At 51.7% G+C, this 57,422-nt stretch carries 55 protein-coding genes and 1 pseudogene (1 of these 56 running past the window's edge); 24 read left to right on the top strand and 32 right to left on the bottom strand.

The genetic code is table 11. The annotated features are described in order from the left end of the window. A partial coding sequence (locus ACHHZ7_RS14350) for an IS1 family transposase (protein WP_001568368.1) occupies positions 1 to 72 on the bottom strand: 72 nt, incomplete at its 3' end. A 55-nt stretch (positions 73 to 127) separates the two neighbouring features. Here ACHHZ7_RS14350 and ACHHZ7_RS14355 point away from each other — a divergent pair. From ACHHZ7_RS14355 to ACHHZ7_RS14370, 4 genes and pseudogenes are all read left to right on the top strand, one after another. Beyond that, positions 128 to 1,288, top strand: a pseudogene (locus ACHHZ7_RS14355) (TnsD family Tn7-like transposition protein); the annotation flags it as partial. An 11-nt stretch (positions 1,289 to 1,299) separates the two neighbouring features. Beyond that, the gene (locus ACHHZ7_RS14360) at positions 1,300 to 2,226 is read left to right on the top strand and encodes a hypothetical protein (protein ID WP_000262423.1); all 927 of its coding nucleotides are present in this window, start codon (positions 1,300 to 1,302) and stop codon (positions 2,224 to 2,226) included. 352 nt (positions 2,227 to 2,578) lie between these two features. Then, positions 2,579 to 2,878 (top strand): helix-turn-helix transcriptional regulator, encoded by a 300-nt coding sequence (locus tag ACHHZ7_RS14365; protein ID WP_001097216.1) that lies wholly within the window; start codon positions 2,579 to 2,581, stop codon positions 2,876 to 2,878. Positions 2,879 to 3,441: 563 nt separating this feature from the next. Beyond that, positions 3,442 to 5,268 carry an AAA family ATPase gene (locus ACHHZ7_RS14370; RefSeq protein WP_045625981.1) on the top strand — a complete coding sequence of 609 codons (1,827 nt, stop codon included), beginning with the start codon at positions 3,442 to 3,444 and terminating at the stop codon, positions 5,266 to 5,268. 168 nt (positions 5,269 to 5,436) lie between these two features. Here ACHHZ7_RS14370 and ACHHZ7_RS14375 read toward each other — a convergent pair whose 3' ends face one another. The 4 genes from ACHHZ7_RS14375 to silR form a co-directional block, all read right to left on the bottom strand. Further along, positions 5,437 to 5,787, bottom strand: a complete 351-nt coding sequence (locus ACHHZ7_RS14375; RefSeq protein ID WP_000647571.1) for a DUF305 domain-containing protein — start codon at positions 5,785 to 5,787, stop codon at positions 5,437 to 5,439. A gap of 147 nt (positions 5,788 to 5,934) precedes the next feature. Beyond that, complete coding sequence (gene silE / locus ACHHZ7_RS14380) at positions 5,935 to 6,366, bottom strand: silver-binding protein SilE (protein ID WP_000790485.1); 432 nt, start codon at positions 6,364 to 6,366, stop codon at positions 5,935 to 5,937. 244 nt (positions 6,367 to 6,610) lie between these two features. Then, positions 6,611 to 8,092 (bottom strand): copper/silver sensor histidine kinase SilS, encoded by a 1,482-nt coding sequence (silS, locus tag ACHHZ7_RS14385; RefSeq protein WP_000555736.1) that lies wholly within the window; start codon positions 8,090 to 8,092, stop codon positions 6,611 to 6,613. After that, positions 8,085 to 8,765, bottom strand: coding sequence for a copper/silver response regulator transcription factor SilR (gene silR, locus ACHHZ7_RS14390; RefSeq protein WP_000697968.1), 681 nt, complete (start codon positions 8,763 to 8,765; stop codon positions 8,085 to 8,087). The genes silS and silR overlap by 8 nt, the downstream gene beginning before the upstream one ends. A gap of 189 nt (positions 8,766 to 8,954) precedes the next feature. Between silR and silC the strand changes: the two genes are divergently transcribed. The 7 genes from silC to ACHHZ7_RS14425 all read left to right on the top strand — a co-directional run bounded on the left by silC (position 8,955) and on the right by ACHHZ7_RS14425 (position 18,623). Beyond that, complete coding sequence (gene silC, locus ACHHZ7_RS14395) at positions 8,955 to 10,340, top strand: Cu(+)/Ag(+) efflux RND transporter outer membrane channel SilC (protein ID WP_000475506.1); 1,386 nt, start codon at positions 8,955 to 8,957, stop codon at positions 10,338 to 10,340. A 27-nt stretch (positions 10,341 to 10,367) separates the two neighbouring features. After that, a complete protein-coding gene (cusF, locus tag ACHHZ7_RS14400; RefSeq protein ID WP_001246155.1) occupies positions 10,368 to 10,721 on the top strand; it encodes a cation efflux system protein CusF in 354 nt (117 codons plus the stop codon). Positions 10,722 to 10,834: 113 nt separating this feature from the next. Further along, complete coding sequence (gene silB, locus ACHHZ7_RS14405; RefSeq protein WP_000157620.1) at positions 10,835 to 12,127, top strand: Cu(+)/Ag(+) efflux RND transporter periplasmic adaptor subunit SilB; 1,293 nt, start codon at positions 10,835 to 10,837, stop codon at positions 12,125 to 12,127. A 10-nt stretch (positions 12,128 to 12,137) separates the two neighbouring features. Beyond that, positions 12,138 to 15,284 (top strand): Cu(+)/Ag(+) efflux RND transporter permease subunit SilA, encoded by a 3,147-nt coding sequence (gene silA / locus ACHHZ7_RS14410; RefSeq protein WP_000574029.1) that lies wholly within the window; start codon positions 12,138 to 12,140, stop codon positions 15,282 to 15,284. Between the two features lie 86 nt (positions 15,285 to 15,370). Then, entirely contained in the window at positions 15,371 to 15,811 is a 441-nt protein-coding gene (locus ACHHZ7_RS14415; protein ID WP_001472465.1) for a DUF411 domain-containing protein, read from the top strand. 126 nt (positions 15,812 to 15,937) lie between these two features. Beyond that, positions 15,938 to 18,385: an Ag(+)-translocating P-type ATPase SilP gene (gene silP / locus ACHHZ7_RS14420; RefSeq protein ID WP_001353604.1), complete on the top strand. Its 2,448-nt coding sequence runs from the start codon at positions 15,938 to 15,940 to the stop codon at positions 18,383 to 18,385. Between the two features lie 40 nt (positions 18,386 to 18,425). Then, the gene (locus ACHHZ7_RS14425; RefSeq protein ID WP_000843494.1) at positions 18,426 to 18,623 is read left to right on the top strand and encodes a DUF2933 domain-containing protein; all 198 of its coding nucleotides are present in this window, start codon (positions 18,426 to 18,428) and stop codon (positions 18,621 to 18,623) included. Positions 18,624 to 18,656: 33 nt separating this feature from the next. Here the strand turns inward: ACHHZ7_RS14425 and ACHHZ7_RS14430 are convergent, their stop codons facing one another. Both ACHHZ7_RS14430 and ACHHZ7_RS14435 read right to left on the bottom strand, forming a co-directional pair. Next, positions 18,657 to 19,394, bottom strand: coding sequence for a peptidoglycan DD-metalloendopeptidase family protein (locus tag ACHHZ7_RS14430; RefSeq protein ID WP_000287501.1), 738 nt, complete (start codon positions 19,392 to 19,394; stop codon positions 18,657 to 18,659). A gap of 288 nt (positions 19,395 to 19,682) precedes the next feature. Further along, complete coding sequence (locus ACHHZ7_RS14435; RefSeq protein WP_001023257.1) at positions 19,683 to 20,132, bottom strand: copper resistance protein; 450 nt, start codon at positions 20,130 to 20,132, stop codon at positions 19,683 to 19,685. Between the two features lie 234 nt (positions 20,133 to 20,366). Between ACHHZ7_RS14435 and pcoA the strand changes: the two genes are divergently transcribed. From pcoA to ACHHZ7_RS14485, 10 genes are all read left to right on the top strand, one after another. Beyond that, positions 20,367 to 22,184, top strand: coding sequence for a multicopper oxidase PcoA (pcoA, locus tag ACHHZ7_RS14440; protein WP_000925240.1), 1,818 nt, complete (start codon positions 20,367 to 20,369; stop codon positions 22,182 to 22,184). 5 nt (positions 22,185 to 22,189) lie between these two features. Next, positions 22,190 to 23,080: a copper resistance outer membrane transporter PcoB gene (gene pcoB / locus ACHHZ7_RS14445; RefSeq protein ID WP_001378118.1), complete on the top strand. Its 891-nt coding sequence runs from the start codon at positions 22,190 to 22,192 to the stop codon at positions 23,078 to 23,080. A gap of 39 nt (positions 23,081 to 23,119) precedes the next feature. Next, complete coding sequence (pcoC, locus tag ACHHZ7_RS14450) at positions 23,120 to 23,500, top strand: copper resistance system metallochaperone PcoC (protein WP_000025662.1); 381 nt, start codon at positions 23,120 to 23,122, stop codon at positions 23,498 to 23,500. 55 nt (positions 23,501 to 23,555) lie between these two features. Further along, on the top strand, positions 23,556 to 24,434 hold the full coding sequence (pcoD, locus tag ACHHZ7_RS14455; protein ID WP_229692861.1) for a copper resistance inner membrane protein PcoD: 879 nt from the start codon (positions 23,556 to 23,558) through the stop codon (positions 24,432 to 24,434). Positions 24,435 to 24,488: 54 nt separating this feature from the next. Further along, the gene (gene pcoR, locus ACHHZ7_RS14460) at positions 24,489 to 25,169 is read left to right on the top strand and encodes a copper response regulator transcription factor PcoR (protein ID WP_044704621.1); all 681 of its coding nucleotides are present in this window, start codon (positions 24,489 to 24,491) and stop codon (positions 25,167 to 25,169) included. After that, positions 25,166 to 26,566 (top strand): copper resistance membrane spanning protein PcoS, encoded by a 1,401-nt coding sequence (gene pcoS / locus ACHHZ7_RS14465; RefSeq protein WP_001211180.1) that lies wholly within the window; start codon positions 25,166 to 25,168, stop codon positions 26,564 to 26,566. Before pcoR ends, pcoS begins: the two co-directional genes overlap by 4 nt. Positions 26,567 to 26,783: 217 nt before the next feature. Continuing rightward, positions 26,784 to 27,218, top strand: a complete 435-nt coding sequence (pcoE, locus tag ACHHZ7_RS14470; RefSeq protein ID WP_000723069.1) for a copper resistance system metallochaperone PcoE — start codon at positions 26,784 to 26,786, stop codon at positions 27,216 to 27,218. 738 nt (positions 27,219 to 27,956) lie between these two features. Beyond that, on the top strand, positions 27,957 to 29,024 hold the full coding sequence (locus ACHHZ7_RS14475) for an HlyD family secretion protein (protein ID WP_060682909.1): 1,068 nt from the start codon (positions 27,957 to 27,959) through the stop codon (positions 29,022 to 29,024). After that, positions 29,021 to 31,768: a ribosome-associated ATPase/putative transporter RbbA gene (gene rbbA / locus ACHHZ7_RS14480; protein WP_395149125.1), complete on the top strand. Its 2,748-nt coding sequence runs from the start codon at positions 29,021 to 29,023 to the stop codon at positions 31,766 to 31,768. The genes ACHHZ7_RS14475 and rbbA overlap by 4 nt, the downstream gene beginning before the upstream one ends. Next, on the top strand, positions 31,768 to 32,892 hold the full coding sequence (locus ACHHZ7_RS14485; RefSeq protein WP_060682907.1) for an ABC transporter permease: 1,125 nt from the start codon (positions 31,768 to 31,770) through the stop codon (positions 32,890 to 32,892). Before rbbA ends, ACHHZ7_RS14485 begins: the two co-directional genes overlap by 1 nt. Before the next feature lie 104 nt (positions 32,893 to 32,996). Here ACHHZ7_RS14485 and nikR read toward each other — a convergent pair whose 3' ends face one another. Continuing rightward, positions 32,997 to 33,398, bottom strand: coding sequence for a nickel-responsive transcriptional regulator NikR (gene nikR, locus ACHHZ7_RS14490; protein ID WP_003827507.1), 402 nt, complete (start codon positions 33,396 to 33,398; stop codon positions 32,997 to 32,999). A gap of 91 nt (positions 33,399 to 33,489) precedes the next feature. After that, on the bottom strand, positions 33,490 to 34,350 hold the full coding sequence (locus ACHHZ7_RS14495; protein ID WP_003827509.1) for a LysR family transcriptional regulator: 861 nt from the start codon (positions 34,348 to 34,350) through the stop codon (positions 33,490 to 33,492). Positions 34,351 to 34,449: 99 nt separating this feature from the next. Here ACHHZ7_RS14495 and ACHHZ7_RS14500 point away from each other — a divergent pair, with 99 nt between their 5' ends. Then, positions 34,450 to 34,956, top strand: coding sequence for a phenolic acid decarboxylase (locus ACHHZ7_RS14500; protein ID WP_060682905.1), 507 nt, complete (start codon positions 34,450 to 34,452; stop codon positions 34,954 to 34,956). On the opposite strand, the gene acpT is transcribed toward ACHHZ7_RS14500, so the two are convergent. The 20 genes from acpT to ACHHZ7_RS14600 form a co-directional block, all read right to left on the bottom strand. Beyond that, positions 34,948 to 35,538 (bottom strand): 4'-phosphopantetheinyl transferase AcpT, encoded by a 591-nt coding sequence (gene acpT, locus ACHHZ7_RS14505; RefSeq protein ID WP_060682904.1) that lies wholly within the window; start codon positions 35,536 to 35,538, stop codon positions 34,948 to 34,950. The genes ACHHZ7_RS14500 and acpT overlap by 9 nt on opposite strands. A 1-nt stretch (position 35,539) precedes the next feature. Then, positions 35,540 to 36,769, bottom strand: coding sequence for a beta-ketoacyl-ACP synthase (locus ACHHZ7_RS14510; RefSeq protein ID WP_003827516.1), 1,230 nt, complete (start codon positions 36,767 to 36,769; stop codon positions 35,540 to 35,542). Then, positions 36,766 to 37,497 (bottom strand): 3-ketoacyl-ACP reductase FabG2, encoded by a 732-nt coding sequence (locus ACHHZ7_RS14515; protein WP_008786386.1) that lies wholly within the window; start codon positions 37,495 to 37,497, stop codon positions 36,766 to 36,768. Before ACHHZ7_RS14515 ends, ACHHZ7_RS14510 begins: the two co-directional genes overlap by 4 nt. Then, positions 37,494 to 37,970 (bottom strand): 3-hydroxy-fatty acyl-ACP dehydratase, encoded by a 477-nt coding sequence (locus ACHHZ7_RS14520; RefSeq protein WP_057067185.1) that lies wholly within the window; start codon positions 37,968 to 37,970, stop codon positions 37,494 to 37,496. Before ACHHZ7_RS14520 ends, ACHHZ7_RS14515 begins: the two co-directional genes overlap by 4 nt. Further along, positions 37,967 to 39,136: a beta-ketoacyl-[acyl-carrier-protein] synthase family protein gene (locus ACHHZ7_RS14525; RefSeq protein WP_060682903.1), complete on the bottom strand. Its 1,170-nt coding sequence runs from the start codon at positions 39,134 to 39,136 to the stop codon at positions 37,967 to 37,969. Before ACHHZ7_RS14525 ends, ACHHZ7_RS14520 begins: the two co-directional genes overlap by 4 nt. A 1-nt stretch (position 39,137) precedes the next feature. After that, entirely contained in the window at positions 39,138 to 39,722 is a 585-nt protein-coding gene (locus ACHHZ7_RS14530) for a DUF3261 domain-containing protein (protein WP_060682902.1), read from the bottom strand. Beyond that, entirely contained in the window at positions 39,719 to 42,037 is a 2,319-nt protein-coding gene (locus tag ACHHZ7_RS14535; RefSeq protein WP_060682901.1) for an MMPL family transporter, read from the bottom strand. Before ACHHZ7_RS14535 ends, ACHHZ7_RS14530 begins: the two co-directional genes overlap by 4 nt. Then, positions 42,006 to 42,611 (bottom strand): outer membrane lipoprotein carrier protein LolA, encoded by a 606-nt coding sequence (locus ACHHZ7_RS14540; RefSeq protein WP_003827526.1) that lies wholly within the window; start codon positions 42,609 to 42,611, stop codon positions 42,006 to 42,008. Before ACHHZ7_RS14540 ends, ACHHZ7_RS14535 begins: the two co-directional genes overlap by 32 nt. Continuing rightward, positions 42,608 to 43,030, bottom strand: a complete 423-nt coding sequence (locus tag ACHHZ7_RS14545; RefSeq protein WP_008786381.1) for a thioesterase family protein — start codon at positions 43,028 to 43,030, stop codon at positions 42,608 to 42,610. Before ACHHZ7_RS14545 ends, ACHHZ7_RS14540 begins: the two co-directional genes overlap by 4 nt. 3 nt (positions 43,031 to 43,033) lie before the next feature. Beyond that, the gene (locus ACHHZ7_RS14550) at positions 43,034 to 44,725 is read right to left on the bottom strand and encodes a glycosyltransferase (RefSeq protein WP_060682900.1); all 1,692 of its coding nucleotides are present in this window, start codon (positions 44,723 to 44,725) and stop codon (positions 43,034 to 43,036) included. After that, positions 44,716 to 45,069 carry a hydroxymyristoyl-ACP dehydratase gene (locus ACHHZ7_RS14555; RefSeq protein WP_060682899.1) on the bottom strand — a complete coding sequence of 118 codons (354 nt, stop codon included), beginning with the start codon at positions 45,067 to 45,069 and terminating at the stop codon, positions 44,716 to 44,718. Before ACHHZ7_RS14555 ends, ACHHZ7_RS14550 begins: the two co-directional genes overlap by 10 nt. Then, the gene (locus ACHHZ7_RS14560) at positions 45,056 to 46,417 is read right to left on the bottom strand and encodes an AMP-binding protein (protein WP_008786378.1); all 1,362 of its coding nucleotides are present in this window, start codon (positions 46,415 to 46,417) and stop codon (positions 45,056 to 45,058) included. The genes ACHHZ7_RS14555 and ACHHZ7_RS14560 overlap by 14 nt, the downstream gene beginning before the upstream one ends. Continuing rightward, a complete protein-coding gene (locus ACHHZ7_RS14565) occupies positions 46,414 to 46,995 on the bottom strand; it encodes a hypothetical protein (RefSeq protein WP_003827535.1) in 582 nt (193 codons plus the stop codon). Before ACHHZ7_RS14565 ends, ACHHZ7_RS14560 begins: the two co-directional genes overlap by 4 nt. A 6-nt stretch (positions 46,996 to 47,001) precedes the next feature. Then, positions 47,002 to 47,253: an acyl carrier protein gene (locus tag ACHHZ7_RS14570; RefSeq protein ID WP_003827536.1), complete on the bottom strand. Its 252-nt coding sequence runs from the start codon at positions 47,251 to 47,253 to the stop codon at positions 47,002 to 47,004. A gap of 12 nt (positions 47,254 to 47,265) precedes the next feature. After that, complete coding sequence (locus ACHHZ7_RS14575) at positions 47,266 to 47,523, bottom strand: phosphopantetheine-binding protein (RefSeq protein ID WP_003827537.1); 258 nt, start codon at positions 47,521 to 47,523, stop codon at positions 47,266 to 47,268. Then, the gene (locus ACHHZ7_RS14580) at positions 47,504 to 48,319 is read right to left on the bottom strand and encodes a 1-acyl-sn-glycerol-3-phosphate acyltransferase (RefSeq protein ID WP_020996071.1); all 816 of its coding nucleotides are present in this window, start codon (positions 48,317 to 48,319) and stop codon (positions 47,504 to 47,506) included. Before ACHHZ7_RS14580 ends, ACHHZ7_RS14575 begins: the two co-directional genes overlap by 20 nt. Further along, a complete protein-coding gene (locus ACHHZ7_RS14585; RefSeq protein ID WP_020996072.1) occupies positions 48,319 to 49,038 on the bottom strand; it encodes a beta-ketoacyl synthase chain length factor in 720 nt (239 codons plus the stop codon). Before ACHHZ7_RS14585 ends, ACHHZ7_RS14580 begins: the two co-directional genes overlap by 1 nt. A gap of 40 nt (positions 49,039 to 49,078) precedes the next feature. Then, on the bottom strand, positions 49,079 to 50,140 hold the full coding sequence (locus ACHHZ7_RS14590) for a class I SAM-dependent methyltransferase (protein WP_003827540.1): 1,062 nt from the start codon (positions 50,138 to 50,140) through the stop codon (positions 49,079 to 49,081). Positions 50,141 to 50,208: 68 nt separating this feature from the next. Then, positions 50,209 to 50,586 (bottom strand): hypothetical protein, encoded by a 378-nt coding sequence (locus ACHHZ7_RS14595; RefSeq protein ID WP_122973818.1) that lies wholly within the window; start codon positions 50,584 to 50,586, stop codon positions 50,209 to 50,211. 471 nt (positions 50,587 to 51,057) lie between these two features. After that, positions 51,058 to 52,104, bottom strand: a complete 1,047-nt coding sequence (locus ACHHZ7_RS14600) for an AI-2E family transporter (RefSeq protein WP_008786374.1) — start codon at positions 52,102 to 52,104, stop codon at positions 51,058 to 51,060. 133 nt (positions 52,105 to 52,237) lie between these two features. Here ACHHZ7_RS14600 and ACHHZ7_RS14605 point away from each other — a divergent pair, with 133 nt between their 5' ends. Beyond that, positions 52,238 to 53,455 (top strand): MFS transporter, encoded by a 1,218-nt coding sequence (locus ACHHZ7_RS14605; protein WP_003827545.1) that lies wholly within the window; start codon positions 52,238 to 52,240, stop codon positions 53,453 to 53,455. A gap of 3 nt (positions 53,456 to 53,458) precedes the next feature. Here the strand turns inward: ACHHZ7_RS14605 and ACHHZ7_RS14610 are convergent, their stop codons facing one another. After that, positions 53,459 to 54,016 carry a DcrB family lipoprotein gene (locus ACHHZ7_RS14610; protein WP_003827547.1) on the bottom strand — a complete coding sequence of 186 codons (558 nt, stop codon included), beginning with the start codon at positions 54,014 to 54,016 and terminating at the stop codon, positions 53,459 to 53,461. Positions 54,017 to 54,088: 72 nt separating this feature from the next. After that, positions 54,089 to 54,754, bottom strand: coding sequence for a 7-cyano-7-deazaguanine/7-aminomethyl-7-deazaguanine transporter (locus ACHHZ7_RS14615; protein ID WP_395149126.1), 666 nt, complete (start codon positions 54,752 to 54,754; stop codon positions 54,089 to 54,091). Positions 54,755 to 54,922: 168 nt separating this feature from the next. Here ACHHZ7_RS14615 and tusA point away from each other — a divergent pair, with 168 nt between their 5' ends. Continuing rightward, positions 54,923 to 55,168 carry a sulfurtransferase TusA gene (gene tusA / locus ACHHZ7_RS14620; protein WP_003827551.1) on the top strand — a complete coding sequence of 82 codons (246 nt, stop codon included), beginning with the start codon at positions 54,923 to 54,925 and terminating at the stop codon, positions 55,166 to 55,168. A gap of 98 nt (positions 55,169 to 55,266) precedes the next feature. Here tusA and zntA read toward each other — a convergent pair whose 3' ends face one another. Continuing rightward, positions 55,267 to 57,422: the 3' portion of a Zn(II)/Cd(II)/Pb(II) translocating P-type ATPase ZntA gene (gene zntA, locus ACHHZ7_RS14625; protein ID WP_060682898.1), read on the bottom strand. 43 nt of this gene lie beyond the right edge of the window; 2,156 of the gene's 2,199 nt are visible here — the last part of the coding sequence; the start codon falls outside the window, past its right edge — the gene reads right to left on this strand; the stop codon is at positions 55,267 to 55,269.

Consider the following 57,422-nt stretch of genomic DNA (forward strand, 5'->3'; position numbering starts at 1 on the left):
AGTGCTTTTGCCGTTACGCACCACCCCGTCAGTAGCTGAACAGGAGGGACAGCTGATAGAAACAGAAGCCACTGGAGCACCTCAAAAACACCATCATACACTAAATCAGTAAGTTGGCAGCATCACCCTGGCGCATCAGCTTCATGGGGTTACAACCTGCCATCGGCATCCGGTAGCGCTTGAAAGCATCCATGTCCCTTCTTCACCGCACATACGTATTGGACTGATGCCTCCTGTTTCGTATACAGAACAACTTAGCAATGAGATAGACTTCGATTTTGCTAAGTTTTGTTATGAGTCCCTAAATATAATCAGAAGAAAAGATATTACACACCCCAATTACATGGATGTACTTAAAAAGTTGAATTTATTATCATTGGATGGAAATTTAAAGAAAAATGTATTCTACGCACATGTTTATGCTAAGTGCCAGTTATTTGGGGAGGGTTCATCGGGACTTATACCAACATCCCTAACTGATTATCATTACTGGGAGCCTATACTCAAAGACAAATGTTGTCAGCATCCCACAAAGCATCTTTTGCTTTGTTATTGTTTGTTAAATACTTGCTGGCCAACGTATGCAGGAAGTCGTACTAATAAAAAGAAAGAAATCTTTAAAAGTCATAAGAAATACAGTTTTCATATAGTTGAAAATAATACTAGTGTTAGCAACCTTGGGAAGGAATTTAGTCGCAGCAGATGTTACATTAAAACACTTATTTATAAAAAATACCTGAGGGCGTTTAAGCGAAACACAAAAATTAATATATTCACTGAATTGCTTATCAAGTCTATGGCTGTAAGGGGGTTTAGTCTGGCATCCATAGCTGAGAAAAACTCATTATCGGAAGGAGCTGTATCCTCTGTAATTTCATCTTGTTACGGTTTATGCTCATGGCGTAAAAAATGTAAAAAAGATTCTTTAAGACGGCGTCATAAGCAGAAAATATTAAGATTTATACATAATCAATCCGTTTCTATAACACGAAAGTTAGTCAAAGAAAGTTGTTATGCAAGTTTCTATTGGCTAAATAAACATGAATGTGACTGGCTTAATTCCTGTCTTCCTAAAACAATACGATGCTATAAAAATAAAAGAGTAGACTGGAGCGAGAGAGATATTATCTCATCATCATTAATAAATGATGTTTTATCTCAGGGGCAGTACTCGATGTCACTTACAAGTCTAGATGCTTTACTGGGAGGGCATGGCTGGCTTTTGAAATACAGAGATAAACTACCAATGACAATGATACTTCTCAGAAAAATGGAACTAATTAAATAAGAGGGAGTTATATGGTTTACGAAAATGAATTGTGGCACAGTTTTCTTCTGCGTTCACAGATAATGTATAACTTATCCAATTGCAGGAACATAATATCAAAGCATGGCGCACTAAGGTACGATGCCTTTCCTCGTTTCGAACTGATTGATATGTACAAATTGCATAGCTTGCAGGATATATATGACATTCTTGCCACTAGAAATGGTTATATACTAACTTCCAATATAGTGTCGTTATCTTCTGGTGTTTACGGGTATTTTAACGCTGTTGAAGATGCCTGTCGGAAAAATTTTCACATAACTAATTCATATCCATTGGTAAACATCTCAAACATTCGTTACTGTCACAAATGTATTGTTGAAGATATACACTCTAAAGGCATTGGTTATCTGCGTCATAGATGGTTGTTTGAATCTAAATGTGCAGTTCATAGTACCAGTTTATATGAGGTTTGTTTTGATAACTATTTGAATGCAGTGAAAGGACTTAGTGACTTAATTATAAGTGGAATAAATCCTCATGGTTATTGTTCCCTTGTGGTTGACGTTTCAAACCCTTTCAAAAATCCAGTGTATATATTACCATGTGCACGTAATAAAATTTTAAAATGGATTTCGGACAATAAAAATATGCTGATTTACTTTCTCTTTGATCTCTTCAAATGTAAGTCGCATTCAAGTTTATCTAAGGTTATCGAAGTCAAGATAATGCATGATAGATATATTTCTGCGGTGTTCAAGATGTTAAGTGAAGTTAATTTTTGTAATTTCAACTCATTTATTTCTGATATTTTTGAGGACGTAAGTTATGCCTCTATCGGACTTGATGATTATTCTGTTAATGTGCATTTTCTCAGGCTAAGGGCTGCAGATTGTAAATTTTGCCAGTTGAATGGTAAATATTTTTGCTCACTTTACAATGTAAAACTTCTTCGCTAATTTCACTTCATTTATAAAATACTAAGAAAGCTAGTTAGATAAGGTTTTATATTTTGACTGGGGCAGGAATAAATTATCACTCATAGAGTTTCCCTGGGGGTTACCACCTGTGTATGATGCCGGTTAGCAACAACGTCTAAAAGACCTGCGATCACGTGGGTCCCTCTCCAGCAAAGGGGCAAGGGGTGCTATATAACGGTGTACTGCTTACCCAATACGGCCTTGTATTTGAAAGATGCCGCATCTTGGCAGGATTCGTATTACAGCCTATAGTCTGTTAATGAGCATTACAGCCTATATGCTGTAAATCCCTGCGTTATGCTTGTTAACTCGTCGATACGGAAGGTCACTTATGAACACTCAATACGCTTTGAAGACTTTGAATCAGTTACGTCCTGTTTTAATCGGCTTTCGCAAAGCCAATGGACTGACGCAAAAAGATGTTTCTGAACGTTTGGGTATAACACAGCAAACTTATGCCCGACTAGAGGCCAACCCTGCAAGTGCGGGTTTTGAGCGTTTGTTTAGGGTGTTCAGCGTCCTTGGAGTGGAGATCGTACTTTCATCCAGGGAACCATTGTCAGATGCAAAGCCCGAATACGGAGCTATGCACAATTATTCTTCACTTCCAGCCAGGCGGGAGAAATGGTGACGCCTGGCGCTTCCCGGTCTAATTTTTCTTCAACAAGATTAACCCCTTAGCGGCCTGAAGTATCAGGTTGCGATAGAGCCTTTCATTTCTTCTGTTATGTTAAATACACCATTTTGAGCTATTTCGCTCGGCCTTAAATTATCTCTTCATTCTTCAGTGAAAATTTTATGTCGATCACATTATCGATGAATTTAGGAAATAATCCGTAAATGAAAATCTATCTTCTTTTAAATTCATCAGTGTCAGTAGCAAATATTACGCATAAAAGAATAGTTATTATTATCATTTAAATTATAAAGCTCATGAGTCAATTCCAAAAAATATAATAAGCATTGAAATCATTACCCGTGATTCTGGAGTTTTAACTTTGCCATGTAACCAACCACAAGTTAGTTTCCGGTGTTTTGAGGGGCAGTAAAGTTCTGAAAGCGCGACCAGATCATAATCCCGAAATGTCGTTAAGATATTCTGAATAACGGTTATCCCTGCTTGTTGGCAGGCATTTGAAAATATATTTTGTATTCAGGTTGCAGCAAAACGCTTTCTTACACACAGGACTTCATATGCGGCTCAGAAAATTAAAACTGAAAAACTTCAGAGGCTACAGAAACTCTACTGAAATCATTATTGATGAAAGCATGACGGGTATTGTCGGTCGTAATGACTTTGGGAAATCAACGCTTCTGGAAGCGCTGGCTATTTTTTTTGAAACAGAAGGAATGAAGGCTGACAAGAATGACATGAACTGTTTCAGCCTAAGAGAAGGGGACGGCCGTTTTGAAATAGCCTGTGAATTTGATGACCTGCCCGATTTTATCATGATCGACGACAGGGTGCAGACCACGCTCGCCTCAGAACATCTGCTGAATGAGGACGGCAATTTTGAAATCGTCAAAACGTTTAAAGCAACGACCTCAGGAAAACCGGAGCAGACCTGCATCCGCTGCATCCACCCGGATGAGGAGCCCCTGAGAAATTTACTGGGCATGAAAATTTCTGAGCTCAAGGCGGTGGGAAAAGAAGTTGAAAAAAATGTGGCGGATAAACGCACTGCATCGTTATGGCGTCAGGCCATCAGGGAAGCCGCAGCCCCCTATACCTGTTCGGAAATTATGCTGGATGTCGATAAAGAGTTCGGAACCGACACAAAATCATTATGGGGTAAGATCCTCGATTTGCTGCCCACGTATGCGATTTTCAAAGCCGACAGGGAAAGCAGCGACGGGGATTCCGAAGCTAAAAACCCCTTACAGCAGGCCGTAAAAGACGCTCAGGCTGCGCTGCAGGACAAAATTACAGCGCTGGAAAATGAGATTCAGGACAGCGTCCTGGATGTCGCACAGAGAACGCTGGATAAATTACGTGAAATGGCCCCCGAACTCGCCAGTGAACTGACTCCACGATTTAAGGAGAAACCCAAGTGGACCTTCAATTTCATCCTGGACGGGGAAAATGGCATCCCCATCAATAAGCGCGGCAGCGGGATAAGGAGGCTTATCCTGTTGAATTTTTTTCGGGCTGAGGCTGAAAAGAATGTCGCGGGGACGCCCAGAAATGTGATTTATGCCATAGAGGAGCCTGAAACGTCACAGCATCCGAACTATCAGATGATGCTGATGAAAGCGTTACTGGCACTGGCAGGCCAGCCGCACCGTCAGATTATCGTCACCACCCATGTCCCGGCGCTGGCCGGATTAATCCCTGTCGAAGGCGTACGTTATGTTACCCGAAATGAGGCGGGTGAACCCGTAGTAAAAATGCCGGATGACGCAGTGCTGAAGGAAGCCACTGAAAGCCTGGGGGTGCTGCCAGAGACCGGTATGGAAAGGGCGCAGGGGATTGTTCTGGTAGAGGGAAAGTCGGATGTTACTTTCCTGAGGCATGCGGCCAGTTCATTAAAACAGTCAGGTGCGCTGCCAGCCTCTCTGGAGGACGTGAAAATAGTGCCAGTCCTCATAGGAGGGTGTGGTAGCGTCAAACACTGGGTTACATTGAATCTGGCCAAAGATCTGGGGCTTCCCTGGTGCGTATTTCTGGACTCCGATATTGGGGGAGACCCTGCACAGGTTCTGTCCATCCAGAAGCGTAAAAAAGAAGTAGAGGAGGCCGGTAAGGTATTTTTCGCTACGCGCAAACGTGAGATAGAAAACTATCTGTGCCCGGATCTTATCGAGGAAATTACTGGTGTAGCCGTCACGTTTACGGACACCTGTGACGCTAAAAAAATAATCGGCCGGGCTGTGGGAATGAAACCCGATAATGTACTAGATAAATTCTGGCCTCAGATGACATCAGAAAGAATCATCTCAAGATCAACCTATCATGACGGAACGCAGGAGAGAAGCGAGCTGGTTGAGATCCTGAGCGACATTGTATCCATGACGAGATAATGTATTAAATAAGCATCTCAGGTGCATATATTCCGGTCCTCAACAAAGGACCGGAGTACAGAGTAGTAAAAACCCGAAATTAATCGGGTTTGAATTATATAAAGATTAACCGACTCCCGCGCCCAGGAACGATGTAAAATCACGCTTGTCGTGACATTTCTACAATGTTTACTTTTGACTATCAAGCCATTTATTCATCTGCTCAATTTCACCTTTTTGAGCTTTAATGATGTCCTGCGCGAGCTTTCTCATTTTCGGATCTTTTCCGTATTTGAGCTCGGTCTCAGCCATTGCTATTGCCCCTTCATGGTGCGCTACCATGCCTTTCGCAAAAGCCTTGTCGGGATCGGACTCATTTACGGCAGCCATCATTTTGTCATGCATGTCTTTCATGCCAGCCATATATTCCTGTGACGAAGCCGAGGTAGACATATCAGTCATTTTCATTTCTGAATGTTCTGCTGAAATCGCTGGCAGGGATAACATTAATACTGCAAATAAAGTGTTTCTGGCTTTCATAAAAAATATCCTTTTAGCGTTGATGCCCGTTAACTGTAGCAGAATCTGATAAAAATGCCCCCTGTAGGGGGCAAAGATGTTGCCATATATCCGGTTACGGAAAAATCTATCAAGGAAATAAGGACAGCACAGATACTTCCCTCGCCGTCAGCCTGCACTGAGCATGCGACGATGCGCTTCGGCCATGGCCTGATGTGGGCCAGACTGACCGTTATTCATAAATTCATGGGCAACTGCAGCTCTTTCATGCTCATTCATTGCCGCTAATGACTTCGACGGCCCGGTAGGGGAAACGGTCTGACTTCCCATCATCCTCTGATGACTTTCCACCATTTTCTGGTGCGCATCCGCCGACCCGTTCGTCATGGTTTCATGAGCAATAATGGCCTGTTCATGCTGGTCCATACCGGCCATACGAGGTGCAGTCCCCTGGATCCCGACAGGAGCCGCAGCAGACTGCATCTGGTGAGCAGGTGCCTGTGCATTGTTGACCCGCTCATGGATATTCACGGTTTCAGTGGCCCAGGCCGAAGAAATTAAGCCAAAGCCCAGCAAGGATGCTAATACGATATTTTTCATGATAACTCTCCATTTCTTAATTAGTGATGTCCGGGGGAGTACAACCGGTGTTTTCAGTTCCATAACTGAAACAGGTTCGGAAGTGTTTATTTCTCCGGGAGGGGACTGGATATTCATTTCCTGGCGTCCACTGACGCCGGATATTGATAAAGCAATCCAGCCTTCCTGATAAGTTGCACTAATTATATCGAATGGCTTCTGTTTGCTGCATGACAGGCTAATGACATCTTTGTCATTTAAATCTTTATTCCCAGCACTGGGTGTCCGGAATCATTTTCTCCAGTCTGGGCACGGATAAGATAAAACGCGTTGAGTGTACGTCCGATTCCACCTGCACTCTTCCGTGATGTGCTTCCACGATTGACTTCACAATCGCAAGGCCGATGCCGCTGCCTTCTCCTTTTCGTTGTCTGGACGGATCCACCCGATAAAAACGGTCAAACAACCTTGATAAATGCTCTTCAGGGATTGGTTTCCCCGGATTTTCAATCACAAGGTCAAAAAAGCTCTCCTGCTCTCTTATTGAGACGGTGATTGCCTGTCCCTCCGGGGTATAACGCAGGGCATTGGATAACAGATTATTGATCGCCCTTCTGAACATTTGTGGATCTCCCTCAACCAGGCAGGGCATCCCGTTAAATTTGAGCGTGATATTGCGTTCTTCGGCCCAGGCTTCGAAAAACTCGAAGACTTTCATGACTTCCGCTCTGAGGTCAAACATGACCCTGTCAGGTATCAGCTGATTATTATCTGCCTGTGCCAGGAACAGCATATCGCTGACCATTTTGGTCATCCGGTTATACTCTTCAAGACTGGAATAGAGGACATCCTCAAGTTCCCTCTGTGTTCGATCCTGACTCAGTGCGATTTCAGTCTGCGTCACCAGATTGGTGATGGGCGTTCTGATCTCATGCGCGATATCGGCAGAGAAATTGGCCTGGCGGGTAAAGACATCCTCAATCTTTCCAATCATATGATTGAACGAGATAACCAGTTGCTCCAGCTCAATGGGAACGCGTGTCGGTTCCAGTCGCGCATCAAGATTCTCGGAGGTGATGTTTTTAATGGCATTGCTGACATTACGAAGGGGCAGGTGCCCCTGACGGACAGCGATTCGAATGATCAGAACAATCAACAGGCTTATCACGACGGCAATCGCAATCAGGTTCTTTTTCAGCGCATCGAGGTAATGGAGATGGAAATTAATGGATAGGCCAGTCAGCATGACATAGTTCTGCTGTTTGCCCTGAAATATCGCCTGACCAGAGGAGGCGATAATCCTGTATGTTTCCATCTTCATTTCGGACCCGGTATCCATCGGTCCCGCAGGATCCTCCACCGTCCAGAGAAAGACATCCCGTGCGCGGCTGTGCTCGCTAAAATCTGCTGAATTCACTGCCGGGCGTAGTGCCGCCCCCTGAGCTGAGCTAAAGAGCACTTCCCCCCTGGGATTGAGGAGCAAAAGGGCAACGTTGCGGTAGCTGGCAATTGATTCCTTTATTTTGCTTATTTTTTTATCATCCGGATCCACCGGGGACTGCAGTATACGGTTCAGTGTGGTGCTGATTTGTTGAAGATCGCTGACATCCTGCTCGGCAAAATGATTTTCAACAGAATGCAGCATAAACCAGGTGAATGCGATAAAAGCCAGTATCGTGGACAGGCTGATAAAAAAGGTCAGCCGCAGAGCGAGTGAGAAAGGGCGTCTGGAAGGTTTGCTATGCATCCGGGACCTCCAGCATGTAGCCCACGCCCCGGACTGTCTGGATCAGCTTTGTCTCGTAATCGTTGTCTATTTTAGCGCGGAGTCGCTTTACTGCGACATCGATCGCATTAGTGTCGCTGTCAAAATTCATGTCCCAGACCTGAGAGGCAATCAGGGAGCGGGGAAGAACCTCTCCCTGATGGCGAATGAAGAATTCCAGCAGGCTGAACTCTTTACTGGTGAGCACAATGCGGTTTCCGGCGCGACTGACTTTTCTGGATACGAGATCAATCGAGAGGTCAGCCACCTTAAACTGGCTTTCCGTGATCATCGTGTTTCCCCGCCTCAGAAGGGTTCTCACCCGGGCGAGCAGTTCGGCAAACGCAAAGGGTTTAACCAGATAATCGTCCGCACCCAGTTCCAGTCCTTTGACCCTATGTTCGATCGTGCCGAGGGCTGTCAGCAGTAAGACCGGCATACCCTTTCCGGCAGTGCGCAGCATGCGGATGATATCCCAGCCGTTCACATCAGGTAGCATGATATCCAGAATGACTAAATCATACTCGGCTGTCATGGCGAGATGATATCCGGTAAGACCATTATCAGCGTGATCCACTACGAACCCTGCCTCTGTAAGCCCTTTGCTGAGATATTCACCTGTTTTAATTTCGTCTTCGACGATCAATATTTTCATCTTGCTCCCCGGCTGGCTGCTAATGTCATTCTATTGCGCCCACGATCGTTATCAACGGATTACAGCAAAAATGACAACATTGTCATTATCCTGTCACCCGGCAAACAGAGAGCGTTAGGTAAAGTACCCCTATCAATACTCTGGACTTCATTTGAACCATTTACCAGGTCTGCCTGGACGAGAAGCGTTATGTTCAAATTAAAATTACTCAGCATTAGCACGATATTCATCCTGGCAGGCTGCGTGTCGCTTGCGCCTGAATATCAGCGGCCCGCAGCACCGGTACCCCAGCAGTTTTCACTGTCCCATAACAGCCTGACGCCAGCGGTAAATGGCTATCAGGATACGGGCTGGCGTAACTTTTTTGTCGATCCCCAGGTTACCCGGTTGATCGGTGAAGCTCTGACTAATAACCGTGATTTGAGAATGGCTGCCCTGAAGGTTGAAGAGGCCCGAGCCCAGTTCAACGTCACGGATGCAGATCGTTATCCCCAGCTGAATGCCTCATCCGGGATAACATACAGCGGTGGTCTGAAAGGTGACAAGCCGACCACACAGGAGTACGACGCGAGACTGGAGCTCAGCTATGAGCTCGATTTTTTCGGCAAACTTAAGAACATGAGTGATGCTGATCGCCAGAACTACTTTGCCAGCGAAGAAGCCCGTCGGGCCGTACACATCCTGCTGGTATCCAACGTTTCACAAAGCTATTTCAGCCAGCAACTGGCGTACGAACAACTTCGTATTGCGCGGGAAACGCTGAAAAATTATCAACAGTCCTATGCTTTCGTTGAGCAGCAGCTCGTGACCGGGAGTACGAACGTTCTGGCACTTGAACAGGCGCGAGGACAAATCGAAAGTACCCGCGCCGAAATAGCCAAACGAGAAGGCGATCTGGCTCAGGCAAACAATGCCCTGCAACTGGTGCTGGGAACGTACCGCGCACTTCCGTCAGAAAAAGGGATGAAAGGCGGGGAGATAGCCCCAGTAAAATTGCCACCAAATCTGTCTTCACAAATTTTGCTGCAGCGACCGGATATTATGGAAGCGGAATATCAGCTGAAAGCGGCTGATGCCAATATTGGCGCAGCGCGAGCGGCCTTTTTCCCCTCAATTACCCTGACCAGTGGTCTTTCCGCAAGCAGTACGGAGCTGTCCAGCCTGTTTACGTCAGGAAGTGGAATGTGGAATTTTATCCCTAAAATTGAAATTCCTATATTTAATGCTGGCAGGAATAAAGCCAATCTGAAGCTGGCTGAAATTCGCCAGCAACAGTCGGTGGTTAATTACGAACAAAAAATTCAGTCAGCCTTTAAGGATGTTTCCGACACGCTTGCGCTGCGCGACAGCCTTAGCCAGCAACTTGAGTCACAGCAGCGTTATCTTGATTCACTTCAGATAACTCTCCAGCGTGCCAGAGGATTGTATGCAAGTGGTGCTGTCAGTTACATCGAAGTGCTGGATGCAGAACGTTCCCTCTTCGCTACCCAGCAAACCATTCTCGATCTTACCTATTCCCGGCAGGTTAACGAAATTAATCTGTTTACCGCGCTGGGTGGCGGTTGGGTAGAGTAAATTTATTTAATTAATCAGGAAATTAAAATGCGTAATTCACTTAAAGCCGTTTTATTTGGTGCGTTCTCTGTCATGTTTTCTGCCGGTCTTCATGCTGAAACACATCAGCATGGCGATATGAATACTGCCAGTGATGCTTCGGTACAGCAAGTTATCAAGGGCACCGGTGTCGTTAAAGACATTGATATGAATACTAAGAAAATCACCATTTCGCATGAAGCAATTCCAGCGGTGGGCTGGCCTGCAATGACCATGCGCTTTACTTTTGTTAATGCAGACGATGCTATTAATGCCCTGAAAACAGGCAACCATGTCGATTTCTCGTTTATTCAGCAGGGCAATATCTCCTTACTCAAAAGCATTAACGTGACGCAGTCCTGATTGGCTGTCCGGAGCGATTACATCCTGTGCGCCTGTACATTCACATAGGTATATGTGTGAGTTAACCGTCAGGCGCATATGCCAGGTGTTTTGATTTTTTAGCGGAAAATTGTATGGCTTCTTTAAAGATAAAATATGCTGCAATAATTATCAGCAGCCTCATAGCAGGGGGGCTGATATCGGTTACTGCCTGGCAGTATGTAAACTCAGCACAAAAGACAGAAAAAACAGAACAAAAGGCACCGGAACGAAAGGTGCTTTTCTGGTATGACCCAATGAAACCGGATACCAAATTTGATAAACCCGGAAAATCGCCCTTTATGGATATGGACCTGGTGCCAAAATATGCTGATGACAGTGGCGATAAAAGCAGTGGCGGGATCCGTATCGACCCAACCCAGGTTCAGAATCTGGGATTAAAAACGCAAAAAGTCACGCGAGGAATGCTGAATTATTCTCAGACAATCCCGGCTAATGTCAGCTATAACGAGTATCAGTTTGTTATTGTGCAGGCGCGTTCTGACGGGTTTGTCGAAAAAGTCTACCCCATGACGATTGGCGATCATGTGAAGAAGGGGACGCCACTTATCGATATTACCATTCCGGACTGGGTGGAAGCACAGAGTGAATTCCTTCTGTTATCCAGCACCGGTGGTACTTCCACGCAAATTAAAGGCGTTCTGGAACGGCTTCGCCTGGCAGGTATGCCGGAAGAGGATATTCAGAGACTGCGTTCTACCCGGAGCATTCAGACCCGTTTTACCATTAAAGCACCTATTGATGGTGTCATTACTGCATTTGACCTGCGCACCGGCATGAATATTTCGAAAGATAAGGTGGTGGCTCAGATTCAGGGAATGGACCCGGTCTGGATCAGCGCTGCAGTGCCAGAATCTATCGCCTATCTGCTGAAAGATACGTCGCAGTTTGAAATTTCGGTACCGGCTTATCCGGATAAAACATTCCATGTCGAAAAATGGAATATTCTTCCCAGCGTGGATCAGACAACCCGTACGCTTCAGGTCCGTCTCCAGGTTTCTAATAAGGATGAGTTTCTCAAGCCGGGCATGAATGCCTATCTGAAACTGAATACCAGAAGCCAGGAGATGCTGCTGATACCAAGCCAGGCCGTTATCGATACCGGCAAAGAACAGCGCGTGATTACTGTTGATGATGAAGGCAAGTTTGTGCCGAAACAGATCCACGTTCTGCATGAGTCACAGCAACAGTCCGGCATCGGCTCCGGCCTGAATGAAGGCGATACCGTGGTGGTCAGTGGCCTGTTCCTCATTGACTCTGAAGCCAATATTACGGGCGCACTGGAACGTATGCGCCACCCTGAAAAAACAGAAAGCAGTATGCCAGCAATGTCTGACCAGCCTGTAAATATGCATTCAGGGCACTGAGGAGACGACGATGATTGAATGGATTATCCGGCGCTCTGTCGCCAACCGTTTCCTGGTCATGATGGGGGCCCTGTTTCTCAGCATCTGGGGCACATGGACGATTATTAACACGCCTGTCGATGCCTTGCCTGACCTGTCAGATGTGCAGGTCATTATCAAAACCAGCTATCCCGGCCAGGCCCCGCAGATTGTAGAAAACCAGGTCACCTATCCACTTACCACCACCATGCTGTCCGTGCCTGGCGCAAAAACCGTGCGTGGTTTTTCACAGTTCGGTGATTCGTATGTGTATGTCATTTTTGAAGACGGCACCGATCTGTACTGGGCCCGTTCCCGCGTGCTGGAGTACCTGAACCAGGTACAGGGAAAACTGCCCGCCGGTGTGAGTTCTGAAATCGGTCCGGACGCCACGGGGGTGGGCTGGATATTTGAATATGCCCTTGTCGATCGCAGCGGAAAACACGACCTTTCAGAACTGCGTTCTCTGCAGGACTGGTTCCTGAAATTTGAGCTGAAAACCATCCCGAACGTGGCTGAGGTCGCTTCGGTTGGCGGCGTGGTGAAACAGTACCAGATTCAGGTCAATCCGGTAAAATTGTCTCAGTATGGTATCAGCCTGCCCGAAGTGAAACAGGCCCTTGAATCGTCTAACCAGGAGGCCGGTGGCTCATCCGTTGAAATGGCCGAAGCTGAGTATATGGTCCGTGCCAGCGGTTATCTTCAGAGCATTGATGATTTTAATAACATCGTCCTGAAAACAGGCGAGAACGGCGTGCCGGTTTATCTGCGGGATGTTGCCCGCGTGCAGACCGGGCCTGAAATGCGGCGTGGTATTGCCGAGCTGAACGGCCAGGGCGAAGTCGCTGGCGGCGTGGTGATCCTGCGGTCGGGTAAAAATGCACGCGACGTTATCACGGCAGTGAGGGATAAACTTGAGACGCTGAAGGCCAGCCTGCCGGAAGGCGTTGAAATCGTGACCACCTACGATCGCAGCCAGCTCATCGACCGGGCGATTGATAACCTCAGTTCCAAACTTCTGGAAGAGTTTATCGTGGTGGCCATCGTCTGTGCCCTGTTCCTGTGGCACGTACGTTCTGCCCTGGTGGCGATTATCTCTCTGCCGCTTGGTCTGTGTATCGCCTTTATCGTCATGCACTTCCAGGGACTGAACGCCAATATCATGTCGCTGGGAGGGATAGCGATTGCCGTCGGTGCGATGGTGGATGCCGCCATTGTGATGATTGAGAATGCGCATAAGCGGCTTGAGGAGTGGGATCATCAGCATCCGGGTGAGCAGATTGACAACGCCACCCGCTGGAAGGTGATTACCGACGCCTCCGTTGAAGTGGGACCCGCACTGTTTATCAGCCTGCTGATCATCACCCTGTCCTTTATTCCTATCTTTACCCTGGAAGGTCAGGAAGGACGTCTGTTTGGCCCGCTGGCATTCACGAAAACGTACTCCATGGCGGGCGCGGCCGCGCTGGCCATCATCGTCATTCCGATTCTGATGGGATTCTGGATCCGGGGGAAAATTCCTGCAGAGACCAGTAACCCCCTGAACCGGGTACTGATCAAAGCGTATCATCCATTGCTGTTGCGGGTTCTCCACTGGCCAAAAACAACCCTGCTGGTTGCGGCCTTGTCCATTTTCACCGTTATCTGGCCGCTGAGCCAGGTGGGCGGTGAGTTTCTGCCGAAGATTAACGAGGGCGACCTGTTGTATATGCCGTCGACCCTGCCGGGTGTCTCTCCGGCTGAAGCTGCAGCGCTCCTGCAGACGACGGACAAGTTAATCAAAAGCGTTCCTGAAGTGGCCTCTGTATTTGGCAAGACCGGTAAAGCAGAGACCGCCACGGATTCCGCACCGCTCGAAATGGTTGAAACCACGATCCAGCTCAAACCTGAGGATCAGTGGCGTCCAGGCATGACGATTGACAAGATTATTGAAGAACTCGACAGGACCGTCCGTTTACCGGGGCTGGCAAACCTCTGGGTGCCGCCAATCCGTAACCGTATTGATATGCTCTCAACCGGGATCAAAAGCCCGATAGGTATCAAGGTGTCCGGAACGGTTCTGTCCGATATCGATGCAACGGCGCAGAGTATCGAAGCGGTCGCCAAAACCGTACCCGGCGTAGTGTCTGCTCTCGCAGAGCGACTGGAAGGCGGGCGCTACATTGATGTGGATATCAACCGGGAAAAAGCCTCCCGCTACGGAATGACGGTGGGCGATGTGCAGCTGTTCATCTCATCAGCCATCGGCGGCGCGACGGTAGGGGAAACGGTTGAAGGCGTGGCCCGGTACCCGATTAATATCCGCTATCCGCAGGATTACCGGAACAGCCCGCAGGCCCTGAAACAGATGCCGATCCTGACCCCGATGAAGCAGCAGATCACGCTGGGCGATGTTGCGGATATTAAGGTCGTTTCCGGGCCGACTATGCTGAAAACGGAAAATGCCCGTCCAGCCAGCTGGATTTACATTGACGCGCGCGGCAGGGATATGGTGTCGGTGGTTAATGACATTAAAACGGCGATCAGTCAGAAAGTGAAACTGAGACCGGGTACCAGCGTGTCATTCTCCGGACAGTTTGAACTGCTTGAGCATGCCAACAAGAAACTGAAGCTGATGGTGCCGATGACGGTGATGATCATCTTCATCCTGTTGTATCTGGCATTCCGCCGGGTTGATGAAGCCCTGCTGATCCTGATGAGCCTGCCGTTCGCCCTGGTTGGCGGGATATGGTTCCTGTACTGGCAGGGCTTCCATATGTCTGTCGCAACCGGAACGGGGTTTATCGCTCTGGCCGGGGTGGCAGCAGAGTTTGGCGTGGTCATGCTGATGTATCTGCGTCATGCCATTGAAGCGCACCCGGAATTGTCCCGTAAAGAGACGTTCACACCGGAAGGCCTTGATGAAGCCCTCTATCATGGTGCCGTACTGCGTGTCCGGCCGAAAGCCATGACCGTGGCGGTGATCATTGCGGGTCTGCTGCCAATACTCTGGGGAACCGGTGCAGGTTCAGAAGTCATGAGCCGTATCGCGGCACCCATGATTGGTGGGATGATCACGGCTCCGCTGCTGTCCCTGTTCATTATTCCTGCCGCCTACAAATTAATCTGGCTGCGCAGACATAAAAAAAGCGTGTCCTGAACCTGAAAGGGCACCCCCTGTGGGTGTCCTTCTTTACTGATTCACCCTGACGTCAGGGTTTAAATCGATAATATACAGAGGTGAGTATGAAAAAAGTGGTTCTGATGGCGCTGGCTCTCGGCCTTTCACTGCCCGCGATGGCGAGTGAAAAAGTGATTGATATGTACAAATCTGAAAACTGTGGCTGTTGTTCCCTGTGGGGCAAGGCGATGGAAAAAGACGGGTTTGAAGTACGAACTCACGTCATGAATGATCAGGCGCTGTCAGCCCTGAAAGAAAAGCATGCTATTCCTGCAGGACTGCGAAGTTGTCATACCGCGGTTGCCGGTAATTTGATCATTGAAGGCCATGTGCCTGCGACAACGATACATAAGGCAATGCTGTCTGGTTCAGGTATATACGGTCTCGCCACCCCCGGTATGCCAGCAGGAAGTCCTGGAATGGAGATGGGAGCCCGAAAAGAGGCTTACGATGTTATCGCATTCTCACCGGATGGAAGTAAAAAAGTCTTCCAGCGAATCGAATAGTCAGCGGAACGGCTGATAACGGGACGCCGGTAGCAGGCACTCCTGTGCCGGCGATATTCGTGGTAATCGCATCCATGACATACCCTGAAGACAGAAGATGCTTCGGTATGCATAAGGAGAGTTACTGTGAAAAATGACAATGCAGTGCAACACAACAACCAGACTGCTTCTGAGCAGACATTATCCCCGGACGAGGGCCACGTATTGCATAAGGTGAGAGATCCCGTGTGCGGGATGGCCATCCTGCCCGACAGGGCGCACAGCAGCATTCGATACCAGGACCATCAACTTTATTTCTGCTCCGCCAGCTGTGAGAGTAAATTTAAAGCCCATCCCGATCGTTATCTTACCGAAGATGCCAGTGAACATTCCCATCACCATCACCACGATCATCACGAAGTCAGCCCTGATCAGATAAAACAGCCTCACCACCAGGCGGAAAAAGAGAATTCTGAAGGTGTGTGGACATGTCCGATGCACCCGGAGATACGCCGCAGTGGTCCCGGAAGCTGTCCTGTCTGTGGAATGGCACTGGAGCCGCTCGTAGCTACGGCATCCACGGGGCCGAGTGATGAACTTCACGACATGACAAGACGCTTCTGGCTGGGGTTGTTGCTGGCGTTTCCGGTTCTGGTACTCGAAATGGGATCTCATCTGTTTCCCGAGTTGAGGAATACAGTACCGCCACAGTACAACACATGGCTGCAGCTGCTTCTGGCCTCCCCTGTCGTGTTGTGGTGTGGCTGGCCATTCTTCGCCCGGGCCGGAATGTCGTTACGTAACCGCTCCCTGAATATGTTTACCCTTGTTGCAATGGGGACCGGCGTAGCCTGGGTTTACAGCGTCATTGCAACCGTCTTCCCCTCCTGGTTTCCTGCATCGTTCAGAAACATGGATGGCCTGGTGGCCGTTTATTTTGAAGCCGCAGCAGTTATTACGGTGCTTGTTCTGCTGGGACAGGTTCTTGAGCTGCGGGCACGGGAACAAACCTCAGGCGCCATTACTGCGCTTCTGAACCTTGCCCCCAAAACCGCCAGACGGCTGGATCATGACGGTCATGAAACGGATATTAATGCGGAAGATGTCCTGCCTGGCGATAAGCTCCGCATCAGACCTGGAGAGAGTATTCCGGTCGACGGTATCGTGATCGAAGGCAAAACAACCGTTGATGAATCGATGGTGACCGGGGAATCTATGCCGGTTACCAAAACGGAGGGTGACCCTGTCATCGGGGGGACCATTAATCAGACAGGGAGTCTCATCATCCGTGCAGAGAAAGTCGGTGATGAAACAATGCTCTCACGAATTGTTCAGATGGTCGCTGATGCACAGCGTTCGCGTGCCCCCATCCAGAGAATGGCTGACAGCGTTTCAGGCTGGTTTGTTCCTCTGGTGATACTTATCGCGGTTGTTGCTTTCGTGATCTGGTCTGTCTGGGGGCCCGAGCCCAGGATGGCGCACGGTCTCATTGCGGCTGTGTCGGTCCTGATTATTGCCTGTCCCTGCGCGCTGGGGCTGGCCACGCCGATGTCGATAATGGTGGGGGTGGGCAAAGGAGCCCAGGCCGGGGTGTTAATCAGGAATGCCGAAGCCCTTGAGCGTCTTGAAAAAGTGGACACGCTGGTTGTCGACAAAACAGGCACGCTCACGGAAGGTTCGCCTACGGTGACAGGGATTATCAGTCTCAATCCGGGTGGGGAAACATCTCTTTTGCGTGTAACAGCCGCAGTGGAAAAAGGCTCGCAGCATCCGCTGGGTATGGCAGTAGTTAAAGCAGCACAGGAAAAGGGGATCGCAATACCCGCAGTCACTCATTTCGATGCACCGTCGGGTAAAGGTGTCTCAGGCGATGTCGAAGGTCAACGGGTTGTTATTGGTAATGAACTGGCTATGCAGGAAAACAGTATAGTTATTGATAATCAAAAGGCCGTTGCGGATACGTTGCGGATGGAAGGCGCTACCGTTATCTATGTGGCCACAGACGGGGACCTTGCAGGCCTGATAGCTATCTCGGATCCCGTGAAAACAACCACGCCGGATGCGCTTAAAGCTTTGCGTCAGGCGGGGATCCGCATCGTTATGCTCACCGGGGATAACCAGCTTACTGCTGAAGCAGTCGCACGGAAACTGGGAATAGATGAGGTTGAAGCCGGAATTCTGCCGGATGGCAAAAAAGCAGTGATAACCCGACTGAAAGAGTCTGGCCATGTGGTTGCGATGGCCGGAGACGGTGTGAATGATGCCCCGGCGCTGGCAGCGGCTGACGTGGGTATAGCCATGGGAACGGGTACAGATGTGGCAATTGAAAGTGCCGGAGTCACCCTTCTCAAAGGCGACTTGATGATACTGAACAGGGCCCGTCATCTGTCAGAGATCACCATGAAAAATATCCGTCAGAATCTGTTTTTTGCATTTATCTACAACGCACTTGGCGTGCCTGTGGCTGCAGGTCTGCTTTATCCTGTGTATGGAATACTGCTGTCGCCAGTTATTGCGGCGGCGGCCATGGCTCTTTCCTCCGTCAGCGTCATTGTGAATGCGTTGCGTCTGAAAAGTGTCAGGCTCGGGAAATAACACTGAGTGAAGGGTCAGTTACGAACAGAAGGAGTCCAGTATGAAAAGTACCACCTATGCGCTTATTGCTGTCGCCGCGATCGCGGCATTTGCCCTCCTGCGCGAACACTGGTCACATGTGGCAGGTTACTGGCCATATCTGTTATTGCTGGTCTGCCCGCTAATGCATCTTTTCCACGGCCACGGAGGGCATGGAGATCATCAACATCACGGAAGTGAAAACGATAAAAAAAATTAATCCGGCAGACGGGGCCGCGTCGCGGTCCCGTTATCAGTCCAGGTATCGTTCGTAGTCTCTGGCATGCGCAAAGGCATGCTGTTCGAGTTTGTTATCAGCGGGTGCCGCTGCCCGGAACGCCAGAGAGTTAACAGGGTTGTTATTGATGACCAGCTCGTAATGCAGATGAGGACCGGATGAACGTCCGCTGTTACCGGATAACGCAATAGCACCTCCCCGTGTAACCCTGGCCCCTTTAGTAACGAGTATTTTATTGAGGTGGAGATAGCGAGTTTTAACACCGGCTTTTCCCGTTACTTCAACAAAATATCCCATGGTACTGTTGTATTCGGCCCGGGTGATTTTTCCGTCGATGACGCTGACTATTTTCGTGTTCATGGGCATGGAATAATCAATGCCATTATGGGGACTCACTTTTCCCGATACCGGGTTAAGTCTTGCAGGATTGAAAGGCGAACTGAGTCTTGCTGTGGCCGGTAACGGATAATCGAGACTGCCTTTCCCGGAAGTATCGGAAAGGTTATAGAACTTTTTATCTGATATACGATACGCCGTGTAATTAAATGAACCGGACGTAAATTTATAGGCCACGACACGTGATTTTCCCGCTTTCTTTTGCAGTACGAGTTTTAATGATTCATTTTTTTTCAAATGCCGCAGATTAAACCGGGAAGGCAAGGAGCGCTGAAGAGTAGCGATCTCGTTCGATTCCAGCCCCGAGCGGGTGGCTGAAAGGTAGGCATTTTCTTTTACGACATCGGTAGAATACATTTACTGGAATTCGCCGTTAGCATGAACACTGCGGCGTATGCTAGGGGTTTTCAGGAGGCGTGTCATCTGTCAGTTAATCGGGAGCACCGTTGATGGTCGTCATTTTTGTAACATATCTTGTTTCCCGTTTGCTCCTGAAGCTCTGGGAACTGTATGACCAGCCCGACGGTGATGATTAACGGGACTGAAACAGGTTACGGCAGAGCAATATGGGGCTCATGTCCTGCTACGTAACCCGTCAGTAAAGCCCTGCTGCGCACCTGACGCTAAGCACTAACCCGCCTGCAGTTACCTGGTCGAATACAGCCCGCGAAGCTTTCTTGCCTGCGTCTGATGTGCTTCCGCACCGGCATTATTGACCTGCTCATGCACGAGAGCGGCTTTTTCTCCGGCATTCAGTTCGTTAAAAGAAGAAGACGAGGTCTTTGAATTTGCATCACTGCCGGACAGCATTTTTTTATGTTCCTCAATCATTTTCTGATGCGCATAGGACGCGCTGTTGTTCATAAATGAATGAGCAACAATGGCCCTTTCATGTTCATTCATTTCAGAGAATGAGGGCGTGTTGTTTTTATTAACCCTGTCCGGTAAGTTTTCATGCGTCGAGGAATTCACATGACTGACGGCTGAGGCATTATTAACAAATCGATGTGCTTCATGGGCAATATCACTGGACTGAGCAAAAGCTGCCCCACAAAATAAAGCTGTAAACGCAGTGGTCGTGATTAATATATTCATGTGTAATTACCTTCTGAGGTACATAAAAGATGTCCTTATGATCATATATAAAAATAATCAACCTGTGGGGAAGATGACGTAAATGTAATACAGCTATGTACATTACACGATTGTAATGAATTTGTTTCTTAAGGTGTGCTAGATTCATTTCATTGTAAGTGGATGAACCAGTAATTTAATTTAAATCGGTTCTCGAATTCTGTCAGTAACCATACTTTAAATAAGGGAATGCGCATGCTGTTGAAAACGTCTCGACGAACTTTCCTGAAGGGGTTAACCCTCTCTGGCGTAGCCGGAAGTCTTGGCGTATGGAGTTTCAATGCGCGTTCCAGTCTGAGCCTGCCAGTTGCCGCATCCCTGCAGGGTACTCAGTTTGACCTGACCATTGGTGAAACGGCCGTCAATATCACGGGCAGTGAGCGTCAGGCCAAAACAATCAATGGAGGCCTGCCGGGGCCCGTTCTTCGCTGGAAAGAAGGTGACACCATTACCCTGAAGGTCAAAAACCGTCTTAATGAACAGACGTCCATTCACTGGCACGGCATTATTCTTCCGGCCAATATGGATGGTGTTCCGGGGCTGAGTTTTATGGGCATAGAGCCTGATGATACCTACGTTTACACCTTTAAGGTTAAGCAGAACGGGACTTACTGGTACCACAGCCATTCCGGTCTGCAGGAACAGGAGGGGGTATACGGTGCCATTATCATCGATGCCGGGGAGCCAGAACCGTTTACTTACGATCGTGAGCATGTGGTCATGTTGTCTGACTGGACCGATGAAAATCCTCACAGCCTGCTGAAAAAATTAAAAAAACAGTCGGATTACTACAATTTCAATAAACCAACCGTTGGCTCTTTTTTCCGCGACGTGAATACCAGGGGGCTGTCAGCCACCATTGCCGATCGGAAAATGTGGGCTGAAATGAAAATGAATCCGACTGACCTCGCGGATGTCAGTGGCTACACCTACACCTATCTCATGAACGGGCAGGCCCCGCTGAAAAACTGGACCGGACTGTTCCGTCCCGGTGAAAAGATACGCTTACGGTTTATCAACGGCTCGGCAATGACCTATTTCGATATCCGTATCCCCGGGCTGAAAATGACGGTCGTGGCTGCAGATGGCCAGTATGTAAACCCGGTTACCGTTGACGAATTCAGGATTGCCGTTGCCGAAACCTATGATGTCATTGTGGAGCCTCAGGGTGAGGCCTATACCATCTTCGCACAATCCATGGACAGGACCGGTTACGCTCGAGGGACACTGGCCACGAGAGAGGGGTTAAGTGCTGCCGTTCCCCCCCTCGATCCCCGTCCTCTGTTGACCATGGAAGATATGGGTATGGGGGGAATGGGACATGATATGGCAGGAATGGACCACAGCCAGATGGGAGGCATGGATAACAGCGGAGAGATGATGTCTATGGACGGTGCTGACCTTCCGGATAGCGGGACATCCTCCGCGCCCATGGATCACAGCAGCATGGCCGGTATGGATCATTCCCGGATGGCCGGAATGCCGGGTATGCAAAGTCATCCTGCGTCAGAAACGGATAACCCACTGGTTGATATGCAGGCGATGAGCGTCTCTCCGAAATTAAATGATCCGGGTATTGGTCTTCGAAATAACGGAAGAAAGGTTCTCACGTACGCGGATTTGAAAAGCCGCTTTGAGGATCCTGACGGACGTGAACCTGGCCGTACCATAGAACTGCATTTAACCGGCCACATGGAAAAGTTTGCCTGGTCATTTAACGGAATCAAGTTTTCAGATGCCGCACCGGTGCTGCTGAAATACGGTGAGCGGCTCAGGATCACGCTGATCAACGATACCATGATGACTCACCCCATTCACCTGCATGGTATGTGGAGCGATCTGGAAGATGAAAACGGTAATTTCATGGTTCGTAAACACACAATAGATGTTCCCCCTGGTACAAAACGCAGTTACAGAGTGACAGCAGATGCGCTTGGCCGCTGGGCGTATCACTGCCATTTGCTCTATCACATGGAAATGGGAATGTTTCGTGAAGTCCGGGTGGAGGAATGATGCGAATGAAGAGAAATTTGAAGGCCATACCTGTTCTGGTCGCCGGTTTGTTTACCTCACAGCTTTCTATTGCGGCGGGCTCCGTCTCTGCAGATCCCCACGCCGGGCACGACATGTCTGCCATGCAGATGCCAGCAGATGAGAATTTCACTGAGATGACGTCAATGGAGCCCATTGTAACTGAGAGCAGAACGCCAATTCCGCCTGTTACCGATGCCGACCGGAAGGCTGCATTCGGCAATTTACAGGGGCATGCGATTCACGACAGTGCGATTAATTATCTGGTTCTGCTGGATCAACTGGAATGGCAACGGTCGGATAACACCAACAATTTCAGCTGGAGTGTTAACAGCTGGATTGGAGGCGACACAGATCGGATTTGGCTAAAGAGTGAAGGTGAACGAAGCAATGGGGAAACGGAGGCAGCTGAAGCGCAGTTACTCTGGGGACATGCGGTTGGCCCATGGTGGGATTTGGTTGCGGGTGTCAGGCAGGATTTCAGACCTGCTTCTGCCCGGACCTGGGCTGCTGTCGGTTTTCAGGGGCTGGCACTCTATAATTTTGAGTCTGAAATTACGGGTTTTGTCAGTAATGGCGGAAAAGCAGCCCTTCGTCTGGGAGGAGAATACGACGTTTTACTGACTAACCGGCTCATACTCCAGCCATCCTATGAGGTGAATTTCTACAGTCAGGATGATGAATCGCGGGGTCGCGGCAGGGGACTGACTGACACAGAGCTGGGGCTCCGGCTGCGCTATGAAATACGCCGTGAGTTTGCACCCTATATAGGCGTTTCCTGGAATCAACTTTACGGGAAAACATCCGATATGGCGAAAAGAGAAGGTGAGAAAGACCATCAGGTAGTATTCCTGGCGGGAGCCAGAATCTGGTTTTAACGCACTGATATAAAACACTCAACTAAACAGGTAAATAAAATGTCGATTTTAAATAAAGCCATTCTTACAGGTGGCCTCGTTATGGGCGTTGCTTTCTCTGCTATGGCCCATCCGGAATTAAAAAGCTCTGTGCCACAGGCTGATTCAGCCGTAGCGGCCCCGGAAAAGATTCAGCTTAATTTCTCGGAAAATCTGACCGTGAAATTCTCAGGTGCAAAATTAACGATGACGGGTATGAAAGGCATGTCATCACATTCTCCGATGCCGGTCGCGGCAAAAGTGGCGCCAGGCGCTGACCCTAAATCGATGGTCATTATTCCGCGAGAGCCTTTACCCGCTGGCACTTATCGTGTTGACTGGCGCGCGGTTTCTTCAGATACGCACCCTATTACCGGTAATTACACCTTTACAGTGAAGTAATATTATGAACGACCTGATTATGATTGTTATTCGTTTTCTTCTTTATCTGGATTTGATGGTAATATTTGGATTGCCATTTTTTCAGATATATGGAATAAGCGGTGTCAGACATGAAACCTATAACCTGACTAATTTCAGGTCGTTTATAACTTTTGCTGTTGTTACAGGCATCATTCTTACTGGCATTAATATGCTCCTGGTATCTAATGCCATGAGTGGAGTAACTGACCTCAGAGAATTATCCATCCATGTTATCGAGATGGTGATAGAAGAAACTGATGTGGGTATTAGCTGGATTGTCAGGCTCTGTGCCCTGTTTACCACACTCGGTGCTTTGTTCCTTTACACTAATAAGAGAGTATTGTCCTGCCTGCTGATGACGATGAGTGGGGGCGTGGCGCTGGCTACACTTGCCTGGGGAGGACACGCCGTTATGCATGACGGTCTGCATTACTATCTCCATTTACTGAGCGATCTGACCCATCTCGGCGCTGCAGGTGCCTGGACAGGTGCTCTGGTTGCATTTGCTATCCTGCTGATGCGCAGAAACGAGCATAATGCACAGAGCGTCATTGTGATATCTGACTCCCTGGCAAAATTTGCCACGGCAGGAACGGTGATTGTTGTAGCCCTGATCCTGAGTGCGCTGGTCAACTATCTGTATATTGCTGAGGGTAACTTAACTCCCTTATTCAACAGTTCCTGGGGGAGGATATTGCTTGCCAAGACGGCTCTGTTTGTTCTGATGCTTCTTCTGGCTGCAGCAAACCGGTTTCACCTGGGTCCCCGGCTTGAAGTTATGGTCAGGGAAGGGAATTATGATCGCAGCGTTGCCCTGATGCGAAACAGCATCCTGACAGAATTCGTTGTTGCGATTATCATTCTGGGCGCCGTAGCGTGGCTCGGAATGCTTGCTCCGTCTCAGGTCAGCTAGGGGACAGCCAAAGCTCATGCGTGAGATTTTTACTTTCATATCAGCGAGTTGACCATGCAGCGTATTTTAATCGTTGAAGACGAACAAAAAACAGGTCGTTACCTGCAGCAGGGACTGGTTGAGGAAGGCTATCAGGCCGATCTCTTTAATAATGGCCGCGATGGTCTCGGGGCCGCGTCGAAGGGACAGTATGATTTGATAATACTGGACGTGATGCTGCCTTTCCTCGACGGGTGGCAAATCATCAACGCACTGAGGGAGTCCGGGCACGAAGAACCGGTCCTGTTTTTAACCGCAAAGGACAACGTGCGGGACAAAGTGAAAGGACTGGAGCTTGGCGCAGATGACTACCTGATTAAGCCCTTTGATTTTACGGAGCTGGTTGCACGTGTAAGAACCCTACTGCGCCGGGCACGCTCGCAGGCCGCAACAGTCTGCACCATCGCCGATATGACCGTTGATATGGTGCGCCGGACCGTGATCCGTTCGGGGAAGAAGATCCATCTCACCGGTAAAGAATACGTTCTGCTTGAGTTGCTGCTGCAACGCACCGGAGAAGTGTTACCCAGGAGTCTTATCTCGTCCCTGGTCTGGAACATGAATTTTGACAGTGATACGAATGTGATTGATGTCGCCGTGAGACGTCTGAGAAGTAAAATTGATGATGACTTTGAGCCAAAACTGATCCATACCGTTCGCGGTGCCGGATATGTCCTGGAGATCAGAGAAGAGTGAGGTTCAAAATTTCCCTGACCACACGCCTGAGCCTGATTTTTTCTGCGGTGATGCTTACGGTATGGTGGTTATCAAGTTTTATCCTGATTAGCACCCTTAATGGCTATTTCGATAATCAGGACCGCGATTTTCTGACAGGTAAACTTCAGCTCACCGAAGAGTTTCTTAAAACAGAGACGTTCAGGAACAAAACGGATATTAAGTCATTATCAGAAAAAATAAACGATGCGATGGTGGGGCACAATGGCTTATTCATTTCTATAAAAAACATGGAAAATGAAAAAATTGTTGAACTCTATGCCAAAAATTCTGTTGTTCCAGCGGTCCTGCTTAATAAGTCGGGTGATATTCTCGACTATATGATCCAGACGGAAGAAAATAACACCGTGTACCGCAGTATCTCGCGGCGGGTTGCCGTGACGCCGGAACAGGGTAAAAGCAAACATGTCATCATTACGGTTGCCACGGATACTGGGTATCACACCCTGTTTATGGACAAACTCAGTACCTGGCTGTTCTGGTTCAATATCGGTCTGGTCTTTATTTCTGTTTTTCTGGGCTGGCTGACCACACGTATTGGTCTGAAACCGCTACGGGAAATGACCAGTCTGGCTTCCTCCATGACCGTACACAGCCTGGATCAGCGTCTAAATCCCGATCTGGCTCCGCCGGAAATCTCTGAGACCATGCAGGAGTTCAATAATATGTTTGATCGCCTGGAGGGGGCATTCCGGAAACTGTCAGATTTCTCGTCTGACATCGCGCATGAGCTGCGCACACCAGTCAGTAATCTGATGATGCAGACGCAGTTTGCACTGGCTAAGGAAAGGGATGTTTCGCATTACCGCGAAATTTTATTCGCTAACCTGGAAGAACTGAAAAGGTTGTCACGAATGACCAGTGACATGCTTTTTCTGGCACGTTCAGAGCATGGTCTGCTGCGGCTGGATAAACATGATGTGGATCTGGCAGCCGAACTGAATGAATTACGTGAGTTGTTCGAGCCCCTGGCAGACGAAACAGGAAAGACAATCACGGTTGAAGGAGAGGGCGTTGTTGCCGGAGACAGCGATATGCTCCGACGTGCTTTCAGTAACCTGCTTTCCAATGCAATCAAGTATTCTCCCGATAACACCTGTACAGCGATACACCTTGAGCGTGACAGTGACTGTGTGAACGTGATGATTACGAATACGATGTCCGGCCAGGTTCCCGCTAATCTGGAACGTTTGTTTGACCGGTTCTATCGCGCAGACTCATCAAGGTTCTACAACACGGAAGGCGCGGGGCTGGGATTATCAATTACAAGGTCGATCATTCATGCTCACGGCGGCGAGCTGTCAGCAGAACAGCAGGGGCGTGAAATTGTGTTCAAAGTGCGCCTGTTAATGGATTAATCCCGTTGTTCAGGAGAAACCTGGAAGGTGACAAAATTGTCATCATTCAGTCACGCGATAAACAGAGGCGGTTTTTTATAATTATTCATAAATCAGGAGCAGCGTGATAACACAATCACCTGGTTCCTGGAGTGATGATTAACCCGCCCTGAGATCAACTGCTTTCTCTGTTATAAGCCATTGATTGTTTGGGTATGTAAACACCGGAGACCCAACCATGAAAAAGATTCTCGTATCATTTGTTGCCATTATGGCTGCCGCTTCATCTGCCATGGCTGCAGAGACAATGAACATGCATGACCAGGTAAATAATGCACAGGCACCTGCCCACCAGATGCAGTCATCTGCTGAAAAAAGTGCAATTCAGGGAGACAGCATGACAATGATGGATATGAGCAGTCACGATCAGGCCGCAATGTCCCATGACATGATGCAAAACAGCAATTCTGCTGCCCACCAGGACATGGCTGAAATGCATAAAAAAATGATGAAAGCTAAACCCGGAGCTACCAACGAAACAGCAAAGTCATTTTCTGAAATGAGCGAGCATGAGAAGGCCGCAGCTGTACATGAGAAGGCGAATAATGGTCAGTCTTCCGTTGTTCACCAGCAGCAGGCTGATAAGCATCGCAGTCAGATCACCCAGAATTAACCCGCAGCTCCACTTGTTAGACCCTCATTTGACGCCGAAGTCACTGGCTTACGCTCCCGTCCGGGAGCGTTTTTTTTCCCATATATCAAACTTTAACTCTGAAGAGGTGGAAGTATCTGACCAACACTGTCACGTAACGCCAGATAACTACAAAAACACCTTTTTCCTCCTGTAAATTGCAGTTCCTGCAAGAACATCAAGGCATAATGTTGGAACAGCGTGTGATACACACTTAGCATCATGTTTTGTATGTGTTTTTTTAAAACTTTACAACTTTAAAGTCTTTTTCAGGTTAAAGGATACAACTTTAATGTCTCTACACAGTATCTGAATAAGCGAAGACGATACGTTGAGCGTGGACCCGCTGCGTTTTACATAAAGCTCACTTGTGAAATTTGCCCGGTAAATGGATTGCCGGGCACGGTTTTTTGCCTGCAACATACCTGCTACAACCGAATAGACATATTGAATCCAGGTGTTAGTATTCAATAGACAGCAGTAATGAGTATGCGTGTTTCATTTCCGGCCAGGAACGCTGATGATGACAACATTACTACCCGATTTCACAGCATTTTCATCATTCACTTCCTTCGCGGCGCAGGTTGCTTACATGCCTGTCTGCTCTCTGGCCATTGTTTCTCATTCCTTCTTATCCCGGATGGAATCTCCCGCTGAATAGCTGTTCAGTGGGCTTTGTGACACGCATCGTTTGATAACAGGGATTACGGCGGGTCGAATATGGATAAGTTTAAACGTCATATGATGTGGTGGGTGGCGGGCATCCTGGTCGTGGTGGCCGCGATAGCATGGTGGATGCTTCGCCCTGCAGGAATACCGGAGGGGTTTGCAGCCAGCAACGGCAGAATTGAAGCCACTGAAGTGGATATTGCCACCAAGATTGCCGGGCGAATTGACACGATCCTCGTGTCGGAAGGGCAGTTCGTCCGTCAGGGTGAGGTGCTGGCGAAAATGGATACCCGCGTGCTGCAGGAGCAGCGGCTGGAAGCGGTAGCCCAAATCAAAGAGGCCGAAAGTGCGGTGGCGGCGGCGCGGGCGCTGTTAGAGCAGCGGCAAAGTGAAATGCGCGCCGCGCAGTCGGTGGTAAAACAGCGTGAGGCGGAACTGCAGTCGGTCTCTAAACGCCACGTCCGCTCCCGTTCGCTATCTCAGCGTGGGGCTGTGTCTGAGCAACAGCTGGATGACGACAGGGCTGCGGCAGAAAGCGCACGCGCTGCACTGGAATCCGCAAAGGCGCAGGTCTCTGCGGCAAAAGCCGCAATTGAAGCCGCTCGCACCAGTATCATTCAGGCGCAAACCCGCGTAGAAGCCGCGCAGGCTACCGAACGTCGTATTGTGGCTGATATTGATGACAGCGAGTTGAAAGCCCCGCGCGATGGCCGCGTACAGTACCGCGTAGCTGAACCGGGCGAGGTGCTTTCCGCGGGCGGTCGCGTGCTGAATATGGTCGATCTCAGCGATGTCTACATGACGTTCTTCTTGCCAACCGAACAGGCTGGTTTACTGAAGATTGGCGGAGAAGCGCGGCTGGTGCTAGATGCTGCGCCGGATCTGCGTATTCCGGCGACCATCAGCTTTGTGGCTAGCGTCGCGCAGTTCACGCCGAAAACGGTCGAAACCAGCGATGAACGGCTGAAACTGATGTTTCGCGTCAAAGCGCGTATCCCGCCAGAGCTGTTGCAGCAGCATCTGGAGTACGTGAAAACCGGTCTGCCGGGCATGGCGTGGGTGCGTGTTGATGAAAGTCGCGCCTGGCCTGACGACCTGGTGGTGAGGTTGCCGCAATGACGCATCTGGCGCTGGTTCCCGTTCCTCCCGTGGCGCACCTTGACGGCGTGAGTCAGCATTACGGGAAAACGGTAGCGCTGAACAATATCACGCTGGATATCCCTGCCCGCTGTATGGTGGGGTTGATTGGCCCGGATGGTGTCGGAAAATCGAGCCTGTTGTCGCTCATCTCCGGCGCGCGGGTCATTGAACACGGCAACGTGATGGTGTTGGGTGGCGATATGCGCGACCCAAAACATCGCCGGGATGTCTGCCCGCGCATTGCCTGGATGCCGCAGGGGCTGGGGAAAAACCTGTATCACACGCTGTCGGTATATGAGAACGTCGATTTCTTTGCCCGCCTGTTTGGGCATGACAAAGCGGAGCGTGAGGCGCGGATTACCGAGCTGCTGAATAGCACCGGACTGGCACCGTTTCGCGACCGTCCTGCCGGGAAACTCTCGGGCGGGATGAAGCAAAAGCTGGGGCTGTGCTGCGCGTTAATCCACGACCCGGAACTGTTAATTCTCGATGAACCCACCACCGGGGTCGACCCGCTGTCCCGCGCCCAGTTCTGGGATCTGATTAACAGCATTCGCCAGCGGCAGACCAACATGAGCGTGCTGGTTGCGACCGCTTATATGGAAGAAGCCGAGCGCTTTGACTGGCTGGTGGCGATGAACGCCGGGGAGGTGTTAGCTACCGGGAGCGCGCAGCAGCTACGTGAGCAAACCAACAGCAACACGCTGGAGCAGGCGTTTATCGCGCTGTTACCTGAAGCCCAGCGCCAGGCGCATAAACCGGTAGTGATCCCGCCGTATCACGCTGAGCAGGAAGAGATTGCCATCGAGGCGAAAAACCTGACCATGCGCTTCGGTAAATTTGTGGCGGTGGACCACGTTAACTTCCGCATTCCGCGCGGGGAAATCTTCGGTTTTCTCGGCTCCAACGGCTGCGGTAAATCCACCACCATGAAAATGCTCACCGGACTGCTGCCCGCAAGCGAAGGCGAGGCGTGGCTGTTTGGACAAGCGGTTGATCCGAAGAATATCGATACCCGCCGCCGGGTAGGCTATATGTCGCAGGCATTTTCGCTCTACAGCGAGCTGACTGTCCGGCAAAACCTCGAACTACATGCGCGGCTGTTCCATATCCCTGAAGCAGAAATCCCTTGGCGGTTGCAGGAGATGAGTGAGCGCTTTTCGCTGACCGATGTCGAAGATGCGCTGCCCGGTGCGCTGCCGTTGGGGATCCGTCAACGCCTGTCGCTGGCGGTGGCGGTGATCCATCGCCCGGAGATGCTCATTCTTGATGAACCGACCTCCGGGGTCGATCCGGTAGCGAGGGATATGTTCTGGCAACTGATGGTTGATCTGTCGCGCCAGGACAAAGTGACCATTTTTATCTCCACCCACTTTATGAACGAAGCGGAGCGCTGCGACCGCATGTCGCTGATGCACGCCGGAAAAGTACTGGCCAGCGGTACGCCGCAGGAACTGGTGAAACAGCGTGGAGCTGCCAGTCTGGAAGAGGCGTTTATCTCCTGGTTGCAGGAAGCGGCAGGCCCGGCGCCGGAAACTCAGTTAGCGCCAGCCAATGTCCCGACAGTGCATGAAAACAGTAAGCCGCCGCGGCAAGGTTTTAGCCTGCGGCGCTTATTCAGCTACAGCCGCCGTGAAGCGCTGGAACTACGGCGCGATCCGGTACGCTCCACGCTGGCGCTGATGGGCACGGTGATCCTGATGCTTATCATGGGCTACGGCATCAGCATGGATGTGGAAAACCTGCGTTTTTCGGTGCTCGACCGCGACCAGACCGTCAGCAGCCAGGCGTGGACGCTGAATCTGGCGGGATCGCGCTATTTTATCGAGCAACCGCCGCTCACCAGTTATGACGAGCTGGACAAACGGATGCGTTCAGGTGAAGTTGCGGTAGCAATTGAAATTCCGCCAAATTTTGGCCGCGATATCGTGCGTGGAACGCCGGTGAAGATTGGCGTCTGGGTCGATGGCGCAATGCCAAGCCGCGCTGAAACGGTCAGGGGTTACGTGCAGGCGATGCACCAGACCTGGCTGCAGGATGTGATGGCGCGCCAGCCAAATGCCAGCGGGCAAAACGGGCTGATGACCATTGAAACTCGCTATCGTTACAACCCGGATGTGAAGAGTCTACCGGCGATTGTTCCGGCAGTGATCCCACTGTTGTTGATGATGATCCCTTCCATGCTCAGCGCCCTCAGCGTGGTGCGTGAGAAAGAGCTGGGGTCGATTATCAATCTGTACGTTACGCCCACGACCCGCAGCGAGTTTTTACTCGGCAAACAGTTGCCGTACATCGTGCTGGGCATGCTGAACTTCCTGCTGTTGTGCGCGCTGTCGGTGTTTGTGTTCGGCGTTCCGCATAAGGGGAGCTTTGTGACCCTGACGCTGGCTGCGCTGCTGTACGTCACCATTGCCACCGGGCTGGGGCTGTTAATCTCCACGTTTATGAAAAGCCAGATCGCGGCCATTTTTGGTACGGCGATTATTACGCTGATCCCGGCGACGCAGTTTTCCGGAATGATCGATCCAGTTGCCTCGCTGGAAGGGCCGGGTCGGTGGATTGGTGAAATTTATCCGACCAGCCATTTTCTGACCATCGCGCGCGGAACGTTCTCTAAAGCGTTGGATCTGACCGATCTCTGGCAGCTGTTTATTCCGCTGGCGGTAGCCATTCCGGTGGTGATTGGTTTGAGCGTATTACTGCTGAAAAAACAGGAGGGGTGATGCGCCGATTAAGCAATATTTATAACCTCGGCATCAAAGAGTTGCGCAGCCTGCTGGGTGACAAAGCGATGCTGACGCTGATCGTCTTCGCCTTCACGATTTCGGTTTATTCTTCCGCGACCGTCCTGCCGGGTTCGCTGCATCTGGCACCGATTGCTATTGCCGATATGGACCAGTCGCAGTTGTCGAATCGGATTGTGAACAGCTTTTATCGCCCGTGGTTTTTACCGCCGGAGATGATCACTGCCGATGAAATGGATGCCGGGCTGGACGCCGGGCGCTATACCTTCGCCGTAAACATTCCGCCTGATTTTCAGCGTGATGTGCTGGCCGGACGACAACCGGATATACAGGTTAACGTCGATGCCACGCGCATGAGCCAGGCGTTTACCGGCAACAGCTATATCCAGAATATCATCAGCGGCGAGGTGAACAGCTTTGTGGCGCGTTACCGCGATAACAATGAGCCGCCGGTGGCGCTGGAAATGCGCATGCGCTTTAACCCTAATCTGGAACCCGCCCGCTTTGGCGCGGTGATGGCGATTATCAACAACATCACTATGTTGGCGATTGTGCTGACCGGTTCGGCGTTGATCCGCGAACGCGAGCACGGGACCATTGAACATCTGCTGGTGATGCCGGTGACGCCGTTTGAGATCATGATGGCAAAAATCTGGTCGATGGGGCTGGTGGTGCTGGTGGTTTCCGGTCTGTCGCTGATGCTGATGGTAAAAGGCGTGCTCGGGGTGCCGATTGAAGGTTCGATACCGTTGTTTATGCTGGGCGTGGCGCTGAGCCTGTTCGCCACCACCTCGATCGGCATTTTTATGGGCACGCTGGCGCGCTCTATGCCGCAGCTGGGGCTGCTGATGATTCTGGTGCTGCTGCCGTTACAGATGCTCTCAGGTGGCTCCACACCGCGTGAAAGCATGCCGCAGGCGGTGCAGGACATTATGCTGACCATGCCGACTACCCATTTCGTCAGTCTCGCGCAGGCGATACTTTATCGCGGAGCCGGGTTTAGCATTGTCTGGCCGCAGTTTCTGACGCTGCTGGCGATTGGTAGCGCGTTCTTCCTGATTGCACTGCTGCGTTTCAGAAAGACGATTGGCACGATGGCGTAATCATTATTGCCGGGGGCGCTTCGCTTGCCTGGCCTACAAACGATAACGGACGTAGGCCGGATAAGGCGTAGCCGCCATCCGGCATCCCGCAACGAAACAGGCAATTACTCTTCTTTCGGCAGGCACTGTAGATGGCCGTGGCGCACGCCGCGCTGGGAAATCACGTCATCGGCAAAATGCTGCACATCGCCCATGTCGCCTTTTAGCACGGCGATTTCCAGACAGTCGTCATGGTTGATGTGCACGTGCAGCGTGGCGACCGATAAATCGTGGTGGTGGTGTTGGGTAGAAACAATACGGCTGGCCAGATCACGCTTCTCATGCTCATAAACATACGAGAGCACCGCGAAGCCCTGAGTGCCGTGTTCAAGGGTAGTTTCCTGCGCCAGTGCGCCACGCAGAATATCGCGGATCGCTTCGGAACGGTTGTTGTAGCCACGGCGCTGACTCAGGCCGTCGAGCGTTTCCAGTAAATCGTCATCGAGGGTAATGGTGACTCGTTGCATCTGCAGTTAACCTTTCATGTGGCGCGTTGGCGCACAGGGGGTAAGGGGAATAGCGTATTTTGTAACACACGTCCGGCATCCGGGGAAAAGGTTAATGCTCTCGCAATAAACGCAGCAGGGTACTGACCTGTTCATCCAGCGGAGCGAGAGTATCTTTAACGATCAGATGCAAAGGCGTGGCGCGACGAGCACCATGGCTTAACGGCAGTGGGCGTAAAAGCCCCTGATCAAGCTGCGTCTGAATACGTTCCTCGGGCAGCCAGCCGTAACCGACCTGATACATCACCGCATCAATCGCGGCATCAATGGTCGAGAAGGTCCAGGCATCACGCGCCGGTTGTTGTGGGTTATCGCGATCGGCAATGCGAATCAGCGGCCAGGCGCGTAATGCGTCTTCATTCAGCGGCGCATCCAGCATGCAAAGTGGGTGATCGCGGTGGGCCACGGCCACGAAGTCAATATTCATCAGCCATTCGCCGCGTCCGGTGACATCCTGACGCCGGGTCAGGACCATTACGTCCGCATCGGCATGTGCTGCCAGTCGAGCATCACCATTCTCCAGGACTTCGGTCAGACGCACCTGCGTTTGCGGCCAGGCCTGCTGAAACTGTTTGAGAATGGCAAACAGGCGTTTGCGTGGGAAGATGCTATCTACCATCAAATCCAGCCGCGTTCGCGTACCGTTTTGTAACGTTGCGGCCCGGGTTTCCACCCATAAAAAAGCCTTCAGTAGCGGTTTGACCTGATTGAGCAATAGCTCTCCGGCCGGTGTCAGGACAGCCCTGCGCCCTTCCGGGGTCAGCAGCGTTACGCCAAGTCGCTCCTGTAACAGTGCCAGATTGTAGCTTACCGAAGACTGGCTACGGTTGGTCTCTTCCGCCGCTTTAGCGAAGCTGCCCAGCTCCACCACTTTCTCCAATAGGGCCCACTGCTCGAGGGTTGTTTTGTGCATAACTCATCTAATAATTGAATGAATTTGATGCAAACATAGCGTTATTCATCCAATTTTTGAAGCGTTAAGATCCTCACATCAAGTAAGAGGAGAACGAATATGAGCGCGTTTGATAAACATGATTTAAGCGGATTTGTTGGCAAACATCTGGTCTATACCTACGATAATGGCTGGAATTACGAGATCTACGTGAAAAACGACACTACCCTGGATTACCGCATTCACAGCGGTATTGTGGGAAATCGTTGGGTGAAAGATCAGCGGGCCTATATTGTGCGGGTCGGGGAGAGCGTTTATAAAATTTCGTGGACCGAACCGACCGGGACCGACGTCAGCCTGATCGTAAATCTGGGTGACAAACTCTTTCACGGCACCATCTTTTTCCCTCGCTGGGTGATCAATAATCCGGAAAAAACGGTCTGCTTCCAGAATGAACATATTCCGCTGATGATGTCGTACCGCGATGCCGGCCCGGCGTATCCCACCGAGGTGATTGATGAGTTCGCGACCATCACTTTCGTACGTGACTGCGGCGCGAACAATGATGACGTTATTGCCTGTGCGGCGAGCGAGCTGCCTAAAAACTTCCCGGAAAATTTACGCTAAGGCTTCCAGTCGCTGCACGGCGTCTGCGGTCAGGGTAAATGGCGTGGGGGTGCACACCGCCAGGCTCAGGGTATCGAGCTGGCACTGGCTGACGGAGAGTGAGGAAGTTAGCGCGGTACTGTCGACGCTGACGATTTGCCAGGCGCTACCGCCGCGCTGTTTCACGATAGCTTCTTTACGCGTCCAGATGCGCCAGAACGCCGCCAGCTGTTGCTCCGGGCGTTCAGCCTCGATTTCGGCATGTTCACCAAGACTGAATACCGTATTTGCCAGCGTTTGCCAGTTATCGCGCGGGCGAACTACTTCTATATCGCAGCCGACTTCCCCTTCGTCGCTGAGCAGCAGGGCGATATCATCACCGCTGTGGCTGAGATTGAACCACAGCGGTGTGTCAGCAGAAAAGGCCGGTTTTCCTTGCTCGCCATAGACGATGTCCGGTAATGGCGAAAGGGCATGGGAAAGCAGCACGCGACCTGCCAGCCAGCGCGCACGGCGAGCACCTTGCGGCGCTTGCTCACTCAGTGCGGCAGGCAGTGCACCAGCGCTTAAAACAGAAACTTTCCCAAGAACGATCCGGTACATATCACGGCCAACGTTTAATGATGATAGAAGTATTTATGCCGCCAAACGCAAAGTTGTTGCTCTGCAAAAACTCGCAATCAATCTTGCGGGCTTCACCCATAATGTAATCCAGCGCGCCACAATTGGCATCTGGCTGGCTCAAATTTAGCGTAGGCGCAAACCAGCCTTCACGCATCATTTGCAGACTCATCCAGGCCTCTAGTGCGCCACAAGCGCCAAGGGTATGTCCAAAATAGCTTTTAAGCGAGGATAGCGGAACATTATCACCATAAATTGCAGAGGTTGCCTGACTTTCTGCAACATCACCACGATCGGTTGCGGTTCCGTGCGCTGAAATATAGCCGATATCCCGGGCACTAATACCTGCCATATTCAGCGATTTTTCCATGCAAATCTGCATTGTTTCGCGCTGCGGCTGGGTGATATGGGCTGCATCGCAGTTAGTGGCAAAGCCAACGATTTCACCATAAATCGTTGCTCCGCGTGCTTTAGCGTGTTCCAGCTCTTCCAGCACTAGCGTACCTGCACCTTCTCCGATGACCAGACCATCGCGTTTTTCATCGAACGGGGATGGGGTGGTTTTCGGCTCGTCGTTGCGCTGGCTGGTTGCGAATAACGTATCAAACACGGCGGCTTCGGAAGGACACAGTTCTTCTGCGCCGCCGGCGACCATCACCGTTTGATAGCCGTGTCGAATGGCTTCCCATGCGTAACCAATTGCCTGGCTACCGGATGTGCAGGCGCTGGATGTCGGGATGACTCGCCCACGCAGACCGAAAAACAATCCGGTGTTAACGGCAGTGGTATGCGGCATCATTTGCACGTAGGTCGTGCCGGTGATGTTATTGGTGTGTTTCTCGGTCAGCATGGTCGCGAACTCGCTCACTGGACCGGTACTACCGGTTGATGAACCATAAGCGATCCCGGTTTCACCGTTAGTCAGTACCCGATCGCCAATCAGCCCGGCCTGCTCAAGCGCCAGCTCTGTTGCGCGGGTGGACATCAGCGATACGCGCCCCATGGCGCGAATTCGCTTGCGGGTATAGTGTTCCGGCAGAGTGAAGTCGTCGATCGGCGCTCCCAGCAGTGTGTGCAGTCCGTCATAAACCTGCCACTCCGGCATTTTGCGTACCGCATTTTCATATGCCAATAACCTGGCGGAGACAGCCTGCCAGTTTTCCCCAAAGGCGGTGACGCCGCCCATGCCTGTAATCACGACACGACGTGTCATAACATCCCTCCATTGATGGAAATCACCTGGCGAGTTACATAGCCCGCCACATCCGACATTAAATAACTGGCAAGCCCGGCCACTTCTTCAGCCTGACCTATTCGTTTCATGGGAATCATCGACATCGCCTCTTTCAATGCGGCTTCTTCCATCTCGATCATCCCGGTATCAATGAGTCCCGGTGCAATGCAGTTTACGGTAATTTTGCGTTTTGCCAGTTCGATAGCCAGCGCTTTGGTGGCACCAATAATTCCGGCTTTTGCCGCACTGTAATTGACCTGACCGCGGTTGCCCATCACGCCCGAAACCGAAGACAATGTGATGATACGGCCCCCCTGGCGTGCGCTGATCATCGGCATAATGCACGGATGAATGACGTTGTAAAAGCTGTCGAGGTTGGTATGGATCACCGAATCCCAGTCGTTATCACTGAGCGCAGGGAAAGCAGCATCCCGAGTGACTCCAGCGTTGCTGACAATACCGTACCATGCGCCGTTTGCCTCAATATCTTGCGACAGTATTTCACGGCACTGCTCGCGATTGGCAACGTCAAATGTCAACAGGCGCCCTGCGCCGCCAGCGGCGAGGATAGCATCCAGCGTTTCTTGTGCTCCTTGCACATCGCGATGATAGTGTACGCCGACCACAAAACCGTCCGCGGCCAGTTGTCTGGCGATGGCGCGACCGATACCTTTGCTGGCACCCGTAACTAAAACTGAACGGCTCATGTGGACGCTCCTTGTTGAAATAGCGTGTTAATTTCTTCTGATGTCGGCTGGAAGGTGTTGACTCGACCGGTTGCCAGCGTCTCGTTGTCTGCCTGGATGGCACATTCAAAGCTACCGAATCGTGCATCCTGCATCAGCAATTTGACATGGATGCTCAGCGTCTTCCCGGCAGGCAGAACACCTGTAGCACAGACTAACTCACGTGCGCCCAGTACCATGCCTAACGTAATACTCGCCTGACCTTGTTGCTGGCGGTGCCAGCCAGACCAGACGCCAATGGTTTGCGCCATCAGTTCCAGTGCGAACCAGCCAGGCAGATTGCCATCAGGGTCGAGAAAAGGGGCCAGTACGCTGTTTGCTGATACCGTCACGTGGCAGGTGGCGGTTTCGTCCGCCACACTGACGACCTCTTCAAGAAGCAGCATCGGCGCATCATGCGGTAAATAATCGCCCGGTGATAAATAGTGGCTCATGAGATTCTCCCGAGCAGGATGCTGGCATTATTGCCACCGAAGGCAAACGAATTAGACAAGATAACCGGGCGAGTCAGCGGCTGCGGCTGTTCAATGATGCCGCAGGGTGGCAATGTTTCATCGCGTGGCGACTGGCTAAAATCCTGCGGCGGCAGCGGCAGCTCGCGTTGCAGAATCAGCATACTGATCGCTGCTTCGGTGATCCCCGCAGCGCCCAGCGTGTGCCCGGTCAGGTGTTTGGTTGAACTGCACGGGACCGTTTCGCCAAATAGCGCGCTCACGACGTTGGACTCAATCTGATCGTTTAACGGTGTGGCGGTACCGTGCAGATTGATATAGCCCACATGTTCCGGCGTCATTCCTGCGTCGTTAAGCGCCTGGCCGATGGCGCGAATGGCACCTTCCCCCTGTGGATGGGGAGCAGAAATATGGTACGCGTCGCTGGATTCGCCGACGCCAAGGAGCGCGATAGGCTGTGGCTCGCGGGTTAATACCATCAATGCGGCGCCTTCGCCAATGGTGATCCCACAACGGTTGAGGCCAAACGGCTGACACAGCGTTGGGGAGAGTGATTCCAGACTGTGGAATCCGTTGATTGGCATTCGGCTTAGCGTATCCGCACCGCCGACAATGGCGATATCGACCAGACCAGATTCGATCAAACGACGTCCGCTCATGATAGCTCTTGCACTGGACGAGCAGGCGGTTGAGAGCGTAAAGGCCGGGCCATCCAGCGCCAGCCAGTGGCTAAGAAAACGCGACGGATCGCCCAGTTCCTGTTGCGGATAGCGCCAGTCAGTGCTCTCTTTGCCGTTGAGCATCAAATCTACGTGAACGTCACCCTCATCCAGGCCGGAGGTGCTGGTGCCGAGAACAACAGCAATACGATCGCGACCAAATCGGGCGATAGCGTCGTCCACCTGCGGCTGGATTTGCATCAGGGCTGCCAGCAATAGCTGGTTGTTGCGCGAACGATGAGCGCTAAAGTGCTGAGGAATAGCGGGCAGCTCACCGTCAACGCCTGCTAACACGGCGGATGGGTGTCCTTGCAGCCAGCCCGTGCGCGGGCGCATTCCCGGCGCTATGCCACGAGTGAGATTGGCTGCGATTTCATCAGTGTTATTGCCCAACGCATTAATCATGCCAACGGCAGAAATGTAGATCATCTCAGTCACCCAGGTATTGAATGGTGATGTGGTATTTAAAAACGTGCTGTTCAATGCTGATCGGTTCGCGTTTTCCTTTTCGATTCAGATACGTGATTTGCGTTACCACTTTGCCGCGGGCATTGCGCAGCTCACGCGTGTCACCCGTATCGACGAGCGTCCAGCCTGTGGGTAATTGCGGTTGCCAGGCGCTAATCGGCCAATGACTGAGCATCACGTCAGCCAGCACCTGGCTGGCTGGCGGCAATTGTGGAACGATGATCGATTGCTCGGTGTGCAGTCCTTTTTCATCGTAAGTCACGAGGAACAGGCGAATGCCGACTGATGACAGCCCGGCAAGTGTGATTTTCTTGTCATCAGCATTGAGCATGACCAACAGTGACTGAGTTTTGCCGTTGAAACTTCCGGTTAGTAGCTGTTGTGAATTCACCGCGGGAGAAATCCCTGGGGTAGGTAGCGTTACACGAGTCCCCGGCTCTAACCAGGCTTGCGGGCGGCCTTTCTGTTCCGGCTGCGAGTGGCTGCAACCGGCCAGCAGCAACGTGGCGACGAGCGCAGCGGTGCGCCAGAATGTCTGTTTAATCATCTTCTTTTTTTCTCTTTTTTTCCTGGCATCGCCAGCGGTGACAGCAGGAAGGCGGTGAAAATACCGCTCACTAGCACAATGCCAAAACTGCTGATTGCCTGAGTGGCGCTAAAGACCAGCATGCCGAGCGTCAGGAGCGTGGTCATCATTGCCAGCGTGATAGCCAGCAGCGATGTCAGTGGCGTACCGCGTGGATTACTGAAAAACAGCGTGTAGTTAATGCCAATTCCCAGTACCAGCACCAGTGCCAGCAGCGAGAACAGGTTGAGCGCATGACCGCTCAGGGCCAGCACCGCCAGACTGCAACCTAAAGACAGCACTGAGGGGACCAGGCTAATTAAGCCTTTACGCCAGCCAAGCCGAATGACGGCGCCACAGGCAATCACCGCCAGCGCAATGCACAGCAGACCGGTCAGAATATGGCGATAAAGGGCAAACAGGTTGTCAAAGCTGCTCTTACGATCCACCCACGCCACGCCGGAATATTTCGCGCTGAGCGTATTTAATGCATCACTTTGTTTCACCCCTTCAACGGGAACCAGTACGCTGCTTTCGCCATCAGCCAGAGACAACCATAGCAAGCGCCAGCCTTCACTGGCCGGGCTGGCAAGCCAGGCATCGACGGTTACGGGCATGGCGCTAAGATCGGGGTTCACCGTTGCCAGACCGGCGTTGTTTAAGGCTTTCGTGATGGCGGGCGCGGCATCTTTTAGCAGAGACAGATCCTGCTGTTGCCGGGCGAGTGAATTGAGCGGAATGGTGCGATATCCGCTGAGTAAACCATCTTTTTTTGCCTGTTCCAGCGCGGGGATAAAGGTTTCCAGCCGCTCCAGCGTTTGCTGAGCGGATTTGCCGTACACCACAAACCACTTCTGGTCGACGCTTTGCCCGGTCAGGGCGGTAATCGCTTTTTCCTGAGCAAGAATACCCTGCGGCAGCGCCTGTAACTGGGAGATATCATCGTCTACGCGTAGCGTCGCCATACCTGCCAACGAGAATAACGCCAGCGCCACCGGCAGGCCAACGGATAATTTCTTATTCCGCCGCCATGCAGCAAGCCAGCATAGCATGAGTACCATTGCCGGCACCGGGCGTACCGGCAACCGACGACACAACCACGGGTGCCAGAAAATGACCGTCAGGCAGGAGGCGCTCAGACCTACCGCCGCGAATACCGCCATCTGGCGAATACCGGGGAAGGGGGCCAGCATCATAATCAGATAAGCCGCTACGGTGGTGAGTAGAGCCAGGAGCAGGGCATTGCGCACTTTGGCAAGGCTTTGCCATGGCGATGTTTCCGCACCGTGCACCATCCGTTCGGTCAAATAGTAGAGCGTATAGTCGGCGGAAATACCGATGATGCTCATGCTCATCACCAGCGTCATCAGATGGAGCTCGCCAAAAATCAGCAGCGTGACGACGGTCCCCGCCAGCGCACCAATGCCAATCGAAATCAGGCACAGCAGCAGCGGACGCAGCGAACGAAATACAGCCACGATGAGCAGGATCACCCCGAGCACAGTGGCTATGCCGAGGGTAGAGATATCTTGTTTCGCCTGCTGGCTGGCGTAATCGCTATAGAACAGCGTCCCGCGAGACAGCAGTTGAGCCTGTGGATAGTAGGCTTTGAGCTCACCCTCCAGCGTATTCAGCGTGGTGACCAATTGATGCGTCTGTTGCATATCAAACGATGAGCCGGTCAACTCGCCATGTAACAGATACCAATAGTTGCCTTGCTCATCCTGGGTGACAAGCCAGCCGTCCATCAGGCGCAGACGCTGCCCGGTTTTGGCCATGGCCAGCTGCGAGCCTCGCATCAGCATGAAGGGATCGTTTTGTAGCTCTTTGCCACTGACGCCGGAGAATGCGGAGTAAAGTTGGGACAGGATCCACTGGCCCTGCGCTTCGCCGCCGTTTTGCAGCCGGGCGCGGGTCTCGTTATCTATCAGGCCGTTACGATGTTGCCAGAAGAATGCCCCCCAGGCTTGCTGGCTGTCGGCATCCATTGGACCTTTTACCTGGGCTAGCGCGTGCGATTTTTGCAGTAAAGCCAGCCAGTCCCGGGCTATAGCTGGGTCCGGTTGCTTACCGGGGCTCACTAGCCAGACCACCTGACGGTCAAGGCGCTGCATAAATCCCTCGTTAAGACCCGGAGGTATAGCGCCCAGCGTCTGCTTTGGCAACATGGCCAGCACGCTGCTGTTAAGGCGGGCCTGAGGTAGCAGCGTCAGAAAGATGCCCAGCAGGAGCAGGCAGACGACTCCCCATAACAGCGCGGGGCGTTTACTGGGCGGCAAAGCGTTGGCGTTCGTCATCGGTCAGTTGCGCTGGCGTTAGTTGGTGTTGGGAAAGCGCGATATCGGTGCGATCCCCCTGCTTATCGTTGAGATGAATACTCTCCAGGTAAGTCTTTCCGGCTAAATCAATCGTCGCAAAAATCTTATCCAGCGGTGTGGTGATTGGCGTCAGGCGTAGCGTCCAGCGACCTTCTCCTAAGTCTGCAAACTCCACGCGGAAGTTTTGTTCCAGCACTTTACGATCCGCCTGGAATAACGCCCGTAGCAGATGATTAAACTGGAACATTTGCGGGTTATTCTCAGCGGTAATGGTCTGCGGTGGTTGACCGTTAATTGCCTGAACCATCCGTTTGTCGTCCAGCAGCAGTTGCATGGGGAACGGGGACGTTTGATCCCACAGCAACCCCTGGTCGCGGGCGATCAACATCTTGCCCTGAGATCGCAGCGGCTGCGGCAGATCCTTTATCGTCCGGGTTTGATCGAAGTGGGCGCGAACCACCGGTTGTTCGGTAAAACGCTGTTGTAGGGAGTCGAGCGTCAGGGCACTGACGAAAGGGCTGACGAGCAGCACGAGCAATGGCCATAATTTCATGGTGTCACTCCCATCCGTTCAAACAGAATATCCGGGCTGACAAAGCACAGTTCACGGCTTTTTTCGTCGACGGCGACCTGGATGGTGTAGCCTGTTGTGGCGCGTTTACCTGTTTCGGCATCAAAAATTTCGTAGCCGATATGCAGGCGATTTTCGTACTCTTTAATTTGGGCGCGTACACGGATACGCTGCTCGAAAGTCAGCGCATTGCGATACTTCACCCGAGTGTCGACCACGGGCCACAGATAGCCAGATTCTTTCATCTGCCGATAGCCATAATCGAATTGGTTCAGCAGTGCCTCACGGGCAATCTCGAAGTAACGGAAGTAGTTACCATGCCACGCTACGCCCATCATATCGACGTCGTGAAACGGAATAGTTAGCTCGACTTCAGCCGTAAAGCGGGGATCGTTAAGCACCCTTTACTCCTTGTCATTGGTATCCGGCAGTTGCCAGAAATCGAAAAAGTTAAACCAGTCTAGGGGCGACTGAAGCGCATAGTGCTCAAGGCGTTCGGCGTAGCGATCGACAGTATTCTGTAATGCCTGTTGTCGTGTGGCACGCGGTAAGAGCAGCGGGTCGGCAAACGGTTCGCAGTAGATGTGGAGTTTCTCCTGCTGGCGCAGGGCAAAAATCAGATCTACAGGGCAGCGTAAAATAGACGCGAGAATAAACGGGCCCTGAGGGAATGGCGCGTTTTGCCCCATAAAGCGGCTCCAGCACACGCGCCACTCGCCGCCGCGTTGGGGATTGACTGCGATGCGATCGCCTACGATGGCTACCCATTCACCGCGCTCCAATTTCTCTTTGAGCAGAATGGCAGTATCTGGACCAATACTGTTCACCGGGAGCAGATTTAATCCAGCCTGCGGGGCCATCTCTTGCATGATTTGTTTAAAGCGTTGGGCGTTATCGCTAAATACCAGCGCATTGATTGTTTTACTGCCCTGTAGCTGGGCCAGTGCCCGACAGGCTTCGACATCGCCAAGATGTGAAGCCAGTAGTAGTTTTCCCCGAGGATCGCTGATATTCAGCGTCGTTTCTGCACCTGGTGCAAAAATCACATCGCGACCAAAGTGCAGCTCACCACGCCAGCTGGCGATCTTATCCAGCATCGCGCCGCCAAAACGCAGGAAATGCTGATAACTGGTCAGGTTTGGCGGTACTGGCATCCGCCGTGTGATCAGTTGCGCCCTTACGCGGCTAATCCAGCGTTGAGAGGCTTTTCGGGCAGTTGAAGCGCTGAGCCAGTATACGCCGACGACCGGATACAGTAGCAGGGAGAAGGCTTTGTGACCCAGTACACGCCAGACCAGTAGCATCAGGCGCATTCCCCACAACCCTTTGACTTCCTGTTGCTGCGCCCAGTGTGTCGATGAACGACGACAAAGCAGGGAGGGGATGCGTGGCAACATGCCAAAGAACAGGCGAGTGTGCATCAATGAAATGTGCAAATTGTCTTTAAGCGCGTCGAAATGGGATAGTCCGTCCTGCGGATAGGTGACTCGCGTGGGGATAAAATAGCTGGTGTTGCCTTGCCAGTAGAGGCGCACCATCACTTCAGTATCAAAATCCATCCGTTTGCCGAGCGTTACGCGCTGTGCCAGTTGCAGCGTGGGGGCCACCGGATACACCCGGAAGCCGCACATACTGTCTTTGATCTGCAACGAGAGCGTTTCTATCCACACCCAGATATGGGTTACCCAACGACCGTACAGGCGCGAGCGAGGAACCGAATCATCGTAAATCGGTTGCCCGGAAATCAGTGCTGTCGGATGTTCTTTTGCCAATGCAAGCAGCCTGGGAATATCTTCAATGGCATGTTGCCCGTCGGCATCGACTTGCACGGCATGACTGAACCCGGCATCTGCCGCCGTCTGCATTCCGCGAATAACCGCCGCTCCTTTGCCTGCGTTGATGGGCAGGCGAATTAACGTCAGATTGCTGTATTCTGCCGTCAGGCGTGCCAGTTCATCTCGTGTAGTCTCGTCACTGCCATCGTCCACCACAATGCAGGGGAGATTGAACGGCTGAAGACGATCCAACACGTCCGACATCATCGCGCCGTGGTTGTAGCAGGGGATCAACACGCACGGGGAAAAGGTTAGCGGCATAACCGAATCTTCCCGCTGCTGGCGGTATGGCGCACGTCACCGTCGTGGCGCTGGTAGCTAAAAGAGAGCATCTGACGCGCTTCCTGCCAGCTCAGACTCAGGGTGACGGTGGCCTCTGGCAATAACGGCGACTGGAACTTCACGTTTTGAATACTGTGAAAACGCCAGCCAGGGGCCAGCAGCGTGGTGGCGTAATCCATCGCCCAGTTCAGCTGTGCAACGCCCGGCAGAAGTGGCTGCACGCTAAAATGCCCGTTGAACCAAAACAGAGAAGGGTCTAGTTGTAAAACAATCTCAGCCTGATGAGGCAGTGCCTGATGGCGCTCGATTTCATGGGGTTTCATGAAATAACTCCTGTAATTGCGCATAGACACGCTTGTTCATACTGTTGACCGGAATCTCATCAATCACCCGCCAGTAGCGGGGAACCGCGACAGGCTCCAGCCAGGGCAGCAGCGAACGTCGCCAGGTCAGTTCTTGCGGTTTACCACCGCACTCAAGCCAGCGTTGCCGGGCTTCGTCATCCAGTACCAGCAGGACGCCAACGCCCTGACGTCCTCCACGTGAGACCGGCAATGCCGCGACTTCACAGATACCATCCAGTGCCAGTAAACGTTGTTCCACTTCGCTGAGTGAAATACGTTTCTCTTCAATTTTGACCACCCGCCCGCGTCTGCCCATCAGGCGGAACTGTCCATTTTCGATAAACTGCAGAACGTCATCGAGTAACAGGCCATCATCAGCGTTAATTAGCGGTGAAAACACACGAAATGCGTCGTCTTCTGACTGGAATCTGACGCCGGGAAAGGGCAGCCATGCCACATCATCCTGATGGCGATAGCGCCACGCAAGGATCCCGGTCTCAGTGCTGCCGTAGATCTCATCGGGCCAGACATTTAGCCAGTCAGCAGCCTGCGTGACGTCCTGCCAGGGCAGCATGCCGCCCGCAGACAGAATCAGTTCGACCGGCGGCGGTGTCAGGTTGTGGTCGAGGCGTTTCAGAAACGCCGGGCTGCTGATAAACGCATACCGATGCTCAGCGCTCAGCGCCGCCAGTTGTTCGGCATACCAAAGCATCGCCGCGTGCAGCGGCAGACCTAAGGCCATCGGCAAAAAGATACGGAACGTCAAGCCATACAGATGTTGCGGTACCACTGACGCGACCACCCGGCAACCTGCCAGACGATCGGCAAAGCGTGTAGCGAGCAATGCCGCTTCGCTATCCAGACGAGCGATCGGTTTGATCACGCGTTTCGGCTGGCCGGTCGAACCGGAAGTGAATAGCTCCACAAAGGCGTCACTGCGTATTGCTGGGAACGTGATGTCGTGAGCCACGGATGTCATGGCGGAGCTGACCACCCGCAGCGTTCCCTGCCAGTCCATCGCTTTATCGCTCAGTACGCCGTCAAACAGCAAGTGCTGCTCGTTTAACAACGAAACGCGACAATGTCCTGGGATCACCGGTGTTTTGCCGGCATGGAGCGTTGCCAGCAGCGCGACGATGAATAAATAGCTGTTCTCGAAGCACAATGCCCAGCGTTCACCTTCCTGCTGTCGCAGATATGTTATCAACTGGGCCACATCTTGGCGCAGATGGCCAAGCGTCCAGGTATGCTCTTCCTGCCACGCAACAGGAACGTCGTCCGGACGTGGGGCACAGAGCCATTGAGCGAGTGTGAGGGGCTGCTTCATTGGGTATCTCGTTTTATCACCAGTTGGCGAATTAACCACTCGCCTACCATCAATGTTCCCATTAGCAGATAGGAAACCATGCCGTTCCAGGTGGTCCACAGGGTCATATCGCCATTCAGTGCGGTAAAGAGCGCAACGCTGCCATTGATGATGAAAAAGGCGCACCAGATTTGTGTCACACGGCGCGTATAGCGCACGCCCGCATCGGGCAGATTTGGGTCGCGCAGTCGTGCCAGACGTTCAACAATGGGCATTGCTGACCATAACGATCCACCAAAAACCGACAGCATAACGGCGTTTACCACTACCGGATAAAACAGCAGCAGCTGGTGCGTTTTGAGCAGATAACTGGCAATGCACAAGGTGATACCCGCGACCGCCACTACCTGTGTCACGACGCGCAGCGGCCCCGCCTGTCGCCGGGTCTGGCGAAAGCGTAAAAAAAGGAGTAGCGCCATCAACGGTAGCAACCAGTGCAGACTGTTATGCGCCAGGCCAAACCAGATCAAAAACGGCCAGGCCAGCAACAGTAGACCTGTCAGCAGTTGTACGACTGGCAACGAGCGTGTGCCCGACACGGAGAATTACGCTTCTTTGAGAAGGCGTTCTACCGCATCGACGACATCTTGTACGGTGCGTACTGCTTTGAACTCTTCCGGCTTGATTTTCTTACCGGTTTTCTTTTGCAGATGCACGATCATGTCGACGGCATCGATGCTATCGAGTTCCAAATCTTCGTACAGGCGCGCCTCAGGCTTGATATCTTGCGGGTCAACTTCAAACAGCTTGACCAGCAGCGAGGAGACTTCTGCGTAAATGGCTTTTTGTTCGGTCATAACGGACTATCCTCAGGCACGTTGCGCGTGAATGAAAGATGCCAGCGTGGCGACGGAGAAGAAGTGCTGACGCATTTCTTCGCTCTCTGCTGAGAGGATCACGCCATACTCGTTTTTCACCGCCAGACCCAGCTCCAGGGCATCGATTGAGTCCAGACCTAAGCCATCGCCAAAGAGTGCCGCTTCGGTTTCAATATCATCAGCTGTCAGTTCGTCGAGATTCAATGTCGTTATAATGAGATTTTTGATTTCAAGATAAAGCGCTTGCATCATTAATTCCTGAAAGAGGTAAAGTACCTGGTTGTAATTGAAGCAAAAGATGCCGGTTCAACTGCCTTGCGGCCAGCGCCGGTTCTTGTGAGTTTGCGTCGTAAAATTGGTCGATCTTAACCCGTTCGTGTACTGAAATGGTAAACATCGGTTTTACAGATGGGACGTTGTACCATTGGCTTTCTTTATCCAGCATTTGTTCGCTGCAGTTAATAGTCACTATGCGTAAATCACTGCTGCAGCGCACGGCGATATTCGCCGCACCACGCTGTAACGTCATTGCTTCTCCGGGGCGTGTACGGGTTCCCTCGGGGAAAATTAAAATGGTATCGCCTTGCTCCAGACGTTGCTGGCAAGCGGGCAATAGCGCATCAGCCTGGCTGTTAATCAGATAATCTGCGGCCCGGACTACGCCGCCGAGAAAAGGATTTTTCAGTAGTGCACTTTTCACCAGACAGTCGGTTTCTGGCATGACCGAGGCCAGTAGGACATAGTCGATCAGCGTCGGGTGGTTGGCGACGACAAGACACCCTTGTTCGTTGCGTAAAATGTCTCGCCCTTCAATCTGGTAATCCAGCACGCCAAGCCGCTTCGCCACGGTTAAGAAGAGACGAAAACTGGCGGCGATACTGCGTCTGGCGATACGCCGACGTCGGGCTTTATCCCATACCGCGATCAGCAGGACGTTAAACCAAATCGTAGATAGGAGGAGCCCGCCGAGGCCAAACAGGGCAAAGCAAAAACCGGTCATCACCAGTCGCCATACCCGGTTAAGCCGCAGGATCATCGTGTTCATCACTGACTCCACTGCCACTGTACGCGTTCGCCAGGCAGGGTAAACGCCCTGGCATCTTGTAAGTAATGTTGTAAAAACAACAGGCTTTGCGGCAACGTTGTCTCGTCCTGTGCGCTGTGTGGACGGGTTTCACATTGCCAGCTATCACCGGATTCAATAACCAGCGCGACGGCAAACGGCCACGTTGGCATGTCTGGTGGTAACTGTGGGTGATAAAACTCGGGCAGAAAACCGTCGAAATCGACCATCAATACGCGCTGATATCCCGCCTGCAACAGCCCGATGACTTCGCATAACCCCTGCTGGAATGTATCCCTGCCAGCAGAAAGCGAGGAGGAGACAATCGGTTTTTTTGCGGCGATGGTCAAGTTACCCACAGCAGAGTTATGGACAGAAAGGGCAAAATCGGTCGGTGAGAGCGCTTGCTCAGTCGCAAGAGCGTGTAGGATCCTGTAGTTACGCTCCAGTTCACCATGGCGGCTGGTATACAAAACGGCATTGATATCATGACGGCGTAGCATCGCCAGACCGCAATCGACGGCCAGTTTGCTGCCGGAACTGAGGCGGCGAGCTGTCATCATCGGTAACTCATGGAGCTTAGCCAACGGCGCGGTGGGATCGATGGCGTGCGAAAGCCGTGACCATTCATGCCACTGTTCTGTTTCGCTTAACCCTGGTGCCTTGGCCTGCCAGTCAATAATGTTGAAAGCAAATTTCATCAACGCGTATCCGCGGTAAATCGGTTGTTCCGATTGTTTCTTATTTTTTCTTCTGACATATCAATAAAGTATGCCCAACACCTAAGTTGTCGTGGCGTTCATCTACCTGAAAACCTGCCTGATTCAGATAGTGATAAAACTTCTCTACGCTGTAGAAACGGCTGTTGCCATTCGCCATACAGGTAAAATAAAGCGAAGACGCATTCAGGCTAAATGAGGCCGCCTCAAATTTTTGGGCATCCCAAAACAGCTCCATAATGCACAGCTTCGCGCCCGGTTTCATCACCCGAGCAACGTTGCTTAGCATAGCGATAATTTGTTCCGGGGAAAAACAGTCCAGGAATTGGCTCATCCACCAGATATCAGCGCCGTCAGGTAAAGGCGAGTCGCTAAGCATATCCACAGCATGGAAATTTATGCGATGAGATAATCCTGCATTTTCTATATTTTCGCGGGCAAGTGCAATTTGTTGCGGCAAATCTAAGAGGGTGACTGTAATATTGTCATCATGCTGACAACAACGTAATGCCCATTTTCCGGTATTTCCACCGACATCGTACAGGGTTGCAGGGGCGCTGGCGAATACATATGGCAATGCGGCATCAAATGCGCCATCTGAATAGTAATGATCAAAAGCAAACCAACTTTCACGCGCAGCCAGCGGTAATTGTGATAGCGCAGGATAGATTGTTGGCCAGTCGCCAAAAATTTTTAGTCCCGCGGGTTTTCCATCTTTCAACGCATTTTCAAGATAGAACAATCCTTGGTAGCAAACATCCTGAGTGAAGTCCATATTCACGCGCGTCATGGTGTCATGTAAAAGAAAATGACCGACTTTAGCGAGGTAATAATATCCTTCTTTGTGGGTAATGATTCGCCCACTTAACCCCATATCCAACAGGATGCTGGCGGCATATTCGTTGATGGTGCTGTTTTCGGTAATTTCGTCGAGCGTGGCGCCGCGTTTACCTTGCTTGTCTAGCCAGGTGAGTACTCCCGCATTTCGCAGACACAACGCGGTTTGAAAAAGCATAGGGGCAAAGGCGATACGTTGTGCTTCAGTAATGGCATCCAGTGCGCTAAGCGAATCCTGTTCGTACATGTGGGGACAACCTGTTAAATGGCAGATAATAAGAGTATCGGGCCTTTTCGGCCCGACTTTAGGCATAATTACAGATTGGCGCCGGCTGACAGATTAAGCTGGATGTCTTTATCCAGATTGCGTACCCAGCGGTTATAGTTTTTGTGAATTTTTCCACCAGATGCCTGCAGGTTGAGGCTGCTGTCGTATTTGATGTCATAGCTGGTGGCGGTATAAGTGATACGGACTTCAGCTACATGATCGCGGGTTTGTTGGCGAGCTTTAATAACACCTGGTCCGACTTCAGACATAACCCATTGGCGTTGAATACCGGCTTTCAGGATCGCGGTTTTAACCTGGTCCTGAGTATGCCCCGCGCTCACACTGGTGTGAACTTGATCAATCGGCGCAGTACGTGCACAACCCGCCAGAGCACCGACAACGGCAATGGCCGCAAACCACTTAATATACTGTTTCATTAAAGCTCCCTATCAAAGTACCGTTTATACGTGTTAAATAATAAACTCCGAAATCATGGGCACCTTGTATTGCCTATGATTATATTTAAGCTAAATTAGCATTTTATTTCATATAGTTGGTAGCAAGGTAATGAGATGACCGGATAGTAATATCCCAAGACTTTCTTCAACGGAAATTTTTCAGCATCATCATTGGCGAGAAGTATAGATTTTTAGAGAAAATGTATCAAATAAAATAACCTTTAAAGCTAAGTAGATAGCTTAAGTTAAATGCTTTGGGGGGTATTCATTATTTTTATGCGTTTTGGTAAAGAAACCATCATCTTGACTTATGTATTTTCTTTATAAAAAATGAAATCCCTTTCACTCTTTATTTAAGATAAGCTTCTATATATAACTGCGTTAGCGTCATTTTAACGGTCATATAAAAATATAAAAACTACCTCGGTTGGTAGTTTTTCAGGGAAGCCGGCTTTTGGGCCTGCCGGGCCCCAGCAAAATCGCCAGTTTGCTGCCGCCTGTGGTGGTTTCCATCCAGATTTTACATACGCTGGTTAACGGCACGGAGAGCAACATGCCGACCGGACCGAGCAGCCATCCCCATACCAACAGAGAGAGGAAGACGATTAACGTCGATAATCCCAGCCGATGCCCCATCATTCGGGGTTCGAGAATATTGCCAATCACCATATGCACCACCAGAAACAGTGCGCCAACCAACAGACATTCGTAAATGCCATTAAAAAGCAGTGCCTGGATCATGGGCGGGACGGCGGAAATGACCGAGCCAATGTTGGGCACGTAGTTTAACAGGAATGCCAGTACGCCCCACATCAGAGCAAACTGAATCCCCATCAGTGCCAGTCCCAGCCAGATTATGGCACCGGTCCATAAGCTGAGCAGCGTTTTCAGCGCCAGATAGTGTGACACACCCTTCAGCGCTCGATGTAGCCCCGCAATGTGGATTTGCGGATTATTCAACGCAAAACGCATCTTATAGGGGACATGACGCACCTCAAACAGCATAAAAACTACCGTCATCACCAGCAGAAAGACGCTGGCCATGGCACCAGAAAGACTCGTCATCAGCGTGGTTGTGAAGGTCATCAGCTTGTCAGAGTCCATGCGTTGCAGTATACGTTCCGGGGACATATGCAGATTCAGAAAAGGCACCATCTCTTGCAAATACAGAACCTTGCGCGTTAGCTCCTTATTGTATTTTGGCAGCAGGTCCATGAATTCAGTGATTGACGACGCCAGCACGCCAACCAACGCCGTAAGAACGATCAGCATCACCACCACGACTAAGGTAATAGCGATTGGGCGACCGACTCCCCGGCGGATAAACCAGGTGACCAGTGGATTCAATACAATGGCAAAAAAGAGGGCCAGCAGCAGCTGCACAATGATATCCGCCGCAGCATGGATACCTGCGAGGATCACCACCAGAGCGGCCAGTTTGAGCAAAATGTGCAAACCCGTTTTATCGGGCTGGGTGGTTATCATGTCTTCTTCCTGTTTGCGTTTTTGCATTAAGTGTAGCGGCTGGCTTGCGACTGATATTCCTAAACTGGCTACTGATTTCTGCTCTGCAACATGGTAGAAATGAAACACTGTTGTGAAAACGTGGTGACCCTCCATGCCCGAACCCGTCGCTGAACCGACGCTTAGCGGTTTACGCCTGAACCTGCGTATTGTTTCTGTGGTGATGTTTAACTTCGCCAGCTACCTGACCATCGGCCTGCCGCTCGCGGTGTTGCCTGGCTACGTCCATGATGTAATGGGATTTAGTGCTTTCTGGGCTGGGCTGGTCATCAGCCTGCAATATTTCGCTACGCTGCTGAGCCGTCCACATGCCGGTCGCTATGCCGATCTGCTGGGGCCAAAGAAGATTGTGGTATTTGGGCTGTGCGGCTGCTTTTTAAGTGGCCTGGGCTATTTACTGGCGGGATCAACGAACGGCTGGCCGTTGGCCAGTCTGCTGCTGCTATGTCTGGGGCGCGTGATTCTCGGGATCGGGCAAAGCTTTGCCGGGACCGGCTCTACGCTGTGGGGCGTGGGGGTGGTTGGCTCAATGCACATCGGACGGGTGATTTCCTGGAATGGTATCGTGACCTATGGCGCGATGGCGATAGGCGCGCCGCTGGGTGTTCTGTTTTATGCCTGGGGTGGCTTACAGGGGCTGGCGCTGACCGTGATGGGCGTGGCACTGTTGGCAATCCTGCTGGCGCTCCCTCGTCCGGCGGTGAAGGCCAGCAAAGGCAAACCGTTGCCATTTCGCGCGGTGCTTGGGCGCGTCTGGTTGTATGGTATGGCGCTGGCCCTGGCCTCCGCCGGATTTGGGGTAATCGCTACCTTCATTACCTTGTTCTATGATGCCAAAGGCTGGGATGGCGCCGCATTCGCGCTGACGCTTTTTAGCTGCACGTTTGTTGGTACTCGTTTGTTGTTCCCAAATGGTATCAACCGTTTAGGCGGGCTGAATGTGGCGATGATCTGCTTTAGCGTCGAGATTGTCGGGCTGTTACTGGTCGGGATGGCTTCGATGCCGTGGATGGCGAAAATCGGCGTTCTGCTGGCCGGGGCTGGGTTCTCACTGGTTTTCCCGGCGCTGGGCGTGGTGGCGGTAAAAGCCGTTCCGCAGCAAAATCAGGGTGCTGCGCTGGCGACCTACACGGTGTTTATGGATTTATCGCTGGGGGTTACCGGGCCGCTGGCCGGGCTGGTCATGACGTGGGCGGGTGTGCCGGTTATCTATCTGGCAGCGGCAGGGCTGGTAGCGGTGGCGTTATTGCTGACCTGGCGGTTAAAAAAACGGCCTCAGGTGGTGTCACCGGAGGCCGCGTCATCGTCTTAACCGTTACTGGATAACCAGCGTGTTAATGATGTTTTCTGCGGTCGTCTGCGCTTTTTGCTGATCGTCAGCAGGCAGCGTGATTTGCAGCGTCAGCAGTTGGTTGTCCACTTTACCCAACACCACGGAAGAGTATGCGGTCTGGCCTTTGGCCGAGATGATGCTGTCTAACTGCTGCAGCGTGTGGCCTTTCAGCTCAATAGATTTATTGGTGACGACCTGCAGCTGCGGATCACGGCTACGCTGCTGATCTTCCAGACGTTTTGCCAGCACGGCCAGATCTTCGTTGGTGTTGTCGCCAACAATCACAATCACCGCTTTCTGGCCGGTTGCGTCAGAATATACGTGCATATTGTTCGCCTGGGTGCCCAGCTTGCCGCTTTGATCGGTCATATCCGCTGGCAGGGAAAAACTGAGTTTGCCGTCCAGCAGGCTGACCGGTTGTCCGGTGGCGTTACTTTCTGCGGCAGCACCCTCGGCTGGCGCTTTTGTATCGCTATTATCACAGGCCGCAAGCCCCATAACCAGCAGGCCAATACCGACATATTTAACCAGATTGCGCATTGACTTCTTCCTTTCGATAAACGGCCATAACGGCTCATTCGTCCATCTTATCACAACTCGGAAAATGAACCTTTAACTCGTCTGCAATGCAGAGATTTCAGATTTATCTGCCAGCCTTTTCAGTAACATATTCAGCAACACGCCATACATTGGCAGGAAGAAAATAATGCTGATCAGCACTTTGAAGCAGTAATCGACCAGTGCGATTTCCATCCAGTGCTCGGCCATAAAGGCATCCGGGCTACGCCAGAAAGCGATAAAGAAGAAGGCCAACGTATCGCTGATATTGCCAAACAGCGTGGACGCCGTCGGTGCCAGCCACCAGCGAGGGTTCTGACGCAGGCGGTTAAAGACATGCACATCCAGAATTTGTCCCAGCGCGTAGGCCATAAAGCTGGCGGCGGCGATACGGGCGACAAACAGGTTAAAGTGCAGCAGTGCGCCGAATCCTTGCCACGATCCCATATAGAACAGTGATGAAACGACATAGGAGATCAGCAGCGCGGGGATCATAACCGCAAAGATGATACGTCGAGCCAGCGGCGCGCCAAAAATACGCACGGTCAGGTCGGTCGCGAGGAAAATAAACGGAAAGCTAAACGCGCCCCATGTGGTATGGAAACCAAAAATGGAGATTGGAAGCTGCACCAGATAGTTGCTGGAGGTGATCACCAGCAGATGAAATAGCGATAGCCAGAACAACGCTTTTACGCGCTGAGTTTGTGTAAACGGAGTCATATTGTGACCTTTTTGTTGGATGGGGTGAGGGAACCCAATAAAAAACCGTCGCATGATACTGCTTTAAGAGCACATTGCAATGGTTGTTTTTCACGCAATCGTTAACCTGATTGGCTTACGCCACAACAGAGCGTAAAATAACGCCGTTTTTGTATGAATGAGACGACGATGAGCGACCTGTTTACTTCCCCCGACCATACTCTTGATGCCCAGGGGCTGCGCTGCCCGGAACCGGTAATGATGGTACGTAAAACCGTACGCGGCATGCAGGCCGGTGAAACGCTGCTGATTGTCGCCGACGATCCGGCAACAACCCGCGATATTCCTGGCTTCTGTACCTTTATGGAACATGAGCTGGTGGCCAAAGAGACCGACTCGCTGCCGTACCGCTATCTGGTGCGCAAAGGCCAGTAATCTTGTTATGCCGGATGGCGCTAACGCTTATCCGGCCTATAAAGACTGAGTAACCTGTAGGCCTGATAAGCGAAGCGCCATCAGGCGAGAAACAGGCACTACCCTTTACGCAACAACCGCAGCGCGTTCGCGGTCACCAGCACCGTCGCCCCCGTATCCGCCAGCACCGCCAGCCACAGTCCGGTTATCCCGAGCAGCGTGGTGACGAGGAAAATCCCCTTCAGACCCAGCGCAATCGCAATGTTCTGGCGAATATTGGCGTGGGTGGCCCGCGCCAGCTGAATCATTTGCACCAGACCACGCAGACGGTTGTGGGTCAGAGCGGCATCGGCGGTCTCCAGCGCGACGTCGGTCCCGCTTCCCATCGCAATACCAATTGTGGCCGCTTTCATTGCCGGAGCGTCGTTGATGCCGTCGCCGACCATCGCCAGCGGCGACTGTTGGTTAAGATGGGTAACGGCCTGCACCTTATCTTCCGGCAAGAGTCCCGCTTTGAATTCGAGACCCAGTTCACCGGCAATGGCGGCGGCCGCACGCGGGTTATCACCGGTCAGGATCACGCCTTTCACACCTATCTGATTAAGCTCGCTGATGGCGCTGCGAGCGTCATCGCGCAGCGTGTCCTGTAGGGCCAGTACGCCGAGAACGGTATCGTTACGCAGCACCAACACCACCGTTTGGCCCGCGCTTTCCAGCTCGCTAATCTGCCCGGCAAAGGCGTCGGCAGGCTGCTTACCAGCGGCGCAAATCAGTACGCGTTCGCCGTTGACCAGCGCTTCAATTCCAGAGCCAACCAGCGCCCGTTGCTCTTTTGCGACAGGAATAGTCAGCTCGCGCGTTTGTGCTTCCCGAACAATTGCTTGTGCCAGCGGGTGCGTCGCGCCTTGCTCTACCGCTGCCGCCAGTGCCAGCAATTCAGCCTCACCAATACCGCTTGCCGGATGAATCGCCGTGACGCGTGGTTTACCGACGGTCAGGGTGCCGGTTTTATCAAACGCCACCTGCGTGACTCTACCCAACTGTTCCAGCGCGGCTCCGCCTTTGATTAATGCCCCACGACGCGCCGCAGCGGCCAGACCAGAGGTAATGGCTGCGGGCGTTGAAATCACCAATGCACAAGGGCAGCCAATCAGCAGCAGCGTCAGCCCTTTATAAATCCACTCCTGCCAGGATGCGGCAAAAAGCAGTGGCGGTACGAGGGTGACCAGCAGCGCAACCGCCATAATGGCTGGAGTGTAAATCCGGCTGAAACGGTCAATGAAGCGCTCAATGGGAGCGCGGCGTTCTTCCGCTTCTTCAATCAGCTTCAGAATACGGTCAATCGCGCTGGCACCCGGCTCGGAGAGCACTTCCAGCGTAACCAGACGGTCCACGCTGGTGGCACCCGCCGGGACTTTCTCGCCGGTGGCGCGTTCAACCGGGATCGATTCGCCGGTCAGGGCGCTCTCATCAAAGCTGGCAAAGCCGGAGACCAGTTTGCCGTCGGCAGGTAAACGCCCACCCGCGGCAACCTCAATAACATCGCCAGGCCGGAGGGTATTGATAGCCACCTCTTCGCGCTCGCCGTTACGCAGGCGTGTGGCGGTTTCCGGTTTGAGCGCCATCAGTGCGCTGACCCCTTTACGGGCGCGGCTGGCGGCCCAACCTTCCAGACGCTCGCCAATTAAAAACAGCAGCAGCACCATAGCGGCTTCCGCCGTCGCGCCGATAAACAGTGCGCCAATGGCGGCGACGCTCATCAACGTTTCAATGGCAAAGTAGCTGCCGGTTTTCATCAGACGCAGGGCCTGACGGGCAATGGGATACAGGCCGACCAGCGTGGTGGCGATAAACGCTATCTGACCGAAGGGATGATTGAACTGCTCCAGCCCCCAGCTAATCGCCATCATAATAATCAGCGAAATCAGCGGCAGGTTTTCTTTAAAACGTGACTCGGGTGCGGCGTCCGTCGCGTGCTCATCGCGCAGGGTATAGCCTGCTTTTTGCACCGCGTTTTCAACTTGCTGGCGGATATCGGAACCGGCATCGACCACCAGTTTTTCAGTGGCGAACAGAACCTGGACCTGGTTGACGCCGCTGACCTGGCGGACCGCATTCTCTACTTTGCGGGCGCAAGCTGCGCAGTCCATGCCTGCCACTTTCCAGGAATAGCGGGTACCTATTACGGTATCGGATACGGTTGGTGTAGTGGAGCAGCTTCCTTCGCAGCAGCAGTCATCCGCCTTTTGTGGTGCAGGAGCTGGCTTGAAAGAAG

The sequence above is a fragment of the Citrobacter freundii complex sp. 2024EL-00216 genome (genome assembly GCF_043945515.1).
Lineage (GTDB): Bacteria > Pseudomonadota > Gammaproteobacteria > Enterobacterales > Enterobacteriaceae > Citrobacter > Citrobacter portucalensis.

Coding starts and splice junctions, on each gene's coding strand:
- ACHHZ7_RS14360 (WP_000262423.1), top strand. CDS start 1,300: ATGGTTTACGAAAATGAATTGTGGCACAGTTTTCTTCTGCGTTCACAG.
- ACHHZ7_RS14365 (WP_001097216.1), top strand. CDS start 2,579: ATGAACACTCAATACGCTTTGAAGACTTTGAATCAGTTACGTCCTGTT.
- ACHHZ7_RS14370 (WP_045625981.1), top strand. CDS start 3,442: ATGCGGCTCAGAAAATTAAAACTGAAAAACTTCAGAGGCTACAGAAAC.
- ACHHZ7_RS14375 (WP_000647571.1), bottom strand. CDS start 5,787: ATGAAAGCCAGAAACACTTTATTTGCAGTATTAATGTTATCCCTGCCA.
- silE (WP_000790485.1), bottom strand. CDS start 6,366: ATGAAAAATATCGTATTAGCATCCTTGCTGGGCTTTGGCTTAATTTCT.
- silS (WP_000555736.1), bottom strand. CDS start 8,092: ATGCATAGCAAACCTTCCAGACGCCCTTTCTCACTCGCTCTGCGGCTG.
- silR (WP_000697968.1), bottom strand. CDS start 8,765: ATGAAAATATTGATCGTCGAAGACGAAATTAAAACAGGTGAATATCTC.
- silC (WP_000475506.1), top strand. CDS start 8,955: ATGTTCAAATTAAAATTACTCAGCATTAGCACGATATTCATCCTGGCA.
- cusF (WP_001246155.1), top strand. CDS start 10,368: ATGCGTAATTCACTTAAAGCCGTTTTATTTGGTGCGTTCTCTGTCATG.
- silB (WP_000157620.1), top strand. CDS start 10,835: ATGGCTTCTTTAAAGATAAAATATGCTGCAATAATTATCAGCAGCCTC.
- silA (WP_000574029.1), top strand. CDS start 12,138: ATGATTGAATGGATTATCCGGCGCTCTGTCGCCAACCGTTTCCTGGTC.
- ACHHZ7_RS14415 (WP_001472465.1), top strand. CDS start 15,371: ATGAAAAAAGTGGTTCTGATGGCGCTGGCTCTCGGCCTTTCACTGCCC.
- ACHHZ7_RS14425 (WP_000843494.1), top strand. CDS start 18,426: ATGAAAAGTACCACCTATGCGCTTATTGCTGTCGCCGCGATCGCGGCA.
- ACHHZ7_RS14430 (WP_000287501.1), bottom strand. CDS start 19,394: ATGTATTCTACCGATGTCGTAAAAGAAAATGCCTACCTTTCAGCCACC.
- ACHHZ7_RS14435 (WP_001023257.1), bottom strand. CDS start 20,132: ATGAATATATTAATCACGACCACTGCGTTTACAGCTTTATTTTGTGGG.
- pcoA (WP_000925240.1), top strand. CDS start 20,367: ATGCTGTTGAAAACGTCTCGACGAACTTTCCTGAAGGGGTTAACCCTC.
- pcoB (WP_001378118.1), top strand. CDS start 22,190: ATGAAGAGAAATTTGAAGGCCATACCTGTTCTGGTCGCCGGTTTGTTT.
- pcoC (WP_000025662.1), top strand. CDS start 23,120: ATGTCGATTTTAAATAAAGCCATTCTTACAGGTGGCCTCGTTATGGGC.
- pcoD (WP_229692861.1), top strand. CDS start 23,556: ATGGTAATATTTGGATTGCCATTTTTTCAGATATATGGAATAAGCGGT.
- pcoR (WP_044704621.1), top strand. CDS start 24,489: ATGCAGCGTATTTTAATCGTTGAAGACGAACAAAAAACAGGTCGTTAC.
- pcoE (WP_000723069.1), top strand. CDS start 26,784: ATGAAAAAGATTCTCGTATCATTTGTTGCCATTATGGCTGCCGCTTCA.
- ACHHZ7_RS14475 (WP_060682909.1), top strand. CDS start 27,957: ATGGATAAGTTTAAACGTCATATGATGTGGTGGGTGGCGGGCATCCTG.
- rbbA (WP_395149125.1), top strand. CDS start 29,021: ATGACGCATCTGGCGCTGGTTCCCGTTCCTCCCGTGGCGCACCTTGAC.
- ACHHZ7_RS14485 (WP_060682907.1), top strand. CDS start 31,768: ATGCGCCGATTAAGCAATATTTATAACCTCGGCATCAAAGAGTTGCGC.
- nikR (WP_003827507.1), bottom strand. CDS start 33,398: ATGCAACGAGTCACCATTACCCTCGATGACGATTTACTGGAAACGCTC.
- ACHHZ7_RS14495 (WP_003827509.1), bottom strand. CDS start 34,350: ATGCACAAAACAACCCTCGAGCAGTGGGCCCTATTGGAGAAAGTGGTG.
- ACHHZ7_RS14500 (WP_060682905.1), top strand. CDS start 34,450: ATGAGCGCGTTTGATAAACATGATTTAAGCGGATTTGTTGGCAAACAT.
- acpT (WP_060682904.1), bottom strand. CDS start 35,538: ATGTACCGGATCGTTCTTGGGAAAGTTTCTGTTTTAAGCGCTGGTGCA.
- ACHHZ7_RS14510 (WP_003827516.1), bottom strand. CDS start 36,769: ATGACACGTCGTGTCGTGATTACAGGCATGGGCGGCGTCACCGCCTTT.
- ACHHZ7_RS14515 (WP_008786386.1), bottom strand. CDS start 37,497: ATGAGCCGTTCAGTTTTAGTTACGGGTGCCAGCAAAGGTATCGGTCGC.
- ACHHZ7_RS14520 (WP_057067185.1), bottom strand. CDS start 37,970: ATGAGCCACTATTTATCACCGGGCGATTATTTACCGCATGATGCGCCG.
- ACHHZ7_RS14525 (WP_060682903.1), bottom strand. CDS start 39,136: ATGATCTACATTTCTGCCGTTGGCATGATTAATGCGTTGGGCAATAAC.
- ACHHZ7_RS14530 (WP_060682902.1), bottom strand. CDS start 39,722: ATGATTAAACAGACATTCTGGCGCACCGCTGCGCTCGTCGCCACGTTG.
- ACHHZ7_RS14535 (WP_060682901.1), bottom strand. CDS start 42,037: ATGACGAACGCCAACGCTTTGCCGCCCAGTAAACGCCCCGCGCTGTTA.
- ACHHZ7_RS14540 (WP_003827526.1), bottom strand. CDS start 42,611: ATGAAATTATGGCCATTGCTCGTGCTGCTCGTCAGCCCTTTCGTCAGT.
- ACHHZ7_RS14550 (WP_060682900.1), bottom strand. CDS start 44,725: ATGCCGCTAACCTTTTCCCCGTGCGTGTTGATCCCCTGCTACAACCAC.
- ACHHZ7_RS14555 (WP_060682899.1), bottom strand. CDS start 45,069: ATGAAACCCCATGAAATCGAGCGCCATCAGGCACTGCCTCATCAGGCT.
- ACHHZ7_RS14560 (WP_008786378.1), bottom strand. CDS start 46,417: ATGAAGCAGCCCCTCACACTCGCTCAATGGCTCTGTGCCCCACGTCCG.
- ACHHZ7_RS14570 (WP_003827536.1), bottom strand. CDS start 47,253: ATGACCGAACAAAAAGCCATTTACGCAGAAGTCTCCTCGCTGCTGGTC.
- ACHHZ7_RS14575 (WP_003827537.1), bottom strand. CDS start 47,523: ATGCAAGCGCTTTATCTTGAAATCAAAAATCTCATTATAACGACATTG.
- ACHHZ7_RS14580 (WP_020996071.1), bottom strand. CDS start 48,319: ATGAACACGATGATCCTGCGGCTTAACCGGGTATGGCGACTGGTGATG.
- ACHHZ7_RS14585 (WP_020996072.1), bottom strand. CDS start 49,038: ATGAAATTTGCTTTCAACATTATTGACTGGCAGGCCAAGGCACCAGGG.
- ACHHZ7_RS14590 (WP_003827540.1), bottom strand. CDS start 50,140: ATGTACGAACAGGATTCGCTTAGCGCACTGGATGCCATTACTGAAGCA.
- ACHHZ7_RS14600 (WP_008786374.1), bottom strand. CDS start 52,104: ATGATAACCACCCAGCCCGATAAAACGGGTTTGCACATTTTGCTCAAA.
- ACHHZ7_RS14605 (WP_003827545.1), top strand. CDS start 52,238: ATGCCCGAACCCGTCGCTGAACCGACGCTTAGCGGTTTACGCCTGAAC.
- ACHHZ7_RS14610 (WP_003827547.1), bottom strand. CDS start 54,016: ATGCGCAATCTGGTTAAATATGTCGGTATTGGCCTGCTGGTTATGGGG.
- ACHHZ7_RS14615 (WP_395149126.1), bottom strand. CDS start 54,754: ATGACTCCGTTTACACAAACTCAGCGCGTAAAAGCGTTGTTCTGGCTA.
- tusA (WP_003827551.1), top strand. CDS start 54,923: ATGAGCGACCTGTTTACTTCCCCCGACCATACTCTTGATGCCCAGGGG.